Annotated in this window: 61 protein-coding genes, 1 pseudogene and 1 other annotated feature (2 of these 63 cut by a window edge); of the genes and pseudogenes, 39 read left to right on the forward strand and 23 right to left on the reverse strand. The window is 37.8% G+C overall.

Going from position 1 to position 56,744, the window contains the following annotated elements:
- Both CQZ94_RS14480 and CQZ94_RS14485 read left to right on the forward strand, forming a co-directional pair.
- Positions 1-688 carry the 3' end of a S8 family serine peptidase gene (locus CQZ94_RS14480; RefSeq protein WP_105585963.1) on the forward strand. The gene continues 3,470 nt to the left of window position 1, outside the view, so only the last 688 of its 4,158 coding nucleotides appear in the window; its start codon lies beyond the left edge, outside the window; its stop codon occupies positions 686-688.
- Between the two features lie 383 nt (positions 689-1,071).
- Entirely contained in the window at positions 1,072-1,671 is a 600-nt protein-coding gene (locus CQZ94_RS14485) for a TasA family protein (protein ID WP_105585964.1), read from the forward strand.
- Positions 1,672-1,824: 153 nt separating this feature from the next.
- On the opposite strand, the gene CQZ94_RS14490 is transcribed toward CQZ94_RS14485, so the two are convergent.
- The 3 genes from CQZ94_RS14490 to CQZ94_RS14500 all read right to left on the reverse strand — a co-directional run bounded on the left by CQZ94_RS14490 (position 1,825) and on the right by CQZ94_RS14500 (position 4,168).
- Positions 1,825-2,967: a glycosyltransferase family 4 protein gene (locus CQZ94_RS14490; protein ID WP_105585965.1), complete on the reverse strand. Its 1,143-nt coding sequence runs from the start codon at positions 2,965-2,967 to the stop codon at positions 1,825-1,827.
- Positions 2,968-2,979: 12 nt separating this feature from the next.
- On the reverse strand, positions 2,980-3,510 hold the full coding sequence (locus tag CQZ94_RS14495) for a phosphatase PAP2 family protein (RefSeq protein WP_002167520.1): 531 nt from the start codon (positions 3,508-3,510) through the stop codon (positions 2,980-2,982).
- Positions 3,511-3,655: 145 nt separating this feature from the next.
- Positions 3,656-4,168, reverse strand: coding sequence for a gamma carbonic anhydrase (locus tag CQZ94_RS14500; RefSeq protein ID WP_105585966.1), 513 nt, complete (start codon positions 4,166-4,168; stop codon positions 3,656-3,658).
- A gap of 74 nt (positions 4,169-4,242) precedes the next feature.
- On the opposite strand from CQZ94_RS14500, the gene CQZ94_RS14505 reads away from it, so the two are divergent.
- A complete protein-coding gene (locus CQZ94_RS14505; protein ID WP_142395841.1) occupies positions 4,243-5,046 on the forward strand; it encodes an alpha/beta hydrolase in 804 nt (267 codons plus the stop codon).
- Positions 5,047-5,086: 40 nt separating this feature from the next.
- Positions 5,087-6,151: a tetraprenyl-beta-curcumene synthase family protein gene (locus CQZ94_RS14510; protein WP_142395842.1), complete on the forward strand. Its 1,065-nt coding sequence runs from the start codon at positions 5,087-5,089 to the stop codon at positions 6,149-6,151.
- A gap of 37 nt (positions 6,152-6,188) precedes the next feature.
- Here CQZ94_RS14510 and CQZ94_RS14515 read toward each other — a convergent pair whose 3' ends face one another.
- The 6 genes from CQZ94_RS14515 to mnmL all read right to left on the reverse strand — a co-directional run bounded on the left by CQZ94_RS14515 (position 6,189) and on the right by mnmL (position 11,669).
- Positions 6,189-7,490, reverse strand: a complete 1,302-nt coding sequence (locus tag CQZ94_RS14515; RefSeq protein ID WP_105585968.1) for a PepSY-associated TM helix domain-containing protein — start codon at positions 7,488-7,490, stop codon at positions 6,189-6,191.
- Between the two features lie 155 nt (positions 7,491-7,645).
- Positions 7,646-8,320: an aspartate/glutamate racemase family protein gene (locus CQZ94_RS14525; RefSeq protein WP_105585969.1), complete on the reverse strand. Its 675-nt coding sequence runs from the start codon at positions 8,318-8,320 to the stop codon at positions 7,646-7,648.
- Positions 8,321-8,344: 24 nt separating this feature from the next.
- The gene (locus CQZ94_RS14530) at positions 8,345-9,025 is read right to left on the reverse strand and encodes an ABC transporter permease (RefSeq protein WP_105585970.1); all 681 of its coding nucleotides are present in this window, start codon (positions 9,023-9,025) and stop codon (positions 8,345-8,347) included.
- 18 nt (positions 9,026-9,043) lie between these two features.
- Positions 9,044-9,877, reverse strand: coding sequence for an ABC transporter ATP-binding protein (locus tag CQZ94_RS14535; RefSeq protein WP_105585971.1), 834 nt, complete (start codon positions 9,875-9,877; stop codon positions 9,044-9,046).
- A 263-nt stretch (positions 9,878-10,140) separates the two neighbouring features.
- Positions 10,141-10,713: a tRNA 5-(aminomethyl)-2-thiouridylate-methyltransferase MnmM gene (gene mnmM, locus CQZ94_RS14540; protein ID WP_105585972.1), complete on the reverse strand. Its 573-nt coding sequence runs from the start codon at positions 10,711-10,713 to the stop codon at positions 10,141-10,143.
- Positions 10,710-11,669 carry a tRNA modification radical SAM protein MnmL/YtqA gene (gene mnmL / locus CQZ94_RS14545; protein WP_105585973.1) on the reverse strand — a complete coding sequence of 320 codons (960 nt, stop codon included), beginning with the start codon at positions 11,667-11,669 and terminating at the stop codon, positions 10,710-10,712. Before mnmL ends, mnmM begins: the two co-directional genes overlap by 4 nt.
- A gap of 189 nt (positions 11,670-11,858) precedes the next feature.
- Here mnmL and CQZ94_RS14550 point away from each other — a divergent pair, with 189 nt between their 5' ends.
- The 9 genes from CQZ94_RS14550 (at position 11,859) to leuS (ending at position 21,864) form a co-directional block, all read left to right on the forward strand.
- Positions 11,859-12,122, forward strand: a complete 264-nt coding sequence (locus tag CQZ94_RS14550) for a YtzC family protein (protein WP_002089099.1) — start codon at positions 11,859-11,861, stop codon at positions 12,120-12,122.
- 15 nt (positions 12,123-12,137) lie between these two features.
- Complete coding sequence (locus tag CQZ94_RS14555) at positions 12,138-12,287, forward strand: glycogen biosynthesis protein GlgD (protein WP_073522216.1); 150 nt, start codon at positions 12,138-12,140, stop codon at positions 12,285-12,287.
- Between the two features lie 129 nt (positions 12,288-12,416).
- Positions 12,417-13,178 carry an ABC transporter ATP-binding protein gene (locus CQZ94_RS14560; RefSeq protein WP_105585974.1) on the forward strand — a complete coding sequence of 254 codons (762 nt, stop codon included), beginning with the start codon at positions 12,417-12,419 and terminating at the stop codon, positions 13,176-13,178.
- 16 nt (positions 13,179-13,194) lie between these two features.
- Positions 13,195-15,054, forward strand: a complete 1,860-nt coding sequence (locus CQZ94_RS14565) for an FtsX-like permease family protein (RefSeq protein WP_105585975.1) — start codon at positions 13,195-13,197, stop codon at positions 15,052-15,054.
- A 348-nt stretch (positions 15,055-15,402) separates the two neighbouring features.
- Positions 15,403-15,969, forward strand: a complete 567-nt coding sequence (locus tag CQZ94_RS14570) for a tyrosine-type recombinase/integrase (protein WP_105585976.1) — start codon at positions 15,403-15,405, stop codon at positions 15,967-15,969.
- 41 nt (positions 15,970-16,010) lie between these two features.
- On the forward strand, positions 16,011-16,508 hold the full coding sequence (locus CQZ94_RS14575) for a cation:proton antiporter regulatory subunit (protein ID WP_105585977.1): 498 nt from the start codon (positions 16,011-16,013) through the stop codon (positions 16,506-16,508).
- A gap of 3 nt (positions 16,509-16,511) precedes the next feature.
- A complete protein-coding gene (locus CQZ94_RS14580; RefSeq protein ID WP_105585978.1) occupies positions 16,512-17,735 on the forward strand; it encodes a cation:proton antiporter in 1,224 nt (407 codons plus the stop codon).
- Positions 17,736-17,925: 190 nt separating this feature from the next.
- On the forward strand, positions 17,926-19,119 hold the full coding sequence (locus tag CQZ94_RS14585) for an MDR family MFS transporter (protein WP_105585979.1): 1,194 nt from the start codon (positions 17,926-17,928) through the stop codon (positions 19,117-19,119).
- 52 nt (positions 19,120-19,171) lie between these two features.
- Positions 19,172-19,390 (forward strand) — a binding site (T-box leader).
- A gap of 65 nt (positions 19,391-19,455) precedes the next feature.
- Positions 19,456-21,864: a leucine--tRNA ligase gene (leuS, locus tag CQZ94_RS14590; protein WP_105585980.1), complete on the forward strand. Its 2,409-nt coding sequence runs from the start codon at positions 19,456-19,458 to the stop codon at positions 21,862-21,864.
- Positions 21,865-21,891: 27 nt separating this feature from the next.
- On the opposite strand, the gene CQZ94_RS14595 is transcribed toward leuS, so the two are convergent.
- On the reverse strand, positions 21,892-22,320 hold the full coding sequence (locus CQZ94_RS14595) for a GNAT family N-acetyltransferase (RefSeq protein ID WP_105585981.1): 429 nt from the start codon (positions 22,318-22,320) through the stop codon (positions 21,892-21,894).
- Between the two features lie 158 nt (positions 22,321-22,478).
- Between CQZ94_RS14595 and CQZ94_RS14600 the strand changes: the two genes are divergently transcribed.
- Positions 22,479-23,366, forward strand: a complete 888-nt coding sequence (locus CQZ94_RS14600; protein WP_105585982.1) for a VrrB protein — start codon at positions 22,479-22,481, stop codon at positions 23,364-23,366.
- Between the two features lie 59 nt (positions 23,367-23,425).
- On the opposite strand, the gene CQZ94_RS14605 is transcribed toward CQZ94_RS14600, so the two are convergent.
- From CQZ94_RS14605 to CQZ94_RS14625, 5 genes are all read right to left on the reverse strand, one after another.
- Positions 23,426-23,848, reverse strand: coding sequence for a pyrophosphohydrolase domain-containing protein (locus CQZ94_RS14605; RefSeq protein WP_000180554.1), 423 nt, complete (start codon positions 23,846-23,848; stop codon positions 23,426-23,428).
- 97 nt (positions 23,849-23,945) lie between these two features.
- Positions 23,946-24,131: a hypothetical protein gene (locus CQZ94_RS14610; RefSeq protein ID WP_000038778.1), complete on the reverse strand. Its 186-nt coding sequence runs from the start codon at positions 24,129-24,131 to the stop codon at positions 23,946-23,948.
- Between the two features lie 92 nt (positions 24,132-24,223).
- Entirely contained in the window at positions 24,224-25,303 is a 1,080-nt protein-coding gene (locus tag CQZ94_RS14615) for a Ger(x)C family spore germination protein (RefSeq protein WP_105585983.1), read from the reverse strand.
- Positions 25,279-26,373 (reverse strand): spore germination protein, encoded by a 1,095-nt coding sequence (locus CQZ94_RS14620; protein ID WP_105585984.1) that lies wholly within the window; start codon positions 26,371-26,373, stop codon positions 25,279-25,281. Before CQZ94_RS14620 ends, CQZ94_RS14615 begins: the two co-directional genes overlap by 25 nt.
- Before the next feature lie 16 nt (positions 26,374-26,389).
- A complete protein-coding gene (locus CQZ94_RS14625; RefSeq protein WP_105585985.1) occupies positions 26,390-28,282 on the reverse strand; it encodes a spore germination protein in 1,893 nt (630 codons plus the stop codon).
- Positions 28,283-28,434: 152 nt separating this feature from the next.
- Between CQZ94_RS14625 and CQZ94_RS14630 the strand changes: the two genes are divergently transcribed.
- A complete protein-coding gene (locus CQZ94_RS14630; RefSeq protein WP_105585986.1) occupies positions 28,435-29,559 on the forward strand; it encodes a homoserine O-acetyltransferase family protein in 1,125 nt (374 codons plus the stop codon).
- Between the two features lie 48 nt (positions 29,560-29,607).
- Here CQZ94_RS14630 and CQZ94_RS14635 read toward each other — a convergent pair whose 3' ends face one another.
- Complete coding sequence (locus tag CQZ94_RS14635) at positions 29,608-29,790, reverse strand: hypothetical protein (RefSeq protein ID WP_105585987.1); 183 nt, start codon at positions 29,788-29,790, stop codon at positions 29,608-29,610.
- A gap of 199 nt (positions 29,791-29,989) precedes the next feature.
- On the opposite strand from CQZ94_RS14635, the gene CQZ94_RS14640 reads away from it, so the two are divergent.
- The 6 genes and pseudogenes from CQZ94_RS14640 (at position 29,990) to CQZ94_RS14670 (ending at position 35,643) form a co-directional block, all read left to right on the forward strand.
- On the forward strand, positions 29,990-30,295 hold the full coding sequence (locus tag CQZ94_RS14640; RefSeq protein ID WP_000141214.1) for a rhodanese-like domain-containing protein: 306 nt from the start codon (positions 29,990-29,992) through the stop codon (positions 30,293-30,295).
- Positions 30,296-30,372: 77 nt separating this feature from the next.
- Complete coding sequence (locus tag CQZ94_RS14645; protein ID WP_105585988.1) at positions 30,373-30,597, forward strand: spore germination protein; 225 nt, start codon at positions 30,373-30,375, stop codon at positions 30,595-30,597.
- Positions 30,598-30,617: 20 nt separating this feature from the next.
- Positions 30,618-30,941 (forward strand): hypothetical protein, encoded by a 324-nt coding sequence (locus tag CQZ94_RS14650; protein ID WP_105585989.1) that lies wholly within the window; start codon positions 30,618-30,620, stop codon positions 30,939-30,941.
- 154 nt (positions 30,942-31,095) lie between these two features.
- A pseudogene (locus tag CQZ94_RS14655) lies at positions 31,096-33,402 on the forward strand (BclA C-terminal domain-containing protein).
- A 197-nt stretch (positions 33,403-33,599) separates the two neighbouring features.
- Entirely contained in the window at positions 33,600-34,613 is a 1,014-nt protein-coding gene (gene moaA / locus CQZ94_RS14665) for a GTP 3',8-cyclase MoaA (protein WP_105585991.1), read from the forward strand.
- A gap of 16 nt (positions 34,614-34,629) precedes the next feature.
- The gene (locus CQZ94_RS14670) at positions 34,630-35,643 is read left to right on the forward strand and encodes a molybdopterin-synthase adenylyltransferase MoeB (protein ID WP_105585992.1); all 1,014 of its coding nucleotides are present in this window, start codon (positions 34,630-34,632) and stop codon (positions 35,641-35,643) included.
- A 42-nt stretch (positions 35,644-35,685) separates the two neighbouring features.
- On the opposite strand, the gene moaC is transcribed toward CQZ94_RS14670, so the two are convergent.
- Positions 35,686-36,171, reverse strand: coding sequence for a cyclic pyranopterin monophosphate synthase MoaC (gene moaC, locus CQZ94_RS14675; protein WP_002112363.1), 486 nt, complete (start codon positions 36,169-36,171; stop codon positions 35,686-35,688).
- A gap of 83 nt (positions 36,172-36,254) precedes the next feature.
- On the opposite strand from moaC, the gene CQZ94_RS14680 reads away from it, so the two are divergent.
- The 7 genes from CQZ94_RS14680 (at position 36,255) to CQZ94_RS14710 (ending at position 40,937) form a co-directional block, all read left to right on the forward strand.
- Positions 36,255-37,544, forward strand: coding sequence for a molybdopterin molybdotransferase MoeA (locus CQZ94_RS14680; RefSeq protein ID WP_105585993.1), 1,290 nt, complete (start codon positions 36,255-36,257; stop codon positions 37,542-37,544).
- Positions 37,508-38,029 carry a molybdopterin-guanine dinucleotide biosynthesis protein B gene (gene mobB / locus CQZ94_RS14685; RefSeq protein ID WP_142395843.1) on the forward strand — a complete coding sequence of 174 codons (522 nt, stop codon included), beginning with the start codon at positions 37,508-37,510 and terminating at the stop codon, positions 38,027-38,029. Before CQZ94_RS14680 ends, mobB begins: the two co-directional genes overlap by 37 nt.
- Entirely contained in the window at positions 38,026-38,490 is a 465-nt protein-coding gene (moaE, locus tag CQZ94_RS14690; RefSeq protein ID WP_105585995.1) for a molybdopterin synthase catalytic subunit MoaE, read from the forward strand. Before mobB ends, moaE begins: the two co-directional genes overlap by 4 nt.
- Positions 38,491-38,492: 2 nt before the next feature.
- Positions 38,493-38,726, forward strand: a complete 234-nt coding sequence (moaD, locus tag CQZ94_RS14695) for a molybdopterin converting factor subunit 1 (RefSeq protein WP_105585996.1) — start codon at positions 38,493-38,495, stop codon at positions 38,724-38,726.
- A gap of 99 nt (positions 38,727-38,825) precedes the next feature.
- Positions 38,826-39,248, forward strand: a complete 423-nt coding sequence (locus CQZ94_RS14700; RefSeq protein ID WP_105585997.1) for a DUF3888 domain-containing protein — start codon at positions 38,826-38,828, stop codon at positions 39,246-39,248.
- Positions 39,249-39,281: 33 nt separating this feature from the next.
- Positions 39,282-40,139 (forward strand): glucose uptake protein GlcU, encoded by an 858-nt coding sequence (gene glcU, locus CQZ94_RS14705; protein ID WP_105585998.1) that lies wholly within the window; start codon positions 39,282-39,284, stop codon positions 40,137-40,139.
- A 12-nt stretch (positions 40,140-40,151) separates the two neighbouring features.
- On the forward strand, positions 40,152-40,937 hold the full coding sequence (locus CQZ94_RS14710) for a glucose 1-dehydrogenase (RefSeq protein ID WP_105585999.1): 786 nt from the start codon (positions 40,152-40,154) through the stop codon (positions 40,935-40,937).
- A 73-nt stretch (positions 40,938-41,010) separates the two neighbouring features.
- Here CQZ94_RS14710 and CQZ94_RS14715 read toward each other — a convergent pair whose 3' ends face one another.
- Entirely contained in the window at positions 41,011-41,505 is a 495-nt protein-coding gene (locus CQZ94_RS14715; RefSeq protein ID WP_087947353.1) for a CarD family transcriptional regulator, read from the reverse strand.
- 264 nt (positions 41,506-41,769) lie between these two features.
- On the opposite strand from CQZ94_RS14715, the gene CQZ94_RS14720 reads away from it, so the two are divergent.
- Positions 41,770-42,006, forward strand: coding sequence for a DUF2553 family protein (locus CQZ94_RS14720; protein ID WP_002089059.1), 237 nt, complete (start codon positions 41,770-41,772; stop codon positions 42,004-42,006).
- Position 42,007: 1 nt separating this feature from the next.
- On the forward strand, positions 42,008-42,190 hold the full coding sequence (locus CQZ94_RS14725; protein WP_000621746.1) for a sporulation protein Cse60: 183 nt from the start codon (positions 42,008-42,010) through the stop codon (positions 42,188-42,190).
- A gap of 34 nt (positions 42,191-42,224) precedes the next feature.
- Here the strand turns inward: CQZ94_RS14725 and CQZ94_RS14730 are convergent, their stop codons facing one another.
- Complete coding sequence (locus CQZ94_RS14730; RefSeq protein ID WP_002112352.1) at positions 42,225-42,452, reverse strand: DUF3973 domain-containing protein; 228 nt, start codon at positions 42,450-42,452, stop codon at positions 42,225-42,227.
- A gap of 423 nt (positions 42,453-42,875) precedes the next feature.
- Between CQZ94_RS14730 and CQZ94_RS14740 the strand changes: the two genes are divergently transcribed.
- Complete coding sequence (locus tag CQZ94_RS14740; RefSeq protein ID WP_105586001.1) at positions 42,876-43,307, forward strand: SRPBCC family protein; 432 nt, start codon at positions 42,876-42,878, stop codon at positions 43,305-43,307.
- Positions 43,308-43,631: an ArsR/SmtB family transcription factor gene (locus CQZ94_RS14745; protein ID WP_002015665.1), complete on the forward strand. Its 324-nt coding sequence runs from the start codon at positions 43,308-43,310 to the stop codon at positions 43,629-43,631.
- 40 nt (positions 43,632-43,671) lie between these two features.
- Here the strand turns inward: CQZ94_RS14745 and CQZ94_RS14750 are convergent, their stop codons facing one another.
- Positions 43,672-45,114: an MDR family MFS transporter gene (locus CQZ94_RS14750; RefSeq protein WP_105586002.1), complete on the reverse strand. Its 1,443-nt coding sequence runs from the start codon at positions 45,112-45,114 to the stop codon at positions 43,672-43,674.
- Positions 45,115-45,326: 212 nt separating this feature from the next.
- Positions 45,327-46,598 (reverse strand): BaiN/RdsA family NAD(P)/FAD-dependent oxidoreductase, encoded by a 1,272-nt coding sequence (locus CQZ94_RS14755; protein ID WP_105586003.1) that lies wholly within the window; start codon positions 46,596-46,598, stop codon positions 45,327-45,329.
- A 292-nt stretch (positions 46,599-46,890) separates the two neighbouring features.
- Here CQZ94_RS14755 and CQZ94_RS14760 point away from each other — a divergent pair, with 292 nt between their 5' ends.
- Both CQZ94_RS14760 and CQZ94_RS14765 read left to right on the forward strand, forming a co-directional pair.
- On the forward strand, positions 46,891-48,543 hold the full coding sequence (locus CQZ94_RS14760; RefSeq protein ID WP_105586004.1) for a putative polysaccharide biosynthesis protein: 1,653 nt from the start codon (positions 46,891-46,893) through the stop codon (positions 48,541-48,543).
- A 41-nt stretch (positions 48,544-48,584) separates the two neighbouring features.
- The gene (locus CQZ94_RS14765; protein ID WP_002123145.1) at positions 48,585-49,313 is read left to right on the forward strand and encodes a pseudouridine synthase; all 729 of its coding nucleotides are present in this window, start codon (positions 48,585-48,587) and stop codon (positions 49,311-49,313) included.
- 83 nt (positions 49,314-49,396) lie between these two features.
- Here the strand turns inward: CQZ94_RS14765 and CQZ94_RS14770 are convergent, their stop codons facing one another.
- Positions 49,397-49,618, reverse strand: coding sequence for a DeoR family transcriptional regulator (locus CQZ94_RS14770; protein WP_000805512.1), 222 nt, complete (start codon positions 49,616-49,618; stop codon positions 49,397-49,399).
- A 358-nt stretch (positions 49,619-49,976) separates the two neighbouring features.
- On the opposite strand from CQZ94_RS14770, the gene pepV reads away from it, so the two are divergent.
- The 4 genes from pepV (at position 49,977) to CQZ94_RS14790 (ending at position 55,571) form a co-directional block, all read left to right on the forward strand.
- A complete protein-coding gene (gene pepV / locus CQZ94_RS14775) occupies positions 49,977-51,383 on the forward strand; it encodes a dipeptidase PepV (protein WP_105586005.1) in 1,407 nt (468 codons plus the stop codon).
- 246 nt (positions 51,384-51,629) lie between these two features.
- Positions 51,630-52,175 (forward strand): RNA 2',3'-cyclic phosphodiesterase, encoded by a 546-nt coding sequence (thpR, locus tag CQZ94_RS14780; RefSeq protein WP_105586006.1) that lies wholly within the window; start codon positions 51,630-51,632, stop codon positions 52,173-52,175.
- Between the two features lie 211 nt (positions 52,176-52,386).
- Positions 52,387-54,528 (forward strand): type I pullulanase, encoded by a 2,142-nt coding sequence (pulA, locus tag CQZ94_RS14785; protein ID WP_105586007.1) that lies wholly within the window; start codon positions 52,387-52,389, stop codon positions 54,526-54,528.
- A gap of 245 nt (positions 54,529-54,773) precedes the next feature.
- Positions 54,774-55,571 carry a phosphotransferase family protein gene (locus CQZ94_RS14790; protein WP_105586008.1) on the forward strand — a complete coding sequence of 266 codons (798 nt, stop codon included), beginning with the start codon at positions 54,774-54,776 and terminating at the stop codon, positions 55,569-55,571.
- A gap of 3 nt (positions 55,572-55,574) precedes the next feature.
- On the opposite strand, the gene CQZ94_RS14795 is transcribed toward CQZ94_RS14790, so the two are convergent.
- Positions 55,575-55,853, reverse strand: coding sequence for a YtzH-like family protein (locus CQZ94_RS14795; protein ID WP_105586009.1), 279 nt, complete (start codon positions 55,851-55,853; stop codon positions 55,575-55,577).
- Between the two features lie 264 nt (positions 55,854-56,117).
- Here CQZ94_RS14795 and trmB point away from each other — a divergent pair, with 264 nt between their 5' ends.
- On the forward strand, positions 56,118-56,744 hold the 5' portion of the coding sequence (gene trmB / locus CQZ94_RS14800) for a tRNA (guanosine(46)-N7)-methyltransferase TrmB (protein ID WP_105586010.1). 27 nt of this gene lie beyond the right edge of the window; only the first 627 of its 654 coding nucleotides appear in the window; its start codon is at positions 56,118-56,120; its stop codon lies off the right edge, out of view.

Raw genomic sequence — 56,744 nt, forward strand, 5'->3', positions numbered from 1 at the left:
TGTTATCGGATTTAATGTACAACAGGCGTCTTATATGAAAGCTGGACAAACAGCAGCTACTGCCATTCCTTATTTCAGAACAGAAAATTTTAATATCATTCCAACGCATTCGAGAGTGCAGGGTTCCATCTCCCCAGAAGGATTTTTGATTGAGGTGGATGGGCAAAGTTCGTATTTGAGAAAAGAGGATTATACAAAAATCGGTGCCCAAGTATATGTGCTGTCCCCAAGCGGTAAAAAATATAAGGGAACAATTGATAATAAAGGATCCTACACCATTCATGGTATCCCAGCTTCTACTGAAGCATACACATTTGTTTTGGATATTCCGGGACATCTCAAAGTGATGAGGAAATTCATTCCAGGATATTCTGTAAACGGTGAAATGCGCGGGCAACATGTTAGATTAGGTGCTAAAAGTCTTGCAGGGGACGTGAATGGTGATAGATTGATTGATATTCGCGATATGAAAAGTGTAGTAGATGTATACGGTAAGAAGGATGCATCCATCGTGCCGCAAGACATCAACCAAGATGGTGTAGTGGACGAAAAAGATGTCCGCTTCATTGAGAAAAACTTCTTGCAAAAAGAAGTCGGTGTTCCAGAAGTAGTTAAGCCAAAAGAAACAATTGGTAAAAAAGGACTGGCAGATTTCCTACGTCAGATCGGTCTAGAACCGAAGAAATAAAGTGAAACTATAATCAGTGGGGGTTTTGTTCATCCCCCACTGATTATTAGCCTTCACCAATCGGGCGTTTACGGGCAGCAGGGCTTCCACCTAACTTCTTTGCTCCAGCCGAATTTTGAGGTGGGAGTTTTACTGCCCACAAATAGCGGGATAAAAGAAGGTGTCTTAGGAGCGGCTGCTGATAAAAGAGGGAGAAATATCATCTTCTGTAAATATCGATAGTCGCTCTTAAATAAAACGAGAAGTTCTTTATTAAGAATTTAGTGACTATCTTAGAGGTAAATCTAAAAGACATCAGATAAGGAAACAATTCGTTTTTACCTCATAAGGACTTATCAGCTGTTTAATAGTTTAGATATTATAAAAATAGGGGGATTGTTAAAATGAGTCTTAAGAAAAAGGTTGGTATGGGTGTTGCATCCGCAGTTCTTGGTTTATCTTTAATCGGAGGCGGAGCGTTTGCGTACTTCAGTGATAAAGAAGTATCAGAAAACACGTTTGCGGCTGGTACGTTAGATTTGAGCATTGATCCACAAGTTATCATCGATGTTGACAAAATCAAACCAGGTGATCAAATAGAACGCGATTTCCACTTAATCAACAGCGGCACTTTGAAAATTAAGGACGTTCATCTTCTTACTGACTACACTGTAACAGATGCAAAAGGTGATAACGGAGATGCTGATTTCGGTGATCACATCAAAGTGGAGTTCTTATGGAACATAGACAAAAACACAGTTCCTGTATGGGAAACTACTTTGTCTGAATTGAAACAGGCTACTGCTGATGGTAACATCCCTGATCTTGTACAAAAAGGTGTCGTAAACTGGGAAGGAAACGGACTTGCTCCAGGCAAGGATGACACTTTCTATGTGAAATTCATATTTGTAGATAATGGAGAAGAGCAAAACGTATTCCAAGGAGATACATTGAAATTGAACTGGACATTCGATGCGGCTCAGACAAAAGGGGAAGAAAAATAAGTTCAAATTTTATTCATTATATCTATGTGACAACTGAACTGCTAAATAAAAGTGCAAGATAAAGAGAGGTCATACTACGAAGTGTGACCTCTTTTCCTGTATTTTGTAAAATATAGGAGTTTCACTTGTAAATTGATGATACATAAGCTGAGCTTAAGCCAGCATTTCCGCTTTTCGACTTTGAATAACATCATCATAATGCATGAGTAAATCACTGGAAATTTCATCCCAGCTTTCTGTAGCAGCATAAGAGTGAGCATCTTGGCTCATTTGTTTACGCATTTCTTCATTATTTAACAATTCATAAATAGATGACAAAAATGAGTCCGCGTTTTTGGGTTCACGAAGAAAACCTGTTTTTCCATCTGTAATAATATTTTTAACCCCGCCACTATTCGCACCAATAACAGGTGTACCACATGCGAGTGATTCCAGTACGACGTTCCCAAATGTTTCAGTGGTAGATGGAAATACCATTAGATCGGAGGAAGCGTAGACTTCAGCTAAATCCTCACCTTGTAAATATCCAGTAAAGGTTACATTTGCTTTTGGAACATTTTCATGCAGGATTTTTGCAAGAGGGCCATCTCCAGCGATGAGCCAATGAATATCGTCACGTTCTTTGTTTGTCGTTTGAATAAGTGTTTGAAGAGTGTCGATATCTTTTTCAGGAGCAAGGCGTCCGACGTAGGAAAGAATATATTTCGCTGTAATATTATATTTTTTTCGAAATAGGTCTTTATTGTAAGTTGGATGAAAGAGAGTACAATCTACACCACGTCCCCAAATATAGAGCTGTTGAAATCCTTTTTTCTTTAATTGATGTAATGTTTCAGGGGAAGGAACAAAGTTTTTTTGCATATGACTATGAAACCACTTTAAATAGTTCCATAACATACTGGAGAGAAACTCAATTTTGTAATAGTGTAAATAGGCGTCAAAATCAGTATGATAAGAACCAACGACTGGGATGTTCAACTTTTTTGCGTAATACAACCCACAAAGTCCCATGTTGAAAGGTGTGGCAATATGAATAATATCCGGTTTAAAAGCAAGAAGTTCCCGCTTAATGCGCGGAGTAGGAAAGGCAAAGCGACATTCTGGATATAATATTGTTAACGGGATACTTCTCATTTTGTTCACATTCGCTACGAAATTATCTTCTGCCGTATGCTGAGGGGCGAAAACAGAATAGGCGATATTTTCTTTTTGAAAATATTTAGTTAAACGTTCCAAAGTTTTCGCCACACCGTTGACTTGTGGTGTAAATGTATCGGTAAATATGGCGACTCTCATCATATCGCTCCTTTACATGAGTGGAATGAGTTGATAAAAAGAGATGATGCCAGAGCAAGTGCCAAGGCACATGCCTACAAATACATCTGACGGATAATGAAGCCCTAAATAAATACGGGAAATACCGACGCATAATGCTAACGGTAATAGAAAAGCAAGCAAGTTTGGATTATAACAAATAAATGGAATGAGGACAGAGAAAACAGCCGTTGTATGTCCGGATGGAAAAGAATGATCTTTTAAAGGCTGTACTGGATATTTCGCATCTTGAATTGTTAAATAAGGGCGTTTTCGTGGATACCATCTTTTTAATATTTGCACAGGAATATGGCTAATTGTTAAAGAAATAGCAGTTGCAATTGCAGCTTGATGCAAATTCCCTGTTGCGAAAATTAAAAAGAATAGGGTAAGTGCAATGGAAAAACTTGCACCACCGATATGGGTAATATTGCTGAAAAAGATGTTTAATGTTTTTTGATCAAAGTAGCGATTAATTCCTTTGAAAATGTAACATTCTATTTTATATAGTCCACTGACCTTCATGAGATTTTTCCTCCCTCATTTACATATATATGGAGTTATTAACTTCTATTTTAATAAGATTTTATTGAGGGAATAATAATGTTTTGTAAAGAAAAAGTTAGCTTTTTTCATAAAAAAAGCTGCCATAAGACTGGCAGCGATAAAATCACTTTTGTAACGATTTATAATATTGTCCTTTTTCAACGTATTGTGTGCGAATACGTTCCATATCTTTACGGTCCTCTTCTGTTAATTCGCGAATGACCTTCGCAGGACGACCGAAAGCTAACGTATTAGGAGGGATTTTCTTTCCTTGTGAAACGAGACTACCAGCACCGATGAAAGCTCCTTCGCCAATTTCAGCGCCATCTAATATGATAGAGCCCATTCCAACTAAAGCATCTTTTTTTATGTGACAGCTATGTAAAATAACTTGATGCCCAACGGTAACGTCATCTTCTAAAATAAGAGGATACTGGGGGCTTTGGTGAAGTGTACATTGATCTTGTACATTTACTCTATTTCCAATTATCGTTGGTGATACATCACCGCGGATGACTGTATTAAACCAAATACTTGATTCCTCGCCAATTGTCACATCGCCTGTAATGGTAACGTAGTCAGCGATAAAAGCACTACTCGCAATTTTCGGATTTTTTTCTTTGTAAGGATATATCATGTAAAGCCTTCCTTTCCTAGAGACTAGTTTTAGTGTATCAAATTATGAAAAAGAGTGAAATGGAGGAGTTTCGTATGTGGAACTATGAAGCGGAAGAAGCGAAAGCCGTCATTATTATCGTACATGGTGCTATGGAATATCACGGGCGTTATGAAGGAGTTGCAGAAATGTGGAATCATAGCGGTTATCACGTCGTTATGGGGGATCTTCCAGCACACGGAACAACTTCAAGAAATAGAGGACATATCGATTCATTTGATGAATACATAGAGGAAATAAAGTTATGGGTGAAGGAAGCAAGAAAATATAGGTTGCCTATTTTTTTATTTGGTCATAGTATGGGAGGACTTATTGTTATTCGTATGATGCAAGAAACGAAAAGAGAGGACATAGATGGGATGGTACTAAGCTCGCCTTGTTTAGGAGTATTAGCTTCACCTTCCGCTCCGCTTCGTGCTGCTTCAAAAATATTAAATGTCGTTGCTCCAAAATTGCAATTTGCAACAAATCTCACTGTAGAAATGTCAACTCGTAACCATGAAGTGAGGGATGCGATGGAGAATGATTCATTGTTCTTGCGCAAAGTATCAGTACGTTGGTATAGTGAATTGATTAAGTCTATCGAGATTGCTCATGAGAAAATAGATGATTTTCCAGATGTTCCACTCTTGCTAATGCAGGCGTGTGAGGATAAACTTGTAGATAAAACACGTGTCCGTACATGGTTTGATAATGTTAAAATTAGTGATAAGGCATATAAAGAATGGCCTAATTGTTATCATGAGTTATTAAATGAGTATGAGCGTGATGAAATTTTGAATTATATTCAGTCATTTACTGAAATGCATAGCAATAATATAGTAAAAACAAACAAATAAATCATTATTTGTACATTTAATAGAGGAGATGAAGGAAGAAGTGAACGTACCGAGTAATCCCATAACGCTCATGGCGAAAGTATACCGTGATGTGTTTCCGGTTGTACACCATGAGCTAGCGATGTGGAAAGAGCGTGCCTACCATATTCCGAATGATGAGCTTCATAGTCAGGCAATCGCAAGTATTGAGAATAAAACGTTTCATTGCGAGGGCGGTGGCATTTTAGCGTTGCTAGCAAATGAACATCGAGAGGAATGTATTCGTTTTATTGTAGCGTATCAAACGATTAGCGACTACTTAGATAATTTATGTGATCGCAGTACATCACTTGATCCGAAAGACTTTGCAGCTCTTCATGAGTCGATGGTAATGGCATTAAGTCCTGAAGTTGAAGGAGGCGGTAATTATTATCGTTATCGTGATGATCAAGATGATGGTGGTTATTTAGATGAGCTCGTTGAAACATGCCAAGATGTTTTAAAGAAAACGAAGCATTATGATAAAATTGCTCCAATTCTTCATGAGCTTGCTTGTTATTATTGTGATTTGCAAATTCATAAACACGTGAAATTAGAAGAAAGAGAACCGCGTCTAAAAACATGGTTTGAAGCTCATAAAGAAAACTTGCCGCCGATGAGCTGGTTTGAATTTTCGGCTTGTGCAGGATCAACTTTAGGAATCTTTTGTCTTGTGGCATATGCATTTCATGATGAATTACATGATGAGGATATTGAGAAAATTAGACAAGGATATTTTCCTTACGTACAAGGACTTCACATTTTACTTGATTATTTCATCGATCAAGAAGAAGATCGCATAGGCGGGGATTTGAATTTCTGTAGTTATTACGAAAATGAGCAAGCCATATTAGATCGTATGAAACATTTTGTAGAAGAAGCAGAGAAGAGCATTGGTAATTTGCCTCATGCGAAGTTTCATCGTCTCATAAGCCGAGGATTACTTGGTATTTACTTATCAGACCAAAAAGTATCGGCGCAAAAGAATATGCACAAAATGGCACGGCGTATTGTAAAATACGGAGGGCTCACTTCACGATTCTTCTATTGGAACGGGAAGCTGTACCGAAAGAAAATGGCGCAGTGATGAAGAAAACCACTCATATGGAGTGGTTTTCTTTTTATTATGATCGTATTTTTGAAAATACGTATATGAGAAGTTCAATTGTGAAGATAACTAAAACAGATAGTCCGAATAAAGGCATTACAGTGCCCAGTATAACCATCATGATAAAGAAAACGAATATGCTTTTCTTATCTTTTTGCTTCGGAGGTGCTGCTAATTTGCCTTTCGGTTTTCTTGCTAACCACATTTTCACTCCGAAATACATAAGAAGTAATAATGATAATGTTGTTAGTAAGCATAATATTTTATTAGGCCATCCAAATAAATGTCCTTCGTGAAGCGGGATACCGTAAGAGAACCACTTTGCAAATAATCCGTAGTCACGATAGTCTGTTTTAGAAATAAGCTCTCCGCTATATTGATCAAAGTACGCTGTAATTTCTTCATTAGGTGCTACGTGCATGCCTGTAATACCAGAGCCGCTTGATTTTGAAATAATGAATACACCTTTTGGATCAGCTGGCAGTGAGATAACATATGGCTTCTTTATTTGAACTTCTTTTTGTAATTCATCAACTGAGATTGCTTTTGGCTCATTTGAGTTAGATTCAGGAGGATTTTCTTGCCTTGTTGCCCACGGTAATTCCTTAAATTTTGACTCAGGTGCTGACATATACAATTTCGGATATCCAAGTGATTCATTTGACGTTGCGATATTATAAATTTGTTTCCCCATAAAAGCTGACCAAGGTAATCCAGTAACGACTAAAAGAACGAGAGGAATTGTAAATATAATACCGATGATAGAATGACGTCGTTTTGCTTTTTCTCGCTTATTGGATGATGGTGTGTTTTTAAATTGGCGTATACTCATATATAAACCAGTTACGATTAAGAAAATGGTCCAGCACGCAGCAAGTTCTACTAAATAGTTGACGACAGTACCGCCTACTAAAAGGGAACTATGTAATTCCCGCATAATATTTGCGAACGTTTCATCTGCATTTTGATCCCCAACAATTTGGTTGTTGCTGTCTAAATAAACATATTTCTGCGTTCCTGTATATTCATTTGCGATTGTAAGCCTCGTATTATAATCTCCATTAAACTCACTAATTTTCGCCACACTATAATGTGGATATTTTGTCTCTGTTAATGAAATAGAATCAGCCATCGAAATAGATTCTGTTTGGGCGCTCTTCCCAAAATATAAATCTTTATAGACGAAATCTTCAACTTCTTCCCGAAATAAATACCCAATGCCGCTCAGTGACAAAGTAATAAGAAGCGGCGTAATAAAAAGTCCAGCATAAAAATGCCAACGCCAAAAAATGTAATGAAGTGAACGATTTTGTTTCATACTTCAGTTCCCCTAACCTTCCCTATATGAATAAACTACTTATTTAATATAGCGAGATTAAGTGTGGATACTTTGAAAGAATTGTGAAAAAAGTTAAAAGTCTTGGGGATTTTCATCAAACATAACACACATTTCAAAAGGGATGTGTTTTATGCTTATGAAGATCTCTTTGTATTTGATAAATACATTTTAACAACTGCCTCAGCAAGACATTGAGAGGAGTCGACAAAGTCCTCACTTGCCACCACATTCAAATCGGTACATGCGATAATAGAGGTATCTACTTCATCTTTCAACTGTAAAATGAGCACACTCCATAATTTGCGAGCTTCTTCAATTTCTCCAGATTTAATACAAGTAATAATTTGATTAATCATTTCCTGCCATTTTTCATTATGAATGTGCTCTATATTACGTTTTGCAATCCCGTCTTGGTAAATACCCGCTTGAACAGTTGCTTCTGTTGCGAGAAGAGCGACTCTTTTTGCATTTTCAGGAATTGCTTTTAACGTCTCATCGACTATATTTAAAATCGGAATGGAAAGAGAATGCTGTAATTCTTCAAAATAAAGATGCGCCGTATTGCAAGGCAAAGCTATAAAGTCTACGCCAGTACTTTCAAGTTTTTGTCCCCCTTCAATAATCGCTTTTTTCATCGCCGCATGATCAATGGGGCGATCCATATAAAACGGTGTTGGGCACGAATAAATCATCATATGAGGAAAGTCCATATCATGCTTTGCTCCATATATTTGTTGGCATTGTGCTACAACTGTATCGACGAATGGTCCAGTTGATTTTGGACCCATTCCTGCTAGTATTCCGATCATTGTTTAGTCCCCTTTAATATGTAATCAAAAACGTTTGCTGCGAACGAGAAAAAGAAATAAAGTAAGTAATAAAAATGAATAGACGATAGCCCAAGCTGTGAGCCATAGAGTGTGAGTAAGTATATTATATTTGTATTGTCCAAGCATTATAAAGCTTTCGACAGGTGGTAAAAACCACAGTAGCTCTTTTTTAAACCGGATTGAGGCGATCGTTATAAGTAATATAAATGTAAGACTAAGCCAAGCAGTGCTTGCTTTTTGAATAATATTTCTTGTAAATAATGTTGCGATTGAAATCCCCAGTATAGATAAAGACATATGAGCCAGAAATCCGACTAGAAATAAAGAAGCTGTCATTTTTTCATTGAACATTTGTAAGACAATTGGGTAGCTGATGGATATGACAGATAAAACAGTACAAATAAGAAGGGCTGTAATATATTTACCGAAGTATAATGCTGAAATATTATTCGTATGTGAAATAGTAATTTGTTCTTGTACAGGGTCTTCTGTATGAAAAATTGTAACTGTAATCCAGGCAGACAGTAAATAAAGTGCGAGTGCCGTTTCTAAATATGTCGGTACAATGGGAGTCGGTTTATACGCGTATACAAAAAGTAAGCTCACGAAGTACATCACAATAGGAGGGACGTACTTATACGATTTTGTGTAGTCGAGAAAATGGTAACGAATAAGCGCAAACATAATAAACCTTCTTTCGATTTAAAAATTAGGTTGTAGCAGTGTAATAGATGCTTTTTTATGTAATAAAAACTGGAGTATTTCGTTTGTACAATCTTTCTCGATTTGTAACTGAATGAGGTTTTGATTTGAATTGTGAGTAACATGTATAATCCCTGATTGTTGTTGTAGTTCTATCGCTGAAAATGTTTCATGGACGATTGCCTCAATATAGACTTGTTCTATTGATTTTTGCACAGAGGTATCTTCTACGATCGTATAATTTGCTAACGTCACAATTCTCTGGGCGAAGTTTTCTAGTAGTTGTTTTTCGTGACATGTGAAGAGTACAGATATGCCTTGTTGTTTTAATGAAAGTAAAATGTGTTCTAGTTCTTGCTGAGAGTTAGGATCGAGTCCAGAAAGCGGCTCGTCTAAAATTAATAAATGGACGTCTGTAAGTAATGCTTGCATGATGCCTGTTTTTTGTTTCATACCTTTTGAAAAGTTTCGTACAATGGAATGCCTTGCATGATGTAAATGAAAAGATTCAAGGAGCATCGGAATTTTATTTCTTAAATATTTTGTTGGTAAACCGTGAATGTGGCCAAGATGATATAAATAATCCTCTAATGTAAACCGAATTCCTTCAGGAAAATGTTCAGGTACATAGCCGATTTGCATATGTTCTTTTCTTTGAAGTGTCCCCGCCGTAGGTGAAATAAAGCCTGCAATTATTTTGAGTAAAGTACTTTTTCCAGTCCCGTTCCCACCAATAATAGCGATTGCTTCGCCTTCTGGAATGGATAAATCGATGTTGTCTAGTATAAGTGATTTGCCGTACTTCTTTTGAATTCCCTTTAGTTCTACTAGCAAAGTTCTATCCTTCTTTCTTCAAATATTGTATATATCCATTATATAGGAGAATAAAAAAAGACGTGCAGTGAGTGCACGTCTTTTTTTGTTATGTTTTGTCGAATCGTCGATATATTATCCCGCATTAACGGGCAGTAACACTCCCACCTCAAAATTCGGTTGGAGCAAAGAAGTTAGGTGGGAGATAAACTGTCCGTAAACGCCCGATTGGTTCAACTAATAATCAGTGGGGGATGAACCTCCCCACTGATTAAAGTTTCACTTTATCGCTTCTCAATCGCCACAATAAATGGCGGGTTGTTTTGCTGGTTAATGAAGCCGTATCTTAGTACGTGAGCTTGCTTTTGGTCTAGTTCTTCGGCGAATTTGAGAACCGCATCACGTTCTACTTGTCCTTCTGGATGACCGTGGTAAATGACAAGGACGATGATACCTTCTGGTGCCATTACGTCTAATAATTGTTCGATAGCCGAGATTGTTGAGTTCGGTTTTGTGACGATATGTTTGTCACCGCCAGGAAGGTAACCTAAGTTGAAGATTGCTCCTGTTACTTTTCCTTTTGCTTCTTCTGGTAGTACGGATAAAAGTGTATCGTGACTATCATGAACTAAAACAGTACGTTCGAAAAGTTCTTTTTCTTTTAGGCGGATAGTAGAACTTTCGATTGCTTCCTTTTGAATATCAAATCCAAATACTTTTCCGTTATCTCCAACGATTTCGGCTAGAAAACATGTGTCATGACCATTGCCAAGTGTTGCATCTACAGCATAATCGCCTTCTTTAACTGCCGTTTGCAAGAGTGCGCACGCAAACGGTAATACACGTTCTAATTTCATGCTTGTTTCTCCTCATTTGCATATTTTCCTTGCCAGCTTCCGCGGCGTACGAATTCTCCATCGATGGAATTTAATACTTCCCATTTATTTAAGCTCCACATTGGGCCGATCATTAAATCAGGTGGACCGTCACCTGTGATGCGGTGCACAATTACGTCTTCTGGAATCATTTCAAGTTGGTCGACAACGAGACTTACGTAATCTTCAAGAGATAAGAATTCTAGTTGTCCTTTTTCATATTGCTTCACCATTGGCGTTCCTTTTAATAAATGAAGTAAATGAATTTTAATTCCTTGTATGTCAAGCTTTGCTACTTCACGAGTTGTTTCCATCATCATGTCGTAATTTTCAAGTGGAAGTCCGTTAATAATATGAGAGCAAACTCTAATGCCGTACTTGCGTAATTTATTTACGCCTTCAACGTACGATGGATAATCGTGAGCACGATTAATAAGATTTGCAGTACGTTCATGAACAGTTTGTAGTCCGAGTTCAACCCAAAGATACGTGCGTTTATTTAAGTCCGCTAAATATTCAACGACATCGTTCGGTAAGCAATCTGGACGAGTTGCGATAGAAAGACCGACAACGTCTTTTTCTGCTAGAAGCGGTTCGAATTTTTCTTTTAACACTTCAAGTGGAGCATGTGTATTTGTGTACGCTTGGAAATAAGCAATACATTTTCCGTCTTTCCACTTTGAGTGCATTTTTTCTTTCATTTCATGATATTGCGTGATTACATCATCACGGCGATCACCTGCAAAGTCACCAGATCCAGCGGCACTGCAAAATGTGCAGCCGCCGTAAGCGACTGTACCGTCGCGGTTCGGGCAATCGAAGCCAGCATCTAATGAAACTTTAAAGATTTTTTCACCAAATTCATTTCGTAAGTGGTAATTCCATGTATGATAACGCTTATTGTCATTTGTATATGGAAAAGGGTTTTGAACCTTCATTATTTTCCCTCCTAAGACGAGTCAAAATAAAGTGAAACTTTAATCAGTGGCTGCTTTGTCCATTCCCACTGATTATTAGCCCTCACCAATCGGGCGTTTACGGGATGAAACAAAATCCATTATAACATACTCATAAGGTTCATATGGAAGGGACACACTAAAGGGGAATTGAAGCAAGGAGGGACAATTATGGCAGAGCGTCAATCACTTGAAGAGTATATTACACAGGCAGAACAAGCGGTGGAATATGCGAAAGAACAATTAGATCAAGGCATGAGACAAGAACATTACAATACGATGGAGTATTCGGATGCTCAGTTGCAATTAGAACAAGCATATAATGACTTACAAACGATGCAGCAACATGCGAATGATGAGCAGCGTGAGCAGTTAAATAGAGCACGTATGGCAATTCGCCAATTGCAACATCAAATGATTATTACACCGCACTAATAAGGAGTGAATGTAATGGCGAAACGTTCAAATCAAAATAATCCAGAGCAAAAAACACAAAATGGACATAACGCTGAATTTTCAAATGAACTTGATCCAGTGGTTCAAGTGAAACAGCGTAACAGTAAAAAAGGACAACCTCAAAAATCGAAGCAATCAGAGTAACCCAGGTCGCAATATGACCTGGGTTTTTTTTATTACAAAAGTGTAAGGTAATTGTAATGTTAATAAATAGCAGTTCACCTCCAAAAGGCGCAAAATAGGTAATGGAAAAACAAGCGTAGGAGGATATATATGACGAAACCAGTTGTAGACGTGAAAAACGTTCAAAAAGTGTACGGTAAAAAAGGTGAGAACCAATCACATGCTTTAAAAGGCGTATCATTCTCAATTCAAGAGGGTGAGTTTGTTGGTATTATGGGACCTTCTGGTTCTGGTAAAACGACATTATTAAATGTAATTTCAACGCTTGATAAAGCAACGGGCGGCGTTGTTGAAATTGCGGGTACGGACATTACGAAAATGAAGCAAGGTGAGCTATCTGATTTCCGCTCACAAAAATTAGGATTCATCTTCCAAGATTTTAACTTATTAGAGAACTTATCTATTTATGAGAACATTGCACTTCCCCTTTCCCTTCAAGGTGTTCCATCACGTAATATTGGCCCGAAAGTAGAGAAGGTAGCGGATATGTTAGGGATTTCAGAGATACTTCAAAAGTATCCAACTGAAGTATCCGGTGGACAGAAACAGCGTTCAGCAGCAGCGCGTGCACTAGTACATGAACCAGCAATTATTTTAGGGGACGAGCCAACAGGAGCTCTTGATTCTAAAAATGCAGCAAGTTTACTTGATGCGATGACAAACTTAAATGAAGAACAAGGCGTATCTATTATGATGGTTACGCATGATCCGTACAGTGCAAGTTACTGTCAACGTATTTTATTCATTCAAGATGGTGAGCTGTATAAAGAAATTCACCGCGGTGGTACGCGTGAAGAGTTTTATAAAGAAATTTTAGATGTGCTTGCAGATTTAGGTACACAAAAAGCATAAGAAAGGAGGTTCAGGCATGTTATTTAAACTTTCCATGTCAGGGCTGAAAAGTAAGCTAAAGGATTATATCGTCTTACTTGTCGGTCTTGTTATGTCTATTTCAATTTTTTATATGTTTCAAACGTTAGCGCTGAATAAAGCGTTTATTGAATCCAATTCTGTCATTAAGTCTATTGGCTTCGTATTCCAAGCAGGTTCATTTTTATTAGCAATTATAACGTTCTTCTACATTTTATATGCAAACTCTTTCTTACTATCTCTTCGCCAAAAAGAGTTTGGTATGTACATGATGTTAGGTGCGAAAAAGCATAAAGTTACATTACTTATGTTCATTGAAACAATCGTATTAGGTGCTGCGTCTCTTGTGATTGGAATTGCAGTTGGTGTAGGACTTGCCGGGGGGATTGGGCAATTATTAATGAAGCAGCTTGAATTTGCTGGTGATGGCTATAAAGCATTTTATATCCCCTCAATGACTATTACATGTATTTTCTTCTTCGCACTATTTGTATTATCGGCAATTATGAACAGTATTAAGTTATCACGTATTTCTGTACTGCAGCTTGTACATGCAGATGCACAAACAGAGCGTGTGGCAGTAAAAGGAAAAATGACAGGTGTAGTTGCATTCTTTGCCGTTATTTTAGTAGGAATTGGCTATGCATCTATGATTTATATGGATAAACTGAAAGAAATGGGAATTATAATTGCATTAATTACAACAACAGCTGGTACTTATATGTTATTTGGATCACTTCTCCCAGTTATTATTAAAAAGTTAAAGAGCAATAAAAAACGTAGTGAAAAAGGACTTAACGCTTTTACTTTCGCGCAGTTAAACTTCCGTATTAATAGTTTAACAAAGGTACTTGCAACAGTAGCGATGTTAGTTGCGCTTGGAGCTGGTGCAATTTCAGGTGGTATGGCGTTTAAAAATAACGTTATAAAAATGGTTGATGGTTTAGTAATATACGATTCAGTTGTTCATAATCCTACGGCTGAAGAAAAGAAGATTTTAGATGGTATTACATTTAAAGAGAAAAGTGAATACCGTTACAAAATGGATAATAAATACGTTTATTATGTAAAAGAAGATTTAGAGAAAAATCGTCCTTTCGTAAAAGATATGGCAAATATGAAGTCGATGAAGGATTTAGTGAATACGAAGAAAGTTTCAGAGGAACTACCAGTAGGTGCAGTTTCTAGAGAAATGAATGAAAAAGATGCGAATGCTAAAGAACTTTCAGAAGAATGGGTTGATGCTTTTAGTACAATCCATCCATATTATATATACGAAGATCATGCAATTAAAATTGTAGATCAAAAAATGTACGATGGGATAAATGGTAAAGAAGGTATAGCATTTATCGGAAAAACAGATGATTTTGTAGCATATACAAAAGAATGGAAAAAACTTGACGAGTTGCAGCTAGTTAAATATAAAAATGTAAAAGCTGAGCAAATGAGCAGTAAATATCAGGCGTACGATATGTTCTATGGTGTTGCGAGTGGAACAGTGTTTATGGGCTTCTTCCTTGGAATTGCTTTCTTAGCAATGATGGCAAGTTGCTTAATGTTTAAAATTCTTTCTGGTGCATCAAAAGATATTACGCGCTATCAAATGCTTCGTAAAATCGGTGTGCGCCGTGAGTTATTAACGAAATCGATTTATAAAGAGTTATTCTTAGTATTCTTATTCCCAGCTATTGTAGGTATCGCTCACGTATTAGTTGGTATGAATATTTTTGGATTTATTTTAATGGATCCGTACTTCCGTATTTGGTTACCGATAATAATTTTCGTAGTCATTTACGCGATTTATTACTTCATTACAGTTCAATTGTATAAAGGAATTGTTCTTCCGAAAGAAGATTAATAAAAAACCGAGCGAAACTGCTCGGTTTTTATTATTTTCAGATAAAATACTTTTATGTTACTAAAATATATAATATAATGTAAGTAAGTAACATAATATAAAGGTGTCAGCAGCTGGAAAATGAAAGGAGGAATCCAATCTGTAGAAAGAAGCTGAATCTTTATCCCCCATTTCTTTTCTAACCACAACGTATTTGTACAATTGTAAATTTCCAATTTAAAAATTGTCGGAACCATAAGAGCATATTATAAAAATAATGGATAATACATGGAAATCCTATAGCGTGATAAGGTAAAATGGACAGGATAATGAGAAAATTACTGTTCATAAGATGAGGAGAATACATGTATGGAAGTTGTAGAGGCATTAAAAGATATAAATCAAATTGAGGCTATGAAAAAATATTTAAAAGAGCACTCGCAGCGAGATTATCTTTTATTCGTTATTGGAATTAACACTGGATTAAAAATTACAGAACTACTGAACATTAAATTTGAAGATGTATTAAATGAAGATGGAACTGTTAAAGAATTTTATTCTCTTCCTGTGAAAGATGAAAAATTTAAACAAGATATTTATTTAAATACAAAAGTAAAAGAAGCGCTTTCGAATTATGTGCAATCTTTTACTATTCAAAGAGATAACTACGTATTTCAATCTAATAAAACAACAAATTCAATTTCGCGCCAACAAGCTTATCGTGTTATTCATAGTGCGGCTGAAGCGGTTGGGATACTTGGTAAGATTGGAACGAATTCAATGCGAAAAACATTTGGATTTCATGCATATAAAAGAGGAATAGCAATCGCGCTGTTGCAAAAACATTTTCATCACGCGACTCCGTCAGAGACGCTCAAGTATTTAGGGATATCAAAAGATGAAAAGTTTAAAACAGAGATTGATGTAGATTTGTAAAAGGAAAGAGCCGTAACTAAAAAATTTTAGGAGGCGGGAATATGAATATTAGAGAGAGTGAACTACCGGGCATTGGATGTAAATTTGAAGTGATAACAAAGGGTAATGAAAAAATGGTTATTGTTATTCATGATGATGGAAGAAGGGAAATGTATCATTTTGATGCGGATCATGATGAGAGTATTTCAAGCATTTCTCTTCGCGATTCTGAAGCAAGACAAATTGCGGCTATATTAGGCGGGATGGTATATAGGCCACAAGCTTTAGACACGATTGAGATGGCTTTTGAAGGATTATCAATTGAATGGTTTAAAGTAGAAAATCAGGCACCAGTGATACAAAAAACAATTGGTAGCTTACACGTTAGAAAAACATATAACGTAACAATCATTGCTATTTTGAAAAAGAATATGAAGAAGTTCTTTAATCCAGGCCCAGATTCTATCATTGAAGCTGGCGATATGCTCGTATTATCGGGTGAAAGACATGAAGTGAAAAGAATCATTAAGGAATTACTTTCAGCAGGAGGTGACTCATAATCGATGGATACTTTAGTCTTTGAAGTTGGAACTGCGTTAGTATTAGTAGCTTTTGCAGCTATCCTCGCTGCAAAGTTAAAGTTCTCGATTATTCCGTTTCTCATTATACTCGGTATGCTAGTGGGGCCTCATGCCCCAGATTTAGGGCTTATCGATTTAAGGTTTATTGAAAGCGGAGAAGTTATTTCCTTCCTCGGCCGTGTTGGCGTCATATTCCTCCTATTCTACTTAGGCTTAGAATTCTCGATAAAAAAATTAATTAAATCAGGAAAGTCCATTGCTTTTGGGGGTAGTGTTCATATATCGCTTAATTTCATATTAGGTTTACTTTATGGGTATATAATGGGCTTCCCCTTACTAGAAACATTAATTATTGCTGGAATTATTACAATCTCATCGAGTGCAATTGTAGCGAAAGTAATCGTTGATTTAAGAAGAACGGGTAATAAAGAGACAGAACTAATTTTAGGAATCATTATGTTTGATGATATCTTTTTAGCTGTATATTTATCAGTTGTTTCAGGATTAGTACTCGGAGGTGCAACGTCATTTGTAGGTGCTCTTACATCCGTGTTAATCGCAGTAGGATATATGTTACTATTCTTTGTAATCGCTAGAAAAGCTACGCCGTTCCTAAATAAAGTATTAGATATTTCGTCCAATGAAATTTTTATTATCGTAATATTCGCTATTTTATTCTTTGTAGCAGGATTTTCAGAAACAATTCATGTTGCGGAAGCGATTGGGGCTTTATTGTTAGGACTCGTCTTTTCAGAAACAGAGCATAGTGATCGAATTGAGCATCTCGTCGTCCCGTTTCGTGATTTCTTTGGAGCTATATTTTTCTTCAGCTTCGGTTTAAGTATAGATCCGTTTTCGCTTGGAGGAGCAGTGTGGTTGGCATTAGGAGCAGTTTTCATTACTCTCATCGGTAATTTTACAGCTGGAATGATTGCAGGGCGTAAAGCCGGGTTATCGCATAAGGCTTCTACGAATATCGGTTTAACACTTATATCACGTGGGGAATTCTCCATTATTGTCGCGAATCTCGGAATAGCGGGTGGCTTAATGGTAACGATTAAACCATTCTCAGCTTTATATGTTTTAATATTGGCATCGTTAGGTCCTTTATTAACGAAGGAGTCTGGGAGAATATACTCTCTACTAGACAAAATATTTAAATGGAGTGCTAAAGAAAGTGCAAAACGTAAAAAGGAAGTTGGATAACCTTTCGCGAGGGAACGATTCCATTATTTATAGATTAATATTTTACAAAGACGATTAGAATACATTCTAATCGTCTTTGTGCTATTATCTGAATTTCATCAACTATTAATCAGTTGCCTTCCTATTTAAAAACGACTACAATTTTACTGTTATATATATGAACGAAAAAAAGAGAATAGGAGGGGAGACTATGCCAAGGAAAGTATGGCTATTAGTAGCTGGGATGATTATTAATGTCACGGGTGCTTCTTTTTTATGGCCTTTTAATACAATTTACTTACATGATAGTTTAGGGAAATCTTTATCAGTAGCCGGAATGGTATTAATGATCAACTCGCTTACTGGTGTAATCGGAAACTTGCTCGGCGGTGTTTTATTTGATAAATGGGGCGGTTATAAATCAATTTTAGTAGGGATTGTCATTACACTCGTATCGATTTTAGGTCTTGTATTTTTCCATGGTTGGCCGTTATATGTTGTGTGGCTAGCATTAATCGGCTTCGGTTCTGGAATGGTCTTCCCATCGATGTATGCGATGGTTGGTACGGTTTGGCCAGAAGGCGGAAGACGAGCGTTCAATGCAATGTATGTTGGACAAAACGTTGGGATTGCAATTGGAACGGCATGTGGTGGTTTAGTTGCATCATATCGTTTTGATTATATTTTCTTAGCGAACTTTATTTTATACTTTGTTTTCTTCTTAATTGCTTTTATTGGATTCCGTGGTATGGAAGACAAAAAAGAGCCAGGAGTGCAAAAGGAAATCGAAACGAAAAAAGGATGGACGCTTACACCTGGATTCAAAGCACTTCTTATTGTGTGTGTAGCATATGCTTTATGCTGGGTTACATACGTACAGTGGCAAGGTGCAATTGCAACGCATATGCAAGAGTTAAATATTAGCCTTCGTCACTATAGTTTATTATGGACGATAAACGGAGCGATGATTGTTTGTGCGCAGCCGCTCGTTAGTATGCTAATTCGCTGGATGAAGCGTTCTTTAAAGCAACAAATTATGATTGGAATTGTCATTTTTGCGGCGTCATTCATTGTGTTAAGCCAAGCACAGCAATTTACGATGTTCCTCGTTGCGATGGTAACATTGACAATTGGTGAATTGTTCGTATGGCCGGCAGTTCCGACCATTGCAAATATACTTGCACCAAAAGATAAATTAGGATTTTATCAAGGGGTCGTAAATAGCGCGGCGACTGTAGGTAAAATGTTCGGACCGGTCGTTGGCGGAGCAATTGTTGATATATACAATATGGAAGTATTGTTTATAGCGATCATGGTAATGCTTGTAGTAGCGCTTATTGCAACGAGTATTTATGATAGACGAGTAAAAGTAGAAGAAGCAGTTGAAGAAAAAATTGCAGTTTAGTTTGACGGAACATGTAACATGTTTTAGAATATATTTAAATTAACTCATATTTGTAATAACAGTGAGAAGGAGTAGTAGTAATAGAAGCTGGTTTAGAGAGTTGACGGTCGGTGCAAGTCAATCCACGTTTCGTTATGAACTCGCCTTTGAGTTGCAGTTGTGAAATCATTAGTAGCAATTGCCGTTAATCCACGTTACGGATCTAAGCGAATGTATATATTACATTAATTTAGGGTGGTACCGCGGGAATCTATAACCTCTCGTCCCTTTCTAGGGATGAGAGGTTTTTTGTATTTTGGGCGGTGAAAATAAATGGAATTTCAAGGAGGGTATCTCATGAGCTTTAATCATCAAGAAATTGAGAAGAAGTGGCAAGGTCATTGGGAAGAGAATAAAACATTCCGTACGCCAGATGAGACGGAAAAACCAAAATTTTATGCACTAGATATGTTCCCATATCCATCAGGTGCAGGCTTACACGTAGGGCATCCAGAAGGATATACAGCGACAGATATTTTATCTCGTATGAAGCGTATGCAAGGGTATAACGTTCTTCATCCAATGGGATGGGATGCATTCGGTCTTCCAGCAGAGCAATATGCACTAGATACTGGAAACAGCCCGGCAGAATTTACAGAGCTTAATATTAATACGTTCCGTAATCAAATTAAAGCATTAGGCTTCTCTTACGATTGGGATCGTGAAGTAAATACAACAGATCCAACCTACTACAAGTGGACACAATGGATCTTCCTGAAACTATTTGAAAAAGGTTTAGCTTACGTTGATGAAGTACCTGTAAACTGGTGCCCAGCACTTGGTACAGTACTTGCGAATGAAGAAATAATTGACGGTAAGAGTGAGCGTGGTGGACATCCAGTTGAGCGTCGTCCGATGAGACAGTGGATGTTAAAAATTACAGCTTACGGAGATCGTCTATTAGAAGATCTAGATGATCTTGATTGGCCAGAAAGCTTAAAAGATATGCAACGTAACTGGATCGGTCGTTCTGAAGGTGCAGAAGTGAACTTCAACATCGATGGTGCAGATGAGAAGTTCACAGTTTTTACAACGCGTCCTGATACACTATTTGGTGCAAGCTACTGTGTACTTGCTCCAGAGCATGCACTTGTTGCTGACATTACAACAACAGAGCAAAAAGAAGCTGTAGAAGCTTACATTGATTCTGTAAAAATGAAGAGTGACCTAGAGCGTACAGAACTTGCGAAAGAGAAAACTGGTGTATTCACTGGTGCTTACGCAGTTAACCCAGTAAATGGTGAGAAATTACCAATCTGGATCGCTGACTATGTTCTTGCAACTTACGGAACAGGTGCTGTAATGGCAGTTCCAGCTCACGATGAGCGTGACTATGAATTCGCATCAACGTTCAATCTTCCAATGAAGGAAGTTGTAAAAGGCGGAGACATTTCGAAAGAAGCGTATACAGGTGATGGTGCGCACGTAAACTCAGCATTCCTTGATGGTTTAAATAAAGAAGAAGCAATTGTAAAAATGATTGAGTGGCTTGAAGTAACAAGCGCAGGAAATCAAAAAGTAACGTACCGTCTACGTGACTGGTTATTTAGCCGCCAACGTTACTGGGGTGAGCCAATTCCAGTAATCCATTGGGAAGATGGCACAATGACAGCTGTGAAAGAAGAAGAATTACCATTAGTTCTTCCGAAAACAGAAAACATTCGTCCTTCAGGTACAGGTGAGTCACCACTTGCAAACATTGAAGAGTGGGTAAATGTTGTTGATCCTGAAACTGGTAAAAAAGGTCGTCGTGAAACAAATACAATGCCACAATGGGCTGGTAGCTGCTGGTACTACCTACGCTATATCGATCCAAACAACAGCGAAGCACTTGTAGATCCTGAAAAAGTAAAACAATGGCTTCCAGTTGATATTTATATCGGCGGAGCAGAGCACGCTGTACTTCACTTACTATATGCTCGTTTCTGGCATAAAGTATTATATGATATCGGTGTAGTTCCAACGAAAGAGCCGTTCCAACAATTATTCAACCAAGGTATGATTCTAGGTGAAAACAACGAGAAAATGAGTAAATCAAAAGGTAACGTTGTAAACCCAGATGATATCGTAGCAAGCCACGGTGCAGATACACTTCGTCTATACGAAATGTTCATGGGACCATTAGATGCTTCAATCGCTTGGTCTGAAAATGGTCTTGACGGAGCTCGTCGTTTCCTAGACCGTGTATGGCGCCTATTCATTCAAGATAACGGTGAATTAAGTGAGAAAATTACTGATGCACCAAATAAAGAGCTTGAAAAAGCTTACCACCAAACAGTGAAGAAAGTAACAGAAGACTATGCAGAGCTTCGCTTCAACACAGCGATTTCTCAAATGATGGTATTCATCAACGATGCATACAAAGCTGAAACACTTCCGAAAGAATATGTAGAAGGTTTCGTGAAAATGATTGCACCAGTTGCACCTCATATCGGGGAAGAACTTTGGAGCAAACTTGGATACAATGAAACAATCACATATGCAAGCTGGCCAACATTTGATGAGTCTAAACTTGTAGAAGATGAAGTTGAAATCGTTGTTCAAATTATGGGAAAAGTTCGCGCGAAACTAACAATGAGTAAAGACGCATCAAAAGAAGAAATGGAACAACTTGCACTTGAGGAAATCAAAGAACAAATTGAAGGGAAAACAGTTCGTAAAGTAATTGTTGTTCCTGGAAAACTTGTTAACGTTGTTGCAAACTAATTAATTATTAATAAAAGCTCAGAGCGTTTATGCTCTGAGCTTTTTTGCGTGAAAAATAAGCTCTGGATCATCTTCATCTAAGTTTTCGATCATTCCACTACGCATAAATCCATTCGCTTTAAAAACTTTTTGCATATTTGTATTCGATTCGTTCGTTGAAGAAAATATTTTTTGAGTAGGAGAATGCCTTAACATATATGAGATTAATGAGCTTGCATGACCTTGTCTTCTTTTCGTTGGCGAAACAATGATTAATGAGAGGAAAGTATAGCCAAAGAAATTTGTATCGTATGTTAGAAAACCAGAAATGGAATTGTCCTCTTTTGCAATTATGCAGTTTCCTTCATCAATAGCGTGTTTAATATAATTTCGTCTACTATCGTCTCCGATTACAGCGACATCTATATGTAAGATTGAATCTAAATCATCAATTGAAGCTTTTGCTACGCTCTCCAACGAAAACGCCTCCTTTGATAAAATAATCAGTTAATTTAGTTTATCATGAATGGAGAACGAAGAAAAAGGTGCGGAATTCCCATATAGACAAACACCTATTCTTCTATAGGAAATATGATAAAAAAGGTAGGTTAAATTGAGCAGAAGAGGTGAAAGGAATGAAAGGGATGGACAATAATGCACCACATGGCTTCTTCGGGGGCGGATCGGATAGTTATGGACAAATGATGTTCATGGGAGGAGATGGGCAACACGGGTATGGTGGAATCCCAAGTTGGATGGGAGGAGCACAAGGAGGAATTCCAACATCAGTAGCTGGAGCACAAACAGGGATTCCGACATTGGTAGGAGGAGCACAGGGAGGAGTGCCTGTAGGTATGCCAACTACATTTCCATCTTTCGCAGGAGGAGCACAAGGAGGAGTACCTGTAGGTATGCCAACTACATTTCCATCCTTCTTGGGAGGAGTACAAACAGGATTTCCTGTACCTGGCGTCGGTGTTGTAGCTGGTGGAATCGGTGGCTTCCCTCAAGGTGTTCATGGTCATCATGTGCACCATGAGCATCATGGCCATCAACAGCATCACGGTCATCAACATCATGGCCATCAACAGCATCACGGTCATCAACATCATGGCCATCAACAGCACCATGGTCATCAACAACAAGTACATCACCAAGGCCACCACCAAATTCATCCGCAGGCTGTTCTTTATCAAACTCATCAAACTCATCATGGTCACCACGGTCAACATCATCACCACGGTCAACATCATCACCAAGGCCACCATCAGCAACAAGTACATCACCAAGGCCATCACCAAGTTCATCCGCAGGCTGTCCTTTATCAAACTCATCAAAGTCAACATCATGGTCACCACGGTCATCATCAAGGTCAACAGCACCACCAAGGTCAACAGCAACAACAATACCAACAATATCAGCAGCAACAACAGCCTTGGACTGGTGGAGTTGGAGCAGGGACGACAGCAGGAACAGCTGGTATTGCAGGAGCAGCAGGACACGCGGGACATGTGGGTCATTAATGAATTGCGTGAAAAATATATCGGTGAAAAAAGACATAATAAAAAACTGCTAGGGGATCCTAGCAGTTTTTTTCCGCCTCTTGACGCTGGCGTTCGATTTCAGCACGAAGTTGTGGTTCAGGTGCTTGCCATCCTTCTGGTTTTAAAATTTTGCCATCGCCTTCACGGAAGCGAGGTTTCCCATCAGGGAATAGTTTTGCCATGTTAGCGTTGTTTACAATTTCGAATCCTTTATCTGGACGTACACCCATTTCTGCAAACGTTCCGAATGCAAAGTAAATAAGGTCAATAAGTGCATCATATTGATCTTCAACAGTTGTTGCTTCTAGAAATTCTTCTAACTCTTCTTGCATAAAGCTAGCACGAATTTTTGCACGCTCTTCTGTTAGTTTTGTTGGAGTGTTTGTCACAGGATGTCCGAATACTTCGTGCATTTTCGCAACAAGTTCGTACCCTTTATCTAAACCTTTTTCGTTTGTCATGTTGTTTCATCCTTTCTCACTTTGTGCCGAAGTTTATTGTAACATAAGGTGATTGTTTAATAAAAAGAACATCTTATAGAAATAAGATGTTCGCTCGTTATTCTTCTTTCTTAATTAAAATGGATAAAATAAGATCGATGCCAAACATTCCGATGAGTAGCATTGGTATAACGACAAGTAAATAACGTGTGAAAGAAACATTTTTTAAGTATGTATGAGCAAATAAAAAGACGCCGAGAAATAAAATACCATTTAAAATAGGTTTTACTAATTTTTTAGACATAAGCTCCCCCGTAAATATCCCTTTTCTCTATTTAAAAATAAAAACTCCCCTCTCCGTTGTACCATGCCAGAGAGGGGAGTTCAATCATTAACTTATTCAATTACACCAGAATTTGTAATATTGACAGTGTATTTCACCTTAATAGGAACATCTTTATACATTCTTCGCCACTCTTCTAATTTGAATGGACGGTAATGTTCTTTATACCTTGCACCGAGACCGAGTGGATCCACATTTAAAGATTTAAACTGTTTAATTAATTTGTTAGCCGTTGCACCTAATTGTTTTTCAACTGATTTTTCTATTTTTTTTGTGTTCTTTTTATTTTCTAAGTTGAACTGTTTAGATAGTTCTTGAATACGTGCTTCTAGTTTGACGTGTATGAAAAATGATGGTTTACCATCTTTAATACTTACTTGGTAAGTTGGGACGGATCGAATATTATTAATGATTGTGTATCCTGAGTTTGCTTTAAATTCATGTGAATCTAATCGGTGTTTTTCCAATAAGCCTTTAAAGGCAAACATATCATGATAACTAATTTTTCCAATATATTTATCTCCTTTTAAAAGGCCGATGCCAGTAATTTTTATTTTATCTTTATCTTTTTTGAGAATTGGTAAATAGGAATCTTGGCCTTCACGATAATATCGATAAGCTCCTAAATGTAGATTGTCAGTAGGTAAAGGGCCTGTTTGCATATTATGGTCTAACATTTTCTTTATATAAATGGCAACGTTAGATGATGTTGTATATTTACCTTTTAGTAAGTCTAGCCCTGTTCCCTCTAATAAACCGACATACATAGAGTTCCCGATATTCACATCACGAATTAACGTGTCAAAGGAAGTTGATAATCCTTTTTTTGCGATTTTTGTAGTAAATAAAGCAAAACGCATTTGTCCACTTGCAAACGGCTGAGAGGATTCTAAAGAAGTATCCGCTTTTACTTGTTTTACTGCGTTTCCTACTCCTTCGAAGACTTGAACTTTATTACCTTTTTTCTGTATAGGACAAACGAATGTGACTTTTACTTTATTATCTTTTGCTGTATCAAAAACAGTCCCTTGAATGAGATTGACATCATCGATAATATTTTTTTGTAAGCAGCCAGTTAGACTAAGGATGCTGATACAAGAAAGAAGCATTAATTTTCTTTTGATTTTTTCCATTTTCTTTTCACCCACACAATAATAAATAGAATTGGGATGTATATGTATATAAGCCAAAAACTAATTCTTGACGCATTACTAATAAAGTCATTAATATCATGTCTGTTTGTTAAAAGTTGTGAAACAATGAGGGTAATAAGCAAAAAAGTAATTAAAACACCTCTTTGTTTTACACGAAATATTTCGTGTGTTCCTCTTGTTGCTGCCCATAAAGGAAGAATGAAGCTCGTAACAATAACGAGAGTATAAGCTGAGATTGCAATGTACTCTAGCCGTTCTATGAAAGGAAGTTGGACAACTTGAGTCATAGAGAGCTGGGCCCAAATTGTTTTGGATAATTGTTTTTCGCTAAAGAAGGTAAAAGCTAAGAGGGTGCTAAATAAATATAAAAGATTAGAGAATAGCGCACCGTATTGTGCAAATTTATGAGATTTCTTAGACTCTTTTACAAATGGATAAATCATAAGAAAAATTTCAAATCCGCTCATAGTATAGATTGATAATTGAGCTGCCTTTAAAATGTCTGAAAATGAATGTGAAAATACAGGGAGTAAATTAGACCAGTGAGTGTATTTTAAGATAAAAAGGCTAAGGAAAAGATATCCGAGTGTCCCGCCGATAGAAATGACACAGATACCAGTAATAACACGAAAACCAGATGAGATAATATAGTAACCGACTAAGCATAGAAAAGTTGTTAGCATCCAAATCGAAGCAGAAGGAAACATCCATACTTGAATAATTTCTACATATGTTCGTACAACGGAAATACTAACGGTTAAAAAATACGCTATAAAAATGAGGTTAATGCCGTTTCCTAGCCATTTTCCAAATGTTTGTCTTTGTAAATCAATTAAATTTCCGTTTGTTTCTTTTAACAAGAAATACATCATCCATAGGAGAATATGAATGATGATTCCTGTGAGAAGGACACTTATCCAGCCATCGTATCCAGCTGCTTTCGCAATAATGCGGGCAAATCCGAGAACACCAGCACCAAATTGTGCACCGTGAATTAAGAAGAAAACGAAGATAGGTGATATTTGGTGTTCTGCTTTAATTTTACTCATCGATGCACCTCATTTCTTAATCATCAAAATCAGATGTATGTTTTGTTGAAATTCCTTTTGCTGATTTCTTAACATGCTGTGGTCTAGCTTGTACATCCCTTGTATCAATCATCGTTAATGGAAAACGAATCCAAGAGTCCTTTGCTGATTGTTGGCGTGTTGGATAAAACAGTGCGTACGGCTTACGTAAAGAAGTTAGTCTAAAAAGATGGGTAAATAAAAAGATAAATCCAAGAGAAATACCAAATAGACCACCTATTTCTGCAAATGCGAGAAATGGGAAACGTAGTAAACGAACGGCGTTACCCATTTTGTAAATAGGTGTAATAAAGGAAGCTAACGCTGATAAGGCAACGATAATTAATAAAATGTTACTCGTTAACCCAGCTTGAACAGATGCTTGTCCAATTACGATACCACCTACAATACCGAGTGTTTGTCCTACTTTCATCGGTAACCTAGCCCCAGCTTCTCTTAATAAATCAATAACTAATTCCAAAAAGAGTGCTTCGATTAAAGGTGGGAATGGTACTTGTGCTCTTGATAAAATCAATGTTTCAAGCAAATCACTTGGAATGAGTTCGTAATGATAATTTAAAACGGCAACATATAATGGGGCTGCACAAATTGAGAAAAGAACCGCGATAAGTCGTAAAATCCTTGAAAATGTAGCATACAGCCAAGAGACGTTATAGTCTTCTGGTGAAATAAAGAAATCGAAATATGATACAGGAGTTAGTAGAACATTTGGTGAACCGTCAACAAAAATTGCAATTTTGCCATCAATGAGTGCCTTTGTCACTCTATCAGTTCGTTCTGTATTTATATATAATGGAAAAATTGACTTTTCTCCCATTAATTCTTGAAGATAAGCACTATCATTAATTTGATCGTATTCAAGAGCTCGCAATGACTCTTCGAGAAAATCCACATTATCCTTTTCTGCAAGGTTGTCTAAATACATTATTACAACCTTTGTTTTCGAAAAGGAGCCAATTATCATTTCTTTTGTTTGCAGTTCTAATACTGGAAGGCGTTTACGGACTAAATTAATATTTGTATCAATAGCTTCTACAAAACCTTCTTGCGGACCAATAACTGTTGATTCATTTAATGGAGGGCTTGGTGCCCGGTAAGTATCAATTGCAATGTTTGCAAGCATACATTTTTGATCTTGCTGGTGCAATTGAATAATCGCATGTCCCTTTAAAACCATGTCCTCAATTTTTTGTAAGTCGTTTGTAATCGTTATACCACTCATTGGAATATGTTCTTTTAGCTCTTCGAGTGAAGAGCAGGATCGTTCCAAAAGAGTAGGCATTAAATACTTTTGTAGTTTTTCCCCATCAAGTGATGGACGATAGTAAGAAATCCAATAAGGCATCGTTTCATCATCAGATGTATGATAATTAACAAAATCACTAGACTGCTTTAGTTTTGCTATTAAGTCTTGTAGAGAGTGAATATGGTCCTTTTCTGGTTTGCTAAAGTCATAAATGCTGTTACTTTCAGCGCTTTGCTGCTTATCTTGAGAAGAATTGTCTTGCTTAGCATCTTGCTGTTTGTTTTGAGAAGCCCCCTCTTGTTTAGCACCTTGCTGTTTGTTTTGAGAAGAATCCTCTTGCTTAGAATTTTGCTGTTTGTCTTGAGAAGAATCCTGTTGCTTAGAATTTTGCTGTTTGTCTTGAGAAGAATCCTCTTGTTTAGAATTTTGCTGTTTGTTTTGAGAAGAATCCTGTTGCTTAGAATTTTGCTGCTTGTCTTGAGAAGAAGCATCAGTTTGTTCCTTACTTTTTGGCTCGTCATTCTTATCTTTGTTATGTTCTTTTTGATCATCAGACTGTTGTTTCGAATCAGCTGTCTCTTTTGTATTTGATTTTTTTTTCTTACGTAACCAATTCCAAATCATATATATTCCCTCTTTGATTTTGTAATATAGTGCTATTTTGTGGCTAATTTTGTATATTATTCATTTGTTTATGAAAAGAAGAAGGAGATTGGCTTGCATAGAAAAAATCCTTTAGTAAGCAGTTCATAAAATGACGGGAAGAAGGCGAGTCTGTGCAAATTGTAAAAAAGGAGAAGTTTGTTTTAAAAGAATTTGTGTTTGAAAATGGTAGGGAGATTCCTGTTCAAATGGGGTATGAGACGTATGGTGCTTTAAATAGAGAAAAATCAAATGGGATTTTGGTTTGTCACTATTTTAGTGCAACAAGTCATGCGGCAGGAAAATATACAGAGCATGATGAGGAAGCTGGTTGGTGGGATGGATTAATTGGACCTGGGAAAGCAATTGATACAAATAAATATTTCGTTATATGTACTGATAACCTTTGTAATGTACAGGTGAAGAACCCTTACGTGATTACAACGGGACCAAAATCGATAAATCCGGTGACTGGTTTTGAGTATGCGATGGATTTTCCAGTTTTCACATTTTTAGATGTAGCACGTATGCAATATGAGTTAATAAAAGATATGGGCATTTCTAGATTACATGCTGTAATGGGACCTTCGGCAGGTGGGATGATTGCGCAGCAATGGGCTGTCCACTATCCTCATATGGTAGAACGAATGATTGGAGTTATTACGAATCCACAAAATCCAATTATAACGTCGGGAAATGTAGCGCAAAATGCGATTGAAGCAATTCAGCTTGATCCAAATTGGAAAGGTGGAAAGTACGGAGAGGAGCAACCAACGAAGGGGCTTCATTTAGCGAATAAAATGATGTTTATGAACGCATTTGATGAACATTTTTATGAAAAGGCATTCCCGCGGAACAGTATAGAAATGGTACCTTATCAACAATTTTCTGCATTAACATCATTTGAGAAAGAAATAAATAAAGTGACATGTAAAAGTATAGATTTAGTAGATGCAAATTCATGGATGTATACTACAAAAGCGGTCTTATTACATGATATTGCACATGGATTTTCTTCCTTAGAAGAGGCTCTTTCTAAGATTGAAGCGAATGTACTCATGATTCCATGCAAACAAGATTTACTTCAGCCGCCTCGTTACAATTATAAAATGGTAGAAATTTTGCAAAAGCAAGGGAAGTACGCAGAAGTATATGAGATAGAAAGTATAAATGGGCATATGGCAGGAGCGTTAGATGTTCATTTATTTGAAAAGAAAGTTTATGAGTTTTTAAATCGGAAAGTATCTAGTTTTGTGTAGGAAATAATTAATGTGGAAAGGTGCATGATTTATAGTAGGCACCTTTTTTTACATGATTTGCAGACGGAAAATATATGAAGCGATTGATAAACCGAAGAAAGCTATACTAATTAATAGAAATAAGAATGACATTTCTTGAGGGGATTTTATCTTTTTATTATTTTTCATACTAAGAGCAATAACTGCAAAAACTAAGAAAATGATGCCCATAATGAAAAGAAAAAGTGTCATTTTAACTGGCTCCTTTCATCAAACAAGTATATTGAGGATACAATGCGCCAGTTATGTTTGTAAAGAATAAGTTTTGCGGGAAAATTGAGAAATAAATGTTCCATTCTTTGCGTTCCTTCCTTCGCGTGCTAAAATTGATGAGAAATGTTTGTTTAAAGAAGAAACTGAAGGTTTTATTGTATATAAGGAGGAACTACATATGACAGAAGTAAAAACAATTACTACAGAAGAAGTGCAAGAGCGTTTAGAAAATGGAGAAACATTATTTTTAGTAGATGTAAGGGAAGATGAAGAAGTAGCGGCAGGGAAAATTCCGGAAGCTGTACATATTAAAATGGGCGATATTCCAAATAAAGTAGATTTCTTTGAGAAAGAGAATGAATATATCTTTATTTGCCGTTCGGGAATGCGCAGTGAAAATGTATGCCATTATTTAAATGAACAAGGATTTAAAACAGTGAATATGGTTGGCGGTATGCTTCAGTATGAAGGCGAAACTAAATAAGTAGCTGCAAAAACTTGAAACGTGTTTGTTTCAAGTTTTTTTCTTTTGCATACAGTGTATAAAAGGGGGAGAGGTAAATGGGGATTAACATGCGTAAAGTAAAAATCATAAATAATACAGGAGCTGTTAATGTTGGTGACTGTTATAATATCTCACCTTTAGCTGTGGCAAAAATATATGCCGGTGCTGGAGGGTCAAGTGCGGCAGTTTTTTTAAATGGAAAACGTATACCTGAACCTACAATTAGAACATCAGTATTTTTACCGCCATTAGCAACAAGTACACGTACATTAGGTGCATAAAGGAAAGGTAGAGTGTAAGTATGCCTGCGCATATAAAAGAGTTTATTATTGTTAATAATACTGGGAATATATTTACCGGTGATAATTTGAGTGATACATCGTTTACTGCTTCGAAATCGTATAGTGGTTCAACGGGTTGCACTTGGATTGATGTTGTTACAGTAATAGGGACGGAGACGAAGCTTTGTTTACAGCCGGGAGATAGTGTGACGACAACGTATACGAGAGGTACTCCTGCTGGCACTGTAACGGGAACAAATATGGGGCAAGGTGCAAATGTGTCGAGTATATCGCAAGCTGTCCCTAATACAGATAATATGGATTCAACAGCTGGACTCCCCTAGGAAATTAGGGGAGTTTTTATTAATTTAATTAAAAAATTCACTTCATAAAATAAATTAGAGTCTAATAAAAGTAGTCTTGGAGATTGTTTTTGTAAATAGATTAAAAAGAAGAGTTTTGTTTCATGTAAAAAGATGGTTTGTAGGTGGTGAAAGTGTGAAAGAGCGCGATAATAAAAATAAACAAAATTCATTAAACTCTAATTTCAGAATTTCACCAAATCTTATTGGTCCTACTTTCCCTCCTGTTCCAACAGGATTTACTGGCATTGGGATTACTGGACCAACAGGACCGCAAGGAGTGCAAGGGATTCAAGGACCAGCTGGACAAATAGGAGCAACAGGACCAGAAGGACAACAAGGACCCCAAGGAGTGAGGGGATCGGCAGGAGATACAGGAGCGACAGGTGCACAAGGTGTCCAAGGAATACAAGGTCCGATTGGTCCAACTGGCGCAACTGGAGTACAAGGTATACAGGGAATACAAGGAGTACAAGGAGCGATAGGAGCAACTGGACCTGAGGGTCCTCAAGGTGTTCAAGGAGTGCAAGGAGTGCAGGGAGTAACTGGTCCACAAGGGATACAAAGAGCCTAAGGATTTATTGGCCCACAAGGGCCGAGTGGAAGTACGGGGGGAACTGGAGCAACTGGTCAGGGGGTTACAGGACCGACAGGAATTACAGGTTCAACAGGGGTAACCGGTCCGTCAGGGGGACCTCCTGGCCCAACAGGGCCAGGAGGCGGACCGAGTGGAAGTACAGGAGCAACTGGATCGACAGGAAATACTGGGGCGACAGGAAGTACAGGAGCAACAGGAAATACAGGTCCGACGGGAAGTACAGGAGTAACTGGGATACAGGGCTCACAAGGAATACAAGGGATCCAAGGGCCACTTGGCCCAACAGGCCCAGAAGGTCCGCAGGGGATTCAAGGTATTCCTGGTCCGATAGGAATAACGGGAGAACAAGGAATACAAGGAGTACAAGGGATTCAAGGGATAACGGGAGCGACGGGAGATCAAGGAACACAAGGTATACAGGGGGCTATAGGACCTCAAGGAGTGACAGGAGCAACAGGAGATCAAGGGCCTCAAGGAATACAAGGAGTACAAGGGCCAATAGGAGCAACAGGCCCACAAGGAATACAAGGAATTCAAGGGCCGATGGGTGAATTGGGGCCAACAGGTCCAGAAGGACTGCAAGGCCCGCAAGGAATACAAGGAGTACAGGGCCCAATTGGTCCAACAGGGCCAGAGGGACAGCAAGGAATACAAGGACCAGTGGGGCCAGTAGGTGCAACGGGTCCAGAAGGTCAGCAAGGTATACAGGGAGTGCAAGGTATACAGGGGCCGACGGGGGCGACAGGATCACAAGGGATTCAAGGAATGCAAGGGATACAAGGACAAATTGGTCCAACAGGGCCAGAGGGCCCACAAGGAGTGCAAGGAATACAAGGAGAAATAGGTGCGACGGGAGCGCAAGGTGTTCAAGGTCCACAAGGAATACAAGGAATACAAGGTCCGACGGGAGTAACTGGAGATACAGGAGCAACGGGAGCGACTGGTGAGGGAACTACAGGCCCAACGGGCGTAACAGGATCAACAGGGGTAACAGGCCCTTCCGGAGGGCCAGCAGGGCCGAGTGGTCCAACAGGCCCGTCGGGACCAACAGGAGTAACAGGTCCATCGGGTGGACCACCTGGACCACCTGGACCGACAGGAGCAACAGGAGCGATAGGTGGGACGGGAGCAACAGGGGCAACAGGAGCGACAGGTGTAACCGGAGCAATGGGAGATCAAGGACCACAAGGAAATCAAGGTCCACAAGGAATACAAGGAGCAACGGGAGCGACCGGATCACAAGGTCCCCAAGGTGTTCAAGGTCCTCAAGGCCCAATAGGAGCAGCAGGCCCGCAAGGTGTTCAAGGAATTCAAGGTCAACAAGGTCCAACCGGAGACACGGGTGCAACGGGTTCGCAAGGGATTCAAGGTCCAACCGGCCCAACCGGAGCAGGGGTAACTGGAGCAACAGGCGGGACGGGGGCGACTGGAGTTAGTACAACTGCGACGTATTCATTTGCGAATAATACTTCAGGAAGCGCTATTTCCGTTTTATTAGGTGGTACGAATATCCCATTACCAAACAATCAAAATATTGGACCAGGAATAACGGTTAGTGGTGGAAATACGGTGTTTACCGTTGCGAATGCAGGGAACTATTATATAGCTTATACAATTAATATAACAGCAGCTTTACTTGTAAGTTCGCGTATAACTGTAAATGGCAGTCCGCTTGCAGGAACGATAAATTCTCCAGCGGTAGCTACAGGTTCATTTAATGCGACAATAATTGCTAACTTGCCTGCTGGAGCCGCTATTAGCCTGCAATTATTTGGATTAGTTGCGGTGGCTACATTATCTACGACAACGCCAGGAGCTACTCTAACTATTATTAGATTAAGTTAATAAGCAAAAAAACCTTGGAACTTTTATGTTTCAAGGTTTTTTATCCCTCTATTTGTGGGCTAATAATCAGTGGGGATGGACAAAACCCCGACTGATTAAAGTTTCACTTTATTCACTTGAGCAAAAACATCGCGGTTCGAAAATATATTATAATAGAATGAAGAGAGGTAAAAATTTGGCAGAAAGGGAGAGTGGCGATGCAGGAGAAGGTTAAAGATTTTTTCGGACGCCCCCTTCAAGATTTGCGCATCTCTGTCATTGATCGTTGTAATTTACGGTGTACGTATTGTATGCCAGCGGAAGTGTTTGGTCCTGATTATGCTTTTTTGAAAGATGAGTTTTTACTGACATTTGATGAAATCGAGCGATTAGCAAAAGTATTTGTTAGCATCGGTGTACGGAAAATTAGACTAACTGGTGGCGAGCCATTGCTCCGTAAGGATTTAACAAAACTTATCGCACGTCTCGTGAAAATTGATGGTTTAGTAGATATAGGATTAACGACAAATGCGATTCATTTAACGAAACAAGCGAAGGCGTTAAAAGAAGCTGGATTACACCGAGTAAATGTTAGTTTGGATGCGATAGATGATAATGTGTTCCGCGCAATTAATGGCCGGAATATGAATACGAAGCCAGTGTTAAAAGGAATTATGGCAGCGAAAGAAGTAGGCCTTGAAGTGAAGGTAAATATGGTTGTGAAAAAAGGGATGAACGATCATCAAGTACTTCCGGTGGCTACATATTTTAAAGAACAAGGAATTCCACTTAGATTTATTGAGTTTATGGATGTTGGCAGTACGAATGGATGGAATTTTGATCAAGTTATTACGAAACGAGAATTAATTGATATGATTCATGGGGTGTATCCAATTGAGCCAGCTGAAGCTCATTATTTTGGGGAGGTTGCGAAACGGTATCGATACGTTGGAACGAATGTAGAGGTTGGTTTTATTACCTCTGTTTCTGAGTCATTTTGTTCTTCTTGTACGAGAGCAAGAATTTCAGCAGATGGAAAGTTTTATACTTGCTTGTTTGCGACAGAAGGAATGGATTTAAGGAAACTTCTCAGGGAAAACCTTTCGGATAATGATTTATTAAAAGCCATACAAGGTGTATGGAAGGATAGAAAAGATCGATATTCAGATGAACGGACGGAAGAAAGTGCGAAAAATCGTCCGAAAATTGAAATGTCTTATATAGGAGGATAAGAAAGGGGGATGTCGTATGCAAGATCGATATTCAAGACAAATGTTATTTTCTGGTGTTGGGGAAGAAGGGCAACGGAAAATAAGAGGGAAGCACGTGCTCGTCATCGGTGCTGGTGCACTCGGAGCAGCGAATGCAGAAGCAATTGTTAGAGCAGGTGTTGGAAAAATAACAATTGCTGATCGTGATTATGTAGAATGGAGTAATTTACAAAGGCAACAATTATATACAGAGGAAGATGCGAAGCATTATAAGCCGAAAGCGATAGCGGCAGCAGAACATTTAAAGGCAATTAATTCCGAAGTAGAAATTGTACCGGTTGTGACTGATGTAACGGTGCAAGAAATGGAAGAATTAATTAAAGGTGTAGATTTAATATTAGATGCGACAGATAATTTTGAAACGCGCCTTCTTATTAATGATATATCCCAGATGTATAACGTTCCGTGGATATACGGAGGATGCGTTGGAAGCTACGGAGTAACTTATACAATCTTGCCAGGAAAAACGCCGTGTTTTCGATGTTTAATGGAACATCCAGCGAGCGGAGCGACATGTGATACAGCCGGTATTATACAGCCAGCAGTGCAATTAGTAGTTGCACATCAAATAACGGAAGCCTTGAAAATATTAGTAGAAGATTTTGAGGCACTTCGTGAAACGATGCTATCATTTGATCTTTGGAATAATCAACAGATGGCATTTAAAGTGAATAGGCAGAAAAAGGATACATGTTTATCTTGTGGAAAGTTACGTACATATCCGAGTTTAACATTTGAAGCACAAACGAAAACAGAAGTATTATGTGGACGAAATACAGTTCAAATCCGTCCAGGTGTGCGTCAGGGGATTAATTTAGAAGAAATTAAAAAGCGCTTACAAAAAAGTGTGGATGTAAAGGCAACGCCGTATTTATTATCATTTCCGGTGGAAGAATATCGTTTTGTTTTATTTACAGATGGCAGAGCGTTTATTCATGGTACGAATGATATGAATGTTGCGAAACGACTATATGCAAGATATATAGGTTGAACCTAAAGGGGAATCCTTTAGGTTCAAAAGGGAAATGTAGGATTAAGAATTTCTAATATAATCTCCATTTTTTCCGCCCGTTTTTTCAAGTAAGTACGTTTCGCCAATAATCATACCCTTATCAACCGCTTTACACATATCGTATACAGTAAGAGCAGTAGCGGAAGCAGCTGTTAAAGCTTCCATCTCAACGCCGGTACTACCTTCTGTTTTAACTTTTACTTCAATAAGTAGTCGATATTGTTCTTCTGACTGTTTCCAATCGAAAGAGACATCAACACCTTTTAATAATAAAGGATGGCACATTGGGATAATATCAGAAGTGCGTTTTGCAGCCATAATACCTGCGATTTGTGCGACGGCTAATACGTCACCTTTACCAATTTCATTGTGAGAGATTTTATCAAAAATTTCTTTCGTAACGAGAATGCTAGAGCATGCTATTGCTGTTCGAACGGTTATTTTTTTGTCACTTATATCAACCATTTTAGCGCGTCCTTGGTCATTGAAATGTGTAAATGAAGACATGGAATTCCTCCTTGAAGTAATTGCTATTTAATATATAAAGTGTAATCGAGATTAGATATTTTGCAAATATGAGGTGAGAAACAATGGTAGAAAAACGAATCCCGATTCAAGTTGCTGAGGCAGTAGAGCGGGTTATGAAATATGCTAAGCATGGTGAAGTAGAAGAAGTTTCTATTACAGAAAGTTATGGGAGGATTCTTGGGGAGGATGTTGTCTCAGATCACGACGTTCCTCACTTTGATCGTTCTCCTTACGATGGTTTCGCAATTCGAGCAGAAGATACGAAAGACGCAAGTCAAGAGCAGCCGGTTGAATTTGAAGTAATAGGAGAGATCGGAGCAGGATCTGTTTTTTTAGAAGAAGTAGGGGCTTTTAAGGCGGTTCGTATTATGACAGGAGCAGCTATTCCAGAAGATTGCAATGCAGTCGTAATGCTAGAATTGACGGAAGGATTCGAGAGGAATGAAAGTACATATATGAAGTTAAAACGTCCTTTCCAAAACGGTGACAATGTGTCATTTAAAGGAGAAGATATAAAACAAAATCAAGTCCTCGTTAAGAAAGGTGTTGCAATCAATCCAGGTGTTGCCGCATTATTAGCGACGTTTGGATATAGCACTGTGAAAGTTGTAAAACAGCCTGTTGTCGGTATTGTAACGACAGGAAGCGAATTACTAGAAGTGCATGAGGCGTTAGAGCCAGGGAAAATTAGAAATAGTAACTCTTACATGATTGCCGCTCAAATTATGAAGGCTGGCGGAAAAGTGCGTTACTATGGACAACTTGCAGATGAGTTAGATGCATGTTTTACAGCCGTTAAATCAGCGATGGATGAGGTTGATATTTTAATTACAACGGGCGGTGTTTCAGTAGGAGATTATGACTATTTACCAGCTATTTATGAAAGGTTACAGGCGAATGTACTCTTTAATAAAATAGCGATGAGGCCGGGGAGTGTAACGACAGTAGCTGAAGTTGATGGAAAGCTACTCTTCGGTTTATCAGGTAATCCGTCAGCTTGTTATGTAGGTTTCGAATTATTTGTGCATCCAATTATGAAAACGTATTTGCATGCGAAGGAGCCTCACGTATATAGAGCAGACGCTGTTTTACAAAAAGATTTTCCGAAACCAAATCCGTTTACTCGTTTCGTGAGAGCAAAAGTGACGATCGTTAATGGGGCATTGCAAGTGATGCCAGTCGGTTTAGATAAATCGAGTGCGGTATCTTCACTTGCTGATGCAAATGCTTTTATCGTGTTGCCTGGAGGAACGAGAGGATTTGAAGCGGGAATGAAAGTATCCGTAGTATTGTTAGAATACTCGGAGGGAAGTGATTGGCCGTGGGCAAAGCCTCTTCAATCTTACAAATAGTAGGGTATCAAAATAGTGGGAAAACAACACTTGTAGAGAAAATGGTACATGCATTGGCTGAAAGAGAAATGAAGGTTGCTACAATTAAGCATCATGGTCATGGAGGTTTTCCCGAAGTAGCGCAAAAAGATAGTGAAAGGCACCGAAAAGCTGGTGCTGTAGTAAGTAGTGTAGAAGGAGCTGGATTACTATCTCTGTCCTCTTTGCGAGATGAATGGTCCTTGCAAGAAATTATCCGCTTGTACGAATTTTTTGAAGTGGATATGATTTTAATAGAGGGCTATAAAACGGAGAAATATCCAAAAGTAGTGTTACTTCGTTCTGCGGAAGACGCTGAACTTTTACATAAAGTAGAAAATGTAGTAGCAGTTATTACGTGGCATGATGCTCCGGTAAATTTACGAGAAGAATACAAAGTATTTCATATAACAGAAGAAAAATTGTATATAGACTGGTTTTTACAAACGGCTAGGGGTGCAAAATGATAAATACGTATTATGAAGTAATTGATACAGAAATCTCGATTGAAGAGGTGGCAAAGAAAGTAGTTCGCCGTGAATGTGGTGCTGTCACAACATTTATCGGAACAGTTAGGGAGTTTACGAAAGGGCGTCGTACGCTATACTTAGAGTATGTAGCTTATAAGACGATGGCAGAAAAGATGCTACAGAAAATCGGGACAGAGGTGAAGGAGAAGTGGCCTGGTACACATGTTGCGATTACACATCGCATCGGTACGCTGCAAATTTCTGATATCGCGGTTGTTGTTGCTGTATCAACGCCTCATCGCAAAGAGGCTTATGAAGCGAATGAATATATTATGGAACGCATTAAGCAAATTGTCCCGATTTGGAAAAAGGAGTTTTGGGAAGATGGTGACTCATGGATTGGTGATCAATTAGAGAAGACGCCATATCCAGCAGGAGAGCCTGGGAAGGAGTTATAAATATGATTCGAGTATTGTTATTTGCGAACTTGCAAGAAGAAGCAGGAGCAAGTGAATTACAAATAGAGAAAGAAAATATTACTGTTGCAGAGTTAAAAGATATTGTTGCGAAAGAATATAATGTACCAGTGTCAGCGCCAATTATGGTTGCAATTAATGAAGAGTACGCCAATGAAGATGATACGATACAATCTGGTGATGTAGTTGCACTAATACCACCAGTGAGCGGTGGCTAATATTGGATTTGTGCTATGAAAAACGACTTTCTTAAATAGGGAAAGTCGTTTTTTTATGGCATTTTGGAGAACACTATCTTATAGGAAAAGGAGGAAGTTATGAAAAAGATATGTGTAATGATTGCAATGATCTGTTCTGTTTTCTTCTCTTCTCCAAGCTCTTCTTGGGCAAAAGAATCGAAGGAACAGCTTTTAGAAAGTGCGTTACTGAATCGGTATTACTCAGTTATAAGGCAAGTGACAGAAGATCAATATGAATGTGACTCAGTTACAAATATAAAGCGTCTAGGCAAGAAAGATGAGTTTGTTCCTAGGTTTGAAGTTAAGATACAATTTCTTACATTTCAAGGGGCACATAATCCGCCGAATGACAAAGTTACACTTACTTTGGAAGACAATTTAGATCACATAAAGATAAAGAAGGTGGAACGAGAAAAGAATGTTTCTGGTGCTATTGTAGAAAAGATTTGTGCACGAAAAAACGAAAAAATAAAAGCTCACTCTAATGATTTAGAGCGGTAACCTATGACATTTTGTAGAGAAAGGTAATGAGCGATGGATATACTTTTAGCGATTTTACCAGCTATATTTTGGGGGAGTATTGTGCTATTTAACGTGAAACTGGGCGGGGGACCGTATAGTCAAACGCTCGGTACAACGTTCGGTGCACTTATCTTCTCAATTGTTGTTTATATTTTTATGAAGCCGGTATTAACTCCGACCGTTATTGGAGTTGGAATTGTATCCGGCTTATTTTGGGCACTTGGTCAAGCGAATCAATTAAAAAGTATTGATTTAATGGGTGTTTCCAGAACGATGCCGATTTCAACAGGGCTTCAATTAGTCGCGACAACATTATTTGGGGTTATCGTGTTTCATGAATGGTCAACGACGATATCGGTCGTCCTTGGAGTTTTGGCGCTCGTTTGTATTATTATCGGTGTTATTTTAACATCACTTCAAAATGAAGAAGAAAAAAATGCAGAGCAAGCAGCAAGTTTTAAAAGGGGCATCATAATTTTATTAATTTCAACAGTCGGTTATTTAGTTTACGTAGTAGTTATTAGGCTATTTAACGTAGATGGTTGGTCGGCTTTATTACCACAAGCAGTTGGTATGGTATTAGGCGGGATTTTACTCACATTTAAACATCATCCATTCAATAAATATGCGATTCGAAATATTCTTCCAGGATTGATTTGGGCAGCTGGAAATATGTTTTTATTCATTTCGCAGCCAAGAGTTGGGGTCGCAACAAGCTTTTCCCTTTCACAAATGGGAATTATTATTTCGACGCTTGGCGGGATTCTTATATTAGGTGAAAAGAAAACGAAACGTCAATTAACAGGTATTGTTGTTGGTATCGTTTTTATTATCGCAGCCGGAATTATGTTAGGGATTGCAAAAGGATAAGGAGGTATTAAAATGTATAGTGATTTAGAAGGAAAAGTCGTCGTTATTACAGGATCAGCAACTGGTCTCGGAAGAGCGATGGGAGTAAGGTTTGCTAAGGAGAAAGCAAAAGTTGTTATTAACTATCGCTCACGAGAGTCAGAAGCAAATGATGTGCTAGAAGAAATTAAAAAAGTAGGCGGAGAAGCGATTGCTGTAAAAGGTGATGTCACGGCCGAGGCAGATGTTGTGAATCTCATTCAATCTGCTGTTAAAGAATTTGGTACGCTCGACGTTATGATTAATAATGCAGGGATAGAAAATGCGGTACCATCGCATGAAATGCCGTTAGAGGATTGGAATAAAGTAATTCATACAAATTTAACAGGTGCTTTTTTAGGAAGTCGAGAAGCGATTAAATATTTTGTGGAACACAATATTAAAGGATCTGTCATTAATATGTCTAGTGTTCATGAGAAAATTCCGTGGCCATTATTCGTGCACTATGCAGCAAGTAAAGGCGGTATTAAACTTATGACAGAAACGTTAGCGTTAGAATATGCGCCAAAAGGTATTCGAGTAAATAATATTGGACCAGGTGCAATTAATACGCCAATTAATGCTGAAAAGTTTGCTGATCCAAAACAGCGGGCTGACGTAGAAAGTATGATTCCGATGGGGTACATTGGGAAGCCCGAAGAAATCGCAGCAGTAGCAACGTGGCTCGCTTCAGCAGAGGCAAGTTACGTAACCGGAATTACGTTATTTGCAGATGGTGGAATGACTTTATACCCATCGTTTCAAGCGGGGCGTGGGTAATATGAAAGGCCAAAGAGATTTAACTCTTTGGCCTTTTTTACGCAAAAAAAATAGCGGTCGGCTATTTTTAAAATTAATGATTGATTGTATCTTGAAGAAATTCTGTTGCTTGATGTTCTGAAACATTCTGTACAAGTGCAACTTCACTAATAACCATTTTACGCGCATTATCTAGCATTTGTTTTTCGCTCGCATTTAATGCTCTTTCTTTATTGCGACGAAGTAAATCACGAACAACTTCTGCACTATCTTGAAGATTGCCGTTCTTCATTTTTTCCATATTCATTGTATATCTTTGTTTCCAAGAGAGTGAGGGGTCTGATTCCCCATGATGAAATTCAAGAAGTATACCATCTAACGTACCTTTATCGACGATATAACGTATACCTGATTTTTGTAATTGATTCATCGGAAGCATTACTTGCATATCTTTACTAATTATGCGTATAACACAATATTGACGCGTAGTGCCTAATATTTCTTTCTCTTCAATTGCTTCGATGATTCCTGCACCGTGCATTGGATAAACGATTTTATCACCAATTTGAAACAAATCATCCACCTCCATATGTGGTAACCACTTTTAATGATAACATACGAGGATAAAAATGTCAAATTTTATATAATATCACATCTGATATGATGTAGTCAATATATAAAAGTCGTTTTTTTATTTGTTTTTTGCTCTTATAAGTTGAATAAATAGGGGGGATTTTTTTAGAAAAATAGTACAGGCGCAGAAAGAAGGCATATCCACTTATTTTTAAGCATAAAATATAAAATCGCTAATACAATATACCTAAATCCGTTCTTTGCAAGGGAGGGAGAGAAGGTGGGGCGCACAATTAGAATTGATATTACAAATAAAGTTGTAGCTAAATTTAGGCAAGATTATTTAGAATTATATACGAGTAAGTTTATGATAGGTAAGTTTTATGTCTATACTGAAGATAAACAATATGTGTTAGAAGACGGATATATATATGAAGATGGAAAGTTTTATCGCATCATAGATACGCACCGTGGCAATAAACAAGCGGCGGAGGGCTGCGATCTAGGATGGTGTTAACATGATTCGTGTGAAAGTGTTTGATGAAAGTCATGAAAAAGACTTAGAAGACGCTGTAAATGTATTTTTGAAAAAAATTGATGATGGAAATTTTGTAGATATAAAGTATCAAGTTGGTGTTTCAATTAACGATGATGAAAATCAAATTTATTGTTTTTCAGCAATGATTGTTTATAAAGCATAAAAAAGAGCTGGGTGAGCCAGCTCTTTTTTATGCTTTATGTTGGGACAACATGAGTCGGTAAAATATTCATAATAGATTGTGTTGCGCCTGTTTTCTTTTCCGTTAAAAGAACTTCTCCTGTTTCATGCTCCTGAGCATCAGTGCACATACCGAGGTGATAACGATCACCTAAAAATGGATCAATATAAAAACCATTTTTGAATACTTTATCATTCGGATGTTTTTCATGGTGAATTTCAGAACAGTTAATGCAATAGAACATAGCGTTCATCCCCTTTTCATTGTTGTTTAAAAAAGTGAGTGGGTAGTCATTTCACTTCTAAGGAAATATTGAGGAGAAGAGAAATAACTACCACCCAAATGGTGGGCACACTCCTTCTGATCTTTACATATCTCGCGTATTGTCCCCGAGGGAAGGAGGAGAGACGAAGTACAGATGAGATAAGTTAGGCGCTTCTCTCAATATGATTGATGGAGTTTCGTGTTGAGAGAATTTTCTGTTTTTCATTGCCTTTGTGAGTATATTATGAAGGAATGCTGAAAGGGTGTTTGTCCTGTTGAAAAAATGTTGAGAATTTCTCAACAGTGAAAAAGAGCCTTTCTTGACATGAAACCAAAAGGTGTTATATTGTTAATGTGAAACTAAAAGGTGTTATATTTTGATGCCGAATAAAGGAGATATAAAATGGAACAACAAAATACATTAAATGATATTAAACAAACAATCGTTTTTAACGCGTCTATTCAAAAAGTATGGAATGTAGTATCAACTGCAGAAGGAATTGCGTCATGGTTTATGCCAAATGATTTCGAATTAGAGGTAGAACATGAGTTTCATGTGCAATCACCATTTGGGCCATCACCATGTAAGGTGTTAGAGATTGATGAGCCAAATCATTTATCTTTCTCATGGGATACAGATGGTTGGATTGTTTCATTTGATTTGAAAGACTTAGGAGATAATAAAACAGAATTTACGTTAATTCACGGCGGCTGGAAACATCCTGATGAAATTCTTCCGAAAGCGAATGCGAAGAGCTCTATTATTCGCGATAGAATGAATGGCGGCTGGGTAGCGATTGTAAATGAAAAACTGAAAAAGGTTGTCGAAGGCTAAGTGTCCTCGTCAGCAGCGAAATATGATGTATTTCAAGCAATTGCTGATCCAACCCGCCGAGAAGTGTTACGGTTATTAAGTGATAAAGAGTTACCAATTTCAAAAATAACGGATCATTTTCCGATGAGCCGTACTGCAGTTGTAAAGCATCTTCATATTCTTTCAGAAGCGAATTTAGTGAGTGGAAGAAAGAGCGGAAGAGAGAAGATATATCGTTTGCATCCAGAACCATTAGAGGAATTACAGCAGTGGCTCTCGTACTATGAACGATTTTGGGATAATAAATTGTCCGTGCTTAAACATATTGTGGAGAATGAAGAGTAGATTTTATGCAAAGAGGATGACCAAAATGGTCATCCTCTTTTTATTGTTCACTTGTTTGTTTAGCTGGCTTTAATAAGAGCCAAGCAATAATTAATGTGAATACCGCTAATCCGAAAGTGCTCATATAAATGACGTGTACACTTGATGCTAATGCGTCTTGAGACTCGGTTGCTACGTTTGCTGTAGCTCCTCCATGTCCGCCAGAAGAAACAAGATCAAGGTTTTTAATGCCACGTGCATGAATCATCGTATTGAAGATCGTTCCGAAGATTGCAGCTCCTAGTGTTTGACTAAATGTATTAATAAATGTGTTTAAACCAACTGCCGTTCCGCGCGTATGGGCCGGTACAGCTGCTTGAATTGTTACCATGTAAATTGGTGTAATAAGCCCCATTCCTAAGCCGAATAATCCGACTGCAACATAAATAAGGAATGATGGTGAATCTGTTGATAATGTAAATAATAAGAAAGTAGCAACTGATAAAATGCTAGCTCCAAGTAAAATAATTTGTTTCGTTTGTAACTTGCCAACTAAGTTACCGGAGAACATAGCACCGAATGTCCACATAACAGGAATCGGCATTAAAATGAGTCCAGCCTCTGTCGCATTTTTTCCTAAAACACCTTGGCTCCAAATTGGAAGATACACTGTAATACTAATAATCATTGCGCCAGCAATAAGTGTTAGTATGTTTATTGTAGATAATGTACGGTTAGAGAAAAGTGCTAGCGGAATTAATGGTTCCGGAGATTTTTTCTCGATGTATAAGAAAATAATGAATGAAACAGCGGCAAAGATTAATAGGCCGATAATTGAAATGTCTCCCCAGTTTTGCTTACTGCTACCTGTTAATAATGCGTATAGTAAAGCAATTGTACTTAATGAGAAGACTGTCGCACCAAGATAGTCGATATGTTGCTTAGCGGCGGACTTAACAGATTCCTTATAAGAAGTGGCAAACATTAAGCAAGCGATAATTCCAAAAGGAACGTTTAAGAAGAAAATATAGCGCCAAGAAAGGGAATCAACTAAAAATCCACCAACTAACGGCCCTATAACACCAGATACACCCCAAACGGCACTCATCCAGCCTTGTGCTTTCGCACGGTCTTTCGCTTCGCTATATAGGTCTCCAATAATCGTCATTGTGATCGGCATAACAGCACCAGCCCCTATACCTTGAAGAGCACGGAAGAAGATTAATTGTTCCATTGATGTAACGACTCCGCAAAGTGCAGAACCGATTAAGAAGATTGTTGCTCCGATGAGCAGAACTTTTTTACGGCCGAATAAATCAGCTAGCTTTCCGTATATTGGAGTCGAAACAGCTGTTGCAAGCATATAGATTGCATATACCCAACTAACAAGTTCGACGCCTGACAAATCACTCGTTATACGAGGGATCGCTGTACTAACAATCGTTCCTTCTACCGCAGAAAGAAACGTCATTAGCATTAAAGAAATCATGACTTTTTTTCTCATTTGTTTTCCCCTTACCCTTTTTCGAATATTCAACAATATAAAATATAAAGGTACTAAGGTATATAAAGCAACAAAAAAGCAATGGGAAGTTAGGAGGAAGGGATATTTTTGAAGAAACGGTCGATATATTTAAAGTATCGCCGATATAATTTCGTGTACTGCTTTGCTATTCCAACATACTAAAAAAAGAAACAGGAGTCCCTGTTTCTTCTTTAATATTGCATTTTCGCATTTTGTCCAGCTGTTGTTCCGGCAATTCGGCCAGTAACAAGGGCAGATGTAATGTTATAGCCGCCAGTATAACCGTGAATATCAAGAACTTCTCCGCAGAAGTATAAACCATTCGTGAATTTCGAAGCCATTTCTTTCGGATTAATTTCTTTAACGGATACGCCTCCGCCAGTAACGAATGCTTTTTCAAGTGACTGCGTACCATTTACATGAACGGTAAATTCTTTAAAGTCTTTCACAAGTGCACGAATCTTCTCATGAGAAACTTGTCCAGCTTGTTCGCTACCGTCAATTTCATTTTTTTCTAATAAGAATAGGAAGTAACGTTCAGGAACATAGCCTTTTAAAACGTTTTTAATTCCTTTTTTCGGATCTTCTTTCATTTGTTTCAGCATGCGCTGGAACAGTTGCTCACTATTTTCTTTTGGCAATGTATCGATACTCATGTGCACTGTGTTCGTTTTAAACTTTTTCATCGCTTTCACAACGAATTGGCTACAGCGAAGAGCAGCAGGACCAGATAGGCCGAAGTGAGTGAAGAGCATGTCCATTTTATGAGAAATGATAACTTTTCCTTTCGGGTTTAATACACTTAAGTTTACATCTCGTAAAGCAAGACCTTGTAATGTGCGGTCACGAATAAACGGTTCGTTTGAAAGAATTGGTACTTCTGTTGGGAAAAGTTCTGTAATTGTATGCCCAGCTTTTTCAGCCCAAGCGTATCCGTCTCCAGTAGAACCAGTTTGAGGAACAGATTTTCCGCCAACAGCGATAACGACGTGATTCGTTTCTAACACTTCACCTGTTTGCAGAATAACAGCCTTCGTTTGACCGTTTTCATATTCAATCGTTTCAACAGGCGTATTCGTACGTATTTTCACACCTAAGTCTTTTAATCGTGTTAACAGTGCATCTACAACAGATTGCGCTTTATTTGATACTGGGAACATGCGGCCATGATCCTCTTCTTTCAGTTTTACACCGAGATTTTCGAAGAATGTAATAATATCTTCATTACTGAAAATAGAAAAAGCACTGTATAAGAAACGACCATTTCCAGGTATATGTTTAACGATTTCATCAAGTGGTAGACGGTTCGTTACGTTACAACGACCACCACCAGAAATCGCAAGTTTACGTCCTAGTTTATTTCCTTTATCAAGAAGTAAGACGCTTGCGCCTTCTTCAGCAGCACCGATTGCAGCCATTAGCCCTGAAGGACCGCCGCCGATGACAATAACATCATAATGCATAATATATCGACCTCATTTTCTACATTTCCTGCCTAAAAGAATAGCATGTTTTCCCTTAAAAGAAAAATAGAGTGAAGTACTGCTTAAGAGGAGAATTGTGGTACAATACAAAAGTTAGAGTTCAGTACTATCCTGCTATTTGTGGGCAATAAGACTACGATCTCCAGCTTTAGCAGAAGGGGAGAGGGGTCACTTGCTCGTAAATGCTCGAATGGTTCAACTAATAATCAGTAGGAGTGAAATCTCCCGCTAGTTATAGTTTCACTTTATGTAAATGTAGGAGGATTTTTGTATGTCCGATTCAAAATTTCTGCGCGGAACGCTTATTGTGACGTTAGGGACATTTTTAGTAAAGTTCTTAGGCATGATTTACGTCTTTCCGTTTCATGCATTAGTAGGCACAGAAGGCGGAACGCTCTATACATATGGATACATTCCATATACGATATTTTTAAGTATCGCAACGGCAGGAGTGCCGCTTGCTGTTTCGAAGTTTGTTTCCAAATATAATGCACTTGGAGATTATAAAACGAGCCGGAGAATGTTCCGCTCGGGAATGGTTATGATGATAGTAACGGGAGTTCTTTCCTTCTTAGTACTATACATGACCGCACCATTATTTGCAGAAGCAATGCTTGGTAAACAAAGTTTACAAAATAAGATAGAAGAAGTTACGATGATTATTCGCCTCGTAAGTTTTGCGCTTATTGTTGTGCCGGCAGCAAGTTTGATTCGTGGTTATTTCCAAGGCCACCAATCGATGGGACCGACTACGGTTTCACAAATTATTGAGCAAATTATTCGTATCGTCTTTTTATTAGCGGGTAGTTTCATCGTTATTAAAGTACTTGGCGGTACAGTAGCAACGGCAGTTGGGGTTGCTACATTTGCTGCGTTCGTTTCAGCAGTTGGAGCACTTGGCGTATTAATTTGGTACTGGTTAAAACGTAAAAAATATTTGGATCAATATTTAATTGAGCAAACTGTACCAGAATCGACGGTAAGTACCGTTCAATTGTTTAAAGAGTTGTTTGCATATGCAATTCCTTACGTTGTAATTGGATTAACAATTCCTTTATATCAACAAATTGATACGTTGACATTTAACTCTATTATGCAGGCGATTGGTCAAGGAGATATCGCAGAGCGAGCACTCGGTATTTTCACGATGTGGACGCATAAATTAATTATGATTCCGGTATCACTTGCAACAGCGTTTAGTTTAACGCTCGTGCCAGCGATTACAAAGTCGTTTACTGAAAAGCAATACCGTTATTTGAAATTACAAATTACACAAACATTCCAGGCGAATATGTTTTTAACATTGCCAGCAGTTATCGGTATTTCTACACTTGCATATCCAATTTACACTGCTTTCTACGATTCAGATCCACTAGGTGGACAAGTACTAATGTGGTATGCGCCAGTTGCATTGTTATTCGCTTTATTCACAGTAACAGCAGCAATTCTGCAAGGGATTAACCAGCAGAAACATGCGGTTATTGCGCTTGTGATGGGTATTATTTTGAAATTTATATGTAACGTAATCTTTATTCGTTATTTCGGTACAGTTGGGGCAATTTTGGCTACTGCAGTCGGCTTCTTGGCTTCCGTATGGTATACGAATAGACAAATCAAAAAACACGCACACTATTCATTTGGTGTTGTATATAAGAGAACATTCCAAATTGCAGTCTTAACACTTGTAATGGTTATTGCTGTAAAACTATCACAATGGCTTCTATCCTTCATGATTTCGCCTGATGGCCGTATTGGTGCTCTTATTACAGTTGCGATTTGTGCAGGTATTGGTGGTCTTGTTTACGGATTGTTAGCGATTCGCACGGGAGTACTAGAAAGAGTATTTGGCGGAGAAGCTTTAGAGAAAATCCAGCGTAAACTTGGTAGTAGATTCAAAATAAAGTTGAAATCAAAAGGGGCGTAAATACGTCCCCTTTTCTATGATAAATAAAGAAGGTGAAGAACATGAGATTAGATAAATTATTAGCGAATATGGGACACGGAAGTAGAAAAGAAGTAAAGAAATTATTGAAAGATGGCGTTGTGAAAATTGATGGAACGCCAGTGAAAGATGCGAAGTTTCATGTGAATGTAGAAGAGCAAGAGGTTATGATTCACGGTGAAGTTGTGGAATATAAAGAGTTTGTTTATTTAATGATGCATAAACCACAAGGTGTTATTTCAGCGACAGAAGATGATAACCACGAAACAGTAATAGATTTATTAGAATTAGAAGATGCGATTTTCGATCCATTCCCTGTTGGAAGGCTCGATATTGATACAGAAGGTTTCTTATTAATCACAAATGATGGGAAGTTAACGCATCAACTATTATCTCCGAAAAAGCATGTGCCGAAAAAATATTATGCACACATTTCAGGCGTTGTAACGGAAGAGGATGTAATAGAATTCGCTAAAGGTGTTATTTTAGAAGATGGCTATGAAACGAAGCCAGGCGAACTTACAATTTTAAAAAGTGATGATATTTCCGAAATTGAGCTTGTTATTACAGAAGGAAAATTCCATCAAGTGAAGCGTATGTTTGAAGCGGTAGGGAAAAAAGTAGTATATTTAAAGAGAACAGAGATGGGACCTTTAGTGTTAGATGAAGAGTTAGAACTTGGGCAATATCGTGAATTAACAGATGAAGAAGTAGAAATGTTAAAGACGTATCAAGTAGATAACGAAAAGTAACGCCAATTTCAAAGTATAGAAAAGACCCCTTTCTAATGAGTTAGAAAGGGGTATGTATTTATTTACATACAATTATTTTTTTGTTATGAGGTCATTCTCACTTTCTTTCCTGTTGTTGTCCACTTACCGCGGCAGGGGCTATACACGAGTTCATTAAACTGCAACACATTTAGATCACGTTGTATCGTTCGCGGTGTGATCCCGAACTCATCTACAAGGTCTTTCGTCGTTACCGTTCCGTTTTCATTGATGTACATATAAATTGATTTAATGCGTGTTAGCATACGAGTAGTTGTAGGTTTCAAGAGAAAACCACTCCTCTACTAGTTTTTTTGACCCCATTCAGGAAAGAAGGTCGTTACTACCATTGTACTCTACATGATAAAATTCATGCTTTAATCTACTTAAATTTTACAAAAGTTTAACAAATATTCATATAGAAAAATATTGGTAGTTGACATTGTATATTTGGTCAGTCAACTAACTCATAAATTTCTACGTAAAACGCCAAATTCCTGCAAATTTTTTTGAGAAAATAAAAGAAAAACTAATAAGAAATATCTGAAATATTACAATTGTTTGTTATTGGGTTTTCATGTATGGCATAAGATATTTTCGTTTGCTATGATGAAAGAGAGAATATAAAAGAAGGATGGATGCGTGATGTCAACGATTAATTGGACAGAAGAAGTTACAAAACGAAAAGATGATTTAATTCGTGATACACAACAATTTTTACAAATTAAAAGTGTATGGGAAGAAGAATCTGAGAAAGAGGGCGCACCATTCGGTGAAGGTGTAGAAAAAGCCTTATCTTTCATGTTACATAAAGGAGAAACAGAAGGTTTCGCTTCTAAAAATTTAGAAGGATATGCAGGTCATCTTGAAATGGGACAAGGAGAAGAATTAGTAGGTATTCTTTGTCACGTTGATGTTGTACCAGAAGGAGATGGCTGGACAACTCCTGCGTATAGTGCGGATATTCGCGACGGGAAGATTTTTGCACGCGGTGCAATTGATGATAAAGGGCCGACGATGGCAGCTTATTATGCGATGAAAATCGTTAAAGAATTAGGCTTACCTCTTTCAAAACGTGTTCGTATGATTTTAGGAACAGATGAGGAAAGTAATTGGAAGTGTGTAGATCATTATTTTAAAAATGAAGAAATGCCAACAATCGGTTTTGCGCCGGATGCAGATTTTCCAATTATTAATGCGGAAAAAGGAATTTCTGACATACAAGTTGTGCAAAGTGGTGGCGAAGAGAAAGAAGGTACATTTAAGCTTATTTCATTTGAGTCAGGTCGTCGTTTAAATATGGTTCCTGATTTTGCAGAAGCGGTTATTACAGGAGAAGATGTAAATGCACTTACAGTAGCATATGAAGAGTATTTACAAACTGCTAAAAAAATAGGTAAAGCAATTGTAGAAGGAAATACGTTGACGTTGCAAATCAAAGGGATTTCAGCTCACGGATCTACCCCAGAAAAGGGAGAAAATGCAGGTTTATTATTGGCAAACTGCTTAACGAAAGTTTCTCTTGATGGAAAAGGGGCTTCATTTGCATCGTTTGTAACAGAAACATTTACAGGAGATATTTTAGGAGAAAAAGCTGGTATTTCTTATAAAGACGATATTAGCGGCCCGTTAACAGTGAATCTTGGTCGCCTGTCTTATTCGCAAGAAAACGGTGGTAATTTAGGATTAAATGTGCGCTATCCAGTTACGACTAACTTTGAAGAAACGATTGCAAAGTTAAAAGAATATGTTGGTACTCACGGATTTGAAGTAGCGGATTATTCTAACTCCCGCCCGCATCATGTTGATAAAGATCATACGTTAATTCGTACTTTGCAACGCGTATATGAAGAACAAACAGGTGAAAAAGCTGAATTGTTAGCAATCGGCGGTGGTACTTATGCTCGTTCATTGAAAGCTGGCGTTGCATTTGGCCCGTTATTCCCAGGAAAAGAAGAACTTGCGCATCAAAAAGACGAGTACATTGAAATTGAAGATTTATTAAAAGCAACAGCGATTTATGCGCAAGCAATTCATGAATTAGCGAAATAATGAGAGGCCGTCCCAAAAGATATTTTGGGACGGTTTTCTGTTAGGAATAGGTTGCTTTTATTGTCGTATTTTGTTGTTAAGTCGATATATTTCAATTTGCGTCGATATAATTTCATTTACTATTGCGATCTTAACTTAATAAGAAAATAAATCTATTCAAAGGTTAGACTTTTTGGACGGTTCGCTTCTTTTTAGCTGAATGAGATAAGAAAGAAAAGCAACAATAACATAAAGGGGACGATGTAGATGGTGCCGCATTATTTTGTCGCAATTACTTTACCAAATCATATAAAAGAAGTGCTCTTTAATTATAAAGAGGACATGAAGGATGAATTACCATTTCGCTCGTGGGTACATGAAGAAGACTATCATATTACACTTTCATTTTTAGGAAGTGCGACAGAGGAACAATTAGAAGGAATAAAGAATGGATTACAAACACTTACAGAAACAAAAGAACTATCTTTCACGTTACAAGGATTTTCAACGTTTGGTAGGGAAGACGAGCCGCGTATTTTTTGGGCGAAGGTAAGTGAGAATCACGATTTGTTTCAGTTACAAAAGCAAGTGCATACTATTTGTGAAGAAAATGAATTTTCCCTAGAAACACGCCCGTATCATCCACATATTACCGTTGCACGTAAATGGGTAGGAGAAGAAAAGTTTGATTTGGAAAATATAAAAGAAGTGCCTGAAATATCATTTCAAGCGGATACGATTACTTTATACGAATCTCAAATGAAGGAAACGCCGAAATATAAATCGATTGCTGAAATAAAATTACAAAAATAGAATGTATGAAAACGTTTTTTATACAGGTGAATATACTATAGAGAATAATGGAGTTACTGTATAGAGTCTTGCTGATAAGAAAAGCCTTATTATTTGCAGCTCGTTTTATCCCATAAAAGCCCGATTGGTGGGGGCTAATAATCAGTGGGGATGACCTCCACTGATTAAGGATTCACTTTATTTTAACTTTGAGAATGATGGTGATTTTTTTATGTTGAAAGTAAAACGTCCATTTGATGCTTATTTAGATGAAATGAATAAAATTACAATTTTGCTCCCACATGCGTATGGAACAAGTCGGAAATTTCGTTTACAAGAAGGAAACAATGTGAAAGATTTACCGATTGCTCATACTATCGCGCTTCCGGATGCAACGAAGTATGAGTGCTTTATAGAAGAGCCGCTAGATGTGGGGAAGTATTATACAGTACGAGATGAACGGAACGAAGAAACAGATTTACAAATAGGTGCTGTGATTCGAACAACAACCTTCGATGAGAAGTATTATTACGAAGGTACAGATTTAGGTGCTGTGTATCAAAAAGAAGCAACAACATTTAAAGTGTGGGCTCCAACTGCGAGGCTTGCGAAAGTAAGAATTTATAAAAGTGATAAAGAATATATCGATCATGAAATGTACAGGGAAGAAAATGGAGTTTGGATTCATATATTACAAGGTAATTTAGACGGAGCACACTATACATTTCTTGTTTGTATTAATTTAATATGGAATGAAGCGGTGGATCCATACGCAAAGTCAGTGACTGTAAATGGGAAATACGGCGTTGTTATCGATTTGGAAAAGACGAATGTAACAAAACGAAAGCAATTACCACCATTACAGTCAATGACAGATGCCATATTGTATGAACTGCATATTCGTGATGCTACTATTCACCCAAACAGTGGAGTGAATAAAAAGGGAACATATAAAGGATTGATGGAAGAGGAGACAACGGGACGAAATGGGACGTTAACGGGATTGTCTCATATAAAAGATTTAGGTGTTACACATGTTGAACTATTGCCTTTATTTTGTTTCGGTGGCATAGATGAGGCGAACCCTTCCTCCGCATATAATTGGGGTTACAATCCATTATATTACAATGCGCCAACAGGATTTTATGCTACAAACCTTTCTGACCCGTATAACAGAATATCAGAGTGTAAACAGGTTATTGAAACATTTCATACGCACGGCATCCGAGTTGTGGTAGATGTTGTATATAACCACGTATTTGAAAGAGAAACATCTTCATTTGAAAAATTGGTGCCTGGGTATTATTTCCGTCACGGTAAAGATGGCATGCCTTCTAATGGGACGGGAGTTGGAAATGATATAGCATCTGAACGGAAAATGATGAGGAAATTTATTATAGAATCTGTTGTATATTGGCTTACTGAATACAATGTTGATGGATTCCGATTTGATTTAATGGGCATTTTAGATGTTGAAACGATGAACGAGGTAGAAATGGAAGTACGAAAAATAAAGCAGGATGCGCTGTTATTAGGTGAAGGATGGGATTTGCAAACACCGCTTCCTCTTGAAGAGAAAGCGACGTTAAATAATGCGAATAAAATGCCATGTATCGCACAGTTTAATGATCAATTTCGTGATGGAATAAAAGGAAGTACTTTTAATATAAATAAACGTGGCTTTGCATTTGGTGGGCATGTAGACTGTAATCATTTGCAGTATATAGTAGCTGGTAGCCTTTTAAGTATGAAAGAAACAGGATTGTTCCTAGAGCCAGTACAAAGCATCAACTATGTAGAATGTCATGACAATATGACGATGTGGGATAAACTAGTGCAAAGTAATCCAGAATCAGAAGAAATTTTGAAAAGGCGTCATCGTTTAGCAACTGCAATGGTTATTCTTTCACAAGGGATTCCTTTCTTACATGCGGGGCAAGAGTTTTATCGTACGAAGCAAGGAAATGAAAATAGCTATAATGCAAATGATGAAATTAATCAATTAGATTGGGATCAAAAAGAGAAAGAGATGGAGACTGTTAACTATATAAAAGGGTTAATTGCGATTCGCAAAGGGCATGGGGCATTCCGATTACAAAATGCAGACCTTATAAAAAAGCATATGACTTTTTTGCAAACATCTACAGAAGTACTGGCATATCACCTGCAACATGTAGAATTATTTGGGCCGTGGAAAGAGATTGTAGTTTTATTTAATAGCGGTTTGGAAGCTAAAACGGTGCAGCTGCCAAAAGAAGAAACGTGGCATGTGTTAGTAAACGAAAAGCAAGCGAAAATAGAGCCAATTTCTTCATTTAGAGGAAAGGAACTTCAATTGGCTCCAATTAGCACGTATATATTGACGATAATGTGACAAATCGCTACTTGACGATGAGAATGTAATAAATGTAGAATTGACAAAGGTGACGATTTTGATAAGTTGTCATTATATGAGTGATTTTGTAAAATAAACTAGAAGAACAGGTGATTTATCCTGTTTTCGGCTTATGCCAAGTTTTTTTCATTCAAATACAGTAAAATATATGAATCCACAACATGTGTAGAAATGTTGCGGTTTTTCTTTTCATACTATAAAAGATAAGGATTTGTTAACGGGTAATGAATATGGAATGGTTGGAACAATTATTAGGAAAAGAGTGGAGTCTTATACCAGCTGGTGGAGTAACGGGCGATGCATATATTGCGCAAAACGGACAACAAAAGTTATTTTTAAAGCGGAATACATCGCCCTTTTTAGCGGTATTGTCAGCAGAAGGAATTGTTCCAAAATTACTTTGGACAAGAAGGGTAACGAACGGTGATGTAATTTCTGCTCAAAAATGGCTTCCGGGACAGAAGTTAGAGCCAGAGGATATGAAACTAGAACGTGTTGCGAAACTTTTGAAGAAAATACACTCCTCTAAAGCGCTTGTGCAGATGATTCAAAGGCTAGGAAAGCAGCCGCTTCATGGGCAAGAGCTATTACAACAATTACAGCTCGTTTTAAGAGGAGATATAAGAGTTGATGAAACAATTCAGCAAGGTCTTCAATATTTAACTGAGTCATTAAAAGATATTGAGTACAATGAATTCGTTGTATGCCATTGTGATGTAAACCATAACAATTGGATATTGTCGGATGAAGATGAATTGTTTTTAATTGATTGGGATGGAGCTGTTATTGCTGACCCAGCTCTGGATCTTGGTATGTTATTATATTGGTATGTTCCGCGCCATGAATGGAGTGAGTGGCTCGGATATTATGAGGTTGAACTAGATGAATCATTGCTTAGGCGTATGAGATGGTATGTGATAGCACAAACGATTTTATCTATTCAATGGCACACAACAAAAAAGCAGCAAGCAGAAGCTAAATATTGGCACCAATATTTACAGCAACTACTTGCTTCAGAATAATACTTAAGAAAAATTGTCCATTCCAGCAATCCACTGAGTAAGTTGTTCTTGATTATTGGAAATATGGTTGTCCAAATTAGAGGAATATTTACCCGATTGACTATAAGAATATACATCGTTTAGCATTGCTTTAGTGTCACTACTTATACTATCGTTTGCGAGTAACGATTGAATGAGTCGCTCTAATTGCTCGCATTCAGAAACTGTCCCGCAGCAATCACTTTGATGATTGATTAAAATATCTTTTAACACTTCTAATTGATGCTGTTGATTAATTGGCATGAACGGATCATCCTTTCGATTGTTGTTCTCTTTGGAACATGTAAGAGAAGAAGCTGCTCGTCATGGAGTAGTTAATCATTGGCTAACGAAACATCGGAGTTTCGTTTAATGCTTTATGTAGTTTTTATCAAAATGGTACATCTTATACTTGAAAGAAACGGACCGAGTGCTCGTACGTACTTGGTTTTTTGCTTGATAGATTGATTAAAACAGAAAGAAGGAATTTTTCCTTTGAAATAGTTTTGTAAAGAGAGGGAGACATCTATGCGTTTAAGACATAAGCCTTATGCAATGGATCGAATTAATGAGTATTCACATATCGTAATTGGGAGCCCAGAGGAGCGCGCTGGTAACTGGAAAGAAGTATTTGGAAATGAACAGCCAATTCATATTGAAGTAGGTACAGGACGTGGCCGCTTTATGTATGATATGGCAAAAGCAAATCCGCATATAAACTATATTGGAATTGAAAAATTCACAAGTGTTGTTGTAGATGCACTTGATAAATTAATTGAAGAAGAAGTACCAAACTTAAAGTTAATTAATAAAGATGCTGAAGATTTAACAGTTTTCTTTGCGAAAGGTGAAATTGACCGCGTTTATTTAAACTTCTCAGATCCATGGCCGAAGAATCGTCATACGAAGCGTCGTTTAACGTATAAAACATTTTTACGCAATTATGAAGAAGTGTTAGTAGATGGCGGAGAAATTCATTTCAAAACTGATAACCAAGGATTATTTGAATATTCTCTTATGAGTATGGCTGAGTATGGTATGTTATTAACTTACCTTAGCCTAGATCTTCATAATAGTGATTATGAAGGAAACATTATGACAGAATACGAAGAGAAATTCTCTAGTAAAGGTCATCGTATTTACCGAGTTGAAGCA

It is taken from the genome of Bacillus sp. MYb209, from assembly GCF_002975175.1.
Lineage (GTDB): Bacteria > Bacillota > Bacilli > Bacillales > Bacillaceae_G > Bacillus_A.

What these genes read in the sequence shown, in the direction of transcription:
- CQZ94_RS14485 (WP_105585964.1), top strand. Translation starts at nt 1,072, where the DNA reads ATGAGTCTTAAGAAAAAGGTTGGTATGGGTGTTGCATCCGCAGTTCTT.
- CQZ94_RS14490 (WP_105585965.1), bottom strand. Translation starts at nt 2,967, where the DNA reads ATGAGAGTCGCCATATTTACCGATACATTTACACCACAAGTCAACGGT.
- CQZ94_RS14495 (WP_002167520.1), bottom strand. Translation starts at nt 3,510, where the DNA reads ATGAAGGTCAGTGGACTATATAAAATAGAATGTTACATTTTCAAAGGA.
- CQZ94_RS14500 (WP_105585966.1), bottom strand. Translation starts at nt 4,168, where the DNA reads ATGATATATCCTTACAAAGAAAAAAATCCGAAAATTGCGAGTAGTGCT.
- CQZ94_RS14505 (WP_142395841.1), top strand. Translation starts at nt 4,243, where the DNA reads ATGTGGAACTATGAAGCGGAAGAAGCGAAAGCCGTCATTATTATCGTA.
- CQZ94_RS14515 (WP_105585968.1), bottom strand. Translation starts at nt 7,490, where the DNA reads ATGAAACAAAATCGTTCACTTCATTACATTTTTTGGCGTTGGCATTTT.
- CQZ94_RS14525 (WP_105585969.1), bottom strand. Translation starts at nt 8,320, where the DNA reads ATGATCGGAATACTAGCAGGAATGGGTCCAAAATCAACTGGACCATTC.
- CQZ94_RS14530 (WP_105585970.1), bottom strand. Translation starts at nt 9,025, where the DNA reads ATGTTTGCGCTTATTCGTTACCATTTTCTCGACTACACAAAATCGTAT.
- mnmM (WP_105585972.1), bottom strand. Translation starts at nt 10,713, where the DNA reads ATGAAATTAGAACGTGTATTACCGTTTGCGTGCGCACTCTTGCAAACG.
- mnmL (WP_105585973.1), bottom strand. Translation starts at nt 11,669, where the DNA reads ATGAAGGTTCAAAACCCTTTTCCATATACAAATGACAATAAGCGTTAT.
- CQZ94_RS14550 (WP_002089099.1), top strand. Translation starts at nt 11,859, where the DNA reads ATGGCAGAGCGTCAATCACTTGAAGAGTATATTACACAGGCAGAACAA.
- CQZ94_RS14555 (WP_073522216.1), top strand. Translation starts at nt 12,138, where the DNA reads ATGGCGAAACGTTCAAATCAAAATAATCCAGAGCAAAAAACACAAAAT.
- CQZ94_RS14560 (WP_105585974.1), top strand. Translation starts at nt 12,417, where the DNA reads ATGACGAAACCAGTTGTAGACGTGAAAAACGTTCAAAAAGTGTACGGT.
- CQZ94_RS14565 (WP_105585975.1), top strand. Translation starts at nt 13,195, where the DNA reads ATGTTATTTAAACTTTCCATGTCAGGGCTGAAAAGTAAGCTAAAGGAT.
- CQZ94_RS14570 (WP_105585976.1), top strand. Translation starts at nt 15,403, where the DNA reads ATGGAAGTTGTAGAGGCATTAAAAGATATAAATCAAATTGAGGCTATG.
- CQZ94_RS14575 (WP_105585977.1), top strand. Translation starts at nt 16,011, where the DNA reads ATGAATATTAGAGAGAGTGAACTACCGGGCATTGGATGTAAATTTGAA.
- CQZ94_RS14580 (WP_105585978.1), top strand. Translation starts at nt 16,512, where the DNA reads ATGGATACTTTAGTCTTTGAAGTTGGAACTGCGTTAGTATTAGTAGCT.
- CQZ94_RS14585 (WP_105585979.1), top strand. Translation starts at nt 17,926, where the DNA reads ATGCCAAGGAAAGTATGGCTATTAGTAGCTGGGATGATTATTAATGTC.
- leuS (WP_105585980.1), top strand. Translation starts at nt 19,456, where the DNA reads ATGAGCTTTAATCATCAAGAAATTGAGAAGAAGTGGCAAGGTCATTGG.
- CQZ94_RS14600 (WP_105585982.1), top strand. Translation starts at nt 22,479, where the DNA reads ATGAAAGGGATGGACAATAATGCACCACATGGCTTCTTCGGGGGCGGA.
- CQZ94_RS14605 (WP_000180554.1), bottom strand. Translation starts at nt 23,848, where the DNA reads ATGACAAACGAAAAAGGTTTAGATAAAGGGTACGAACTTGTTGCGAAA.
- CQZ94_RS14610 (WP_000038778.1), bottom strand. Translation starts at nt 24,131, where the DNA reads ATGTCTAAAAAATTAGTAAAACCTATTTTAAATGGTATTTTATTTCTC.
- CQZ94_RS14615 (WP_105585983.1), bottom strand. Translation starts at nt 25,303, where the DNA reads ATGGAAAAAATCAAAAGAAAATTAATGCTTCTTTCTTGTATCAGCATC.
- CQZ94_RS14620 (WP_105585984.1), bottom strand. Translation starts at nt 26,373, where the DNA reads ATGAGTAAAATTAAAGCAGAACACCAAATATCACCTATCTTCGTTTTC.
- CQZ94_RS14625 (WP_105585985.1), bottom strand. Translation starts at nt 28,282, where the DNA reads ATGATTTGGAATTGGTTACGTAAGAAAAAAAAATCAAATACAAAAGAG.
- CQZ94_RS14635 (WP_105585987.1), bottom strand. Translation starts at nt 29,790, where the DNA reads ATGACACTTTTTCTTTTCATTATGGGCATCATTTTCTTAGTTTTTGCA.
- CQZ94_RS14640 (WP_000141214.1), top strand. Translation starts at nt 29,990, where the DNA reads ATGACAGAAGTAAAAACAATTACTACAGAAGAAGTGCAAGAGCGTTTA.
- CQZ94_RS14645 (WP_105585988.1), top strand. Translation starts at nt 30,373, where the DNA reads ATGGGGATTAACATGCGTAAAGTAAAAATCATAAATAATACAGGAGCT.
- CQZ94_RS14650 (WP_105585989.1), top strand. Translation starts at nt 30,618, where the DNA reads ATGCCTGCGCATATAAAAGAGTTTATTATTGTTAATAATACTGGGAAT.
- moaA (WP_105585991.1), top strand. Translation starts at nt 33,600, where the DNA reads ATGCAGGAGAAGGTTAAAGATTTTTTCGGACGCCCCCTTCAAGATTTG.
- CQZ94_RS14670 (WP_105585992.1), top strand. Translation starts at nt 34,630, where the DNA reads ATGCAAGATCGATATTCAAGACAAATGTTATTTTCTGGTGTTGGGGAA.
- moaC (WP_002112363.1), bottom strand. Translation starts at nt 36,171, where the DNA reads ATGTCTTCATTTACACATTTCAATGACCAAGGACGCGCTAAAATGGTT.
- CQZ94_RS14680 (WP_105585993.1), top strand. Translation starts at nt 36,255, where the DNA reads ATGGTAGAAAAACGAATCCCGATTCAAGTTGCTGAGGCAGTAGAGCGG.
- moaE (WP_105585995.1), top strand. Translation starts at nt 38,026, where the DNA reads ATGATAAATACGTATTATGAAGTAATTGATACAGAAATCTCGATTGAA.
- moaD (WP_105585996.1), top strand. Translation starts at nt 38,493, where the DNA reads ATGATTCGAGTATTGTTATTTGCGAACTTGCAAGAAGAAGCAGGAGCA.
- CQZ94_RS14700 (WP_105585997.1), top strand. Translation starts at nt 38,826, where the DNA reads ATGAAAAAGATATGTGTAATGATTGCAATGATCTGTTCTGTTTTCTTC.
- glcU (WP_105585998.1), top strand. Translation starts at nt 39,282, where the DNA reads ATGGATATACTTTTAGCGATTTTACCAGCTATATTTTGGGGGAGTATT.
- CQZ94_RS14710 (WP_105585999.1), top strand. Translation starts at nt 40,152, where the DNA reads ATGTATAGTGATTTAGAAGGAAAAGTCGTCGTTATTACAGGATCAGCA.
- CQZ94_RS14715 (WP_087947353.1), bottom strand. Translation starts at nt 41,505, where the DNA reads ATGGAGGTGGATGATTTGTTTCAAATTGGTGATAAAATCGTTTATCCA.
- CQZ94_RS14725 (WP_000621746.1), top strand. Translation starts at nt 42,008, where the DNA reads ATGATTCGTGTGAAAGTGTTTGATGAAAGTCATGAAAAAGACTTAGAA.
- CQZ94_RS14730 (WP_002112352.1), bottom strand. Translation starts at nt 42,452, where the DNA reads ATGTTCTATTGCATTAACTGTTCTGAAATTCACCATGAAAAACATCCG.
- CQZ94_RS14740 (WP_105586001.1), top strand. Translation starts at nt 42,876, where the DNA reads ATGGAACAACAAAATACATTAAATGATATTAAACAAACAATCGTTTTT.
- CQZ94_RS14750 (WP_105586002.1), bottom strand. Translation starts at nt 45,114, where the DNA reads ATGAGAAAAAAAGTCATGATTTCTTTAATGCTAATGACGTTTCTTTCT.
- CQZ94_RS14755 (WP_105586003.1), bottom strand. Translation starts at nt 46,598, where the DNA reads ATGCATTATGATGTTATTGTCATCGGCGGCGGTCCTTCAGGGCTAATG.
- CQZ94_RS14760 (WP_105586004.1), top strand. Translation starts at nt 46,891, where the DNA reads ATGTCCGATTCAAAATTTCTGCGCGGAACGCTTATTGTGACGTTAGGG.
- CQZ94_RS14765 (WP_002123145.1), top strand. Translation starts at nt 48,585, where the DNA reads ATGAGATTAGATAAATTATTAGCGAATATGGGACACGGAAGTAGAAAA.
- pepV (WP_105586005.1), top strand. Translation starts at nt 49,977, where the DNA reads ATGTCAACGATTAATTGGACAGAAGAAGTTACAAAACGAAAAGATGAT.
- thpR (WP_105586006.1), top strand. Translation starts at nt 51,630, where the DNA reads ATGGTGCCGCATTATTTTGTCGCAATTACTTTACCAAATCATATAAAA.
- pulA (WP_105586007.1), top strand. Translation starts at nt 52,387, where the DNA reads ATGTTGAAAGTAAAACGTCCATTTGATGCTTATTTAGATGAAATGAAT.
- CQZ94_RS14790 (WP_105586008.1), top strand. Translation starts at nt 54,774, where the DNA reads ATGAATATGGAATGGTTGGAACAATTATTAGGAAAAGAGTGGAGTCTT.
- CQZ94_RS14795 (WP_105586009.1), bottom strand. Translation starts at nt 55,853, where the DNA reads ATGCCAATTAATCAACAGCATCAATTAGAAGTGTTAAAAGATATTTTA.